We start from the raw sequence: 43,298 nt of genomic DNA, 5'->3' as shown, positions 1-43,298 counted from the left end.
GCCCGGAACGAGCGCTCACCCTGATCAGATAACAGAACGAAAACGAACCGACCGGCCCTGGGAGGGTTGTCCATGCTCGCTCGCAAAGCTCGCGCCCGGTCGGTTCGCGGGGTCGTGATGCTGACGATCACAGCAGTAGCGGTCGCCATGACTGGTTGCACGAGGGCGGCGAACGACCCGCAGCCGTCCCCGACATCGACGGGTGGCGAGGGTGCATCCGTGGTGGATGTCAGCTCCGAGCTGGAGAAGCTGCCCGACGTCGAACGGTTCCTGGAGCAGGCGATTGCTCAGGTTCGGCAGACGTACCCGGATCAGGTTCCCGACGACCTCACGGCTGCCTCGGTCATGGGTGAGCTGGATGCGATTGACGGGCATGTGGACGCCGATGGTGTGCTCGACTATGTCGCCGCGAAAGACGACCCTGCGATCACCGCGGACACCCTGGATCCGTACGCCCGGACCTACCGGACCCTGGGTGGCGAGCTGACCGGCACCGGTGCTGCGGCCGCCGACGAGACGGGTGCGAATGACGCAGGCGCGGCGGTAGACGGTTCACGCTTTGAAGGCACGTCTCCGGCATCGGTCGCCCACGCTTCGGTGGTCCGATTCCAGACCGCCGACGAGGGCCGGAGCGATGCCGATCCCCGAGTCGGTTACCAGGGGCCGCGGCAGTTTGTCTCTGCCAAGCCGGCGGAGGTCGACGACTACCAGCCCATCGGGAACGAGGTCCTCCAAGGCAAAGTTCTCTACTTCGAGTCCGAATACAGTCTGGCGCGCTTGCGCTTCACGTCGGAACTCGATACCTACCTGCGCCAGTACGTAGGCGAGGATCAGACGGTCGTCACGTGGGGCGGGATCATGGACGGTCCGTTCGGCGCGTGCATCGTCAATACTGAGGTCTACCACGAACAGGTATTCGAGCACGACGCCGAGGATTCGGAAGTCTGCCTGACACGGGCGGTCAGCGGATCCACCGTTCCAGAACCGTTGCTCCCGCTCGACTCAAGCACGCCGGAATCTACCGTGGCTGTCGAAGCGGATGTCGAGCAGTTGATCATTCAGGAGCTGTGGCCGATAGTGAAGGACTTCATCGGCCTGACCGATCTCGAGAACTGCTTCACCAAGGCAGACATCCTCGCCTGCGTGATGGTCCTAATCAACGTCCTGCCCGTCGCCAAGGCCATCAAAGCCATCAAGGTGATCCCCGCGGTCGTCAGAGCTGTCGAGAAGATCGTCACGTTCATCGCGACGAAGGGAAAGAAGCTCCCGGTCGCAGCGCCGCGCGGGTGCTTCAGATCCTTCGCCGCGACGACGCCCGTACTGATGGCCGATGGCACGTACAAGCCCATCCAGGACGTCCGACCCGGTGATGAAGTCCATGCGACGGACCCGATCTCCGGCGTGAGCGGCCCGCGTCGCGTGATCGACACCTTCGTCCACCAGGACACGCTCGTGGATCTCCGGCTTGCCGGCGGTGAGACGATCACCACGACCGCCGATCACCCCTTCTGGTCGTCGACCGACCGCACCTTCGAGGACGCGAGGGACCTTGCTCCTGGTGAGAAGGTCCTATTGGCTACCGGGACCGAACTGACTGTCAGAGGGCTCGACACCGGGACGGCACGCGAAGGTGCCGCCTACAACTTCACTGTTCTCGGCCTCCACACCTACCACGTCGGCATCGACGCGATCCTCGTCCATAACGCGTGTGGGCCGGTGGTTGGCGCGTCGATGACATTTGACAACGTGATGACGTCGTTCCGAAAGCTTGATCCGGGTCGGAATCCGAAGAACAAGTACGTGAAGACGGTGTCGTCACACGACGAGCTCAGGGAGGTTTTCGACAGTTGGTCCGCAGGAGCGGAGCGGGTTGAGCCTCGCGGTGATAAGGTTTCCGACGCGTTCGAACTGGCCGACGGCACTCGGATTCAGTGGCGTACCTCGTCGAAATCTGGCGGCGCGACGATAGAAATCTTGCCCATGGCGGGCAGGGAGCGAAAGGTGCACATCAATGGAGGATGATGAGATCATCTCCGAGTTTTTAGAGGATGGCCTCGACGACTGGGTCTCGCTCCATAACGTTGTGTGGTTCACGACTCGCGGCGACGTCAATGAAGACTCCAAGGAACGGGCGATCGAAATTCTTGGCCGACTCTATTCGAGTGGTCTGATGGTTCCCGGGCGTCTCGGCGATGCCGGGTTCGAAGATTGGCCCGGCACGGTAGATGACTGGCTGATCCGGTCGAGGGACGAGTTGGATGAACTCGACTGGAAACCGATGGGTGCGGGATTCCGGTTGCGCCTGACCGAGCACGGGGAAACAATGGCTCGCGAGGCCGAGGCGCGCTGAGCCTCATTTCCGTTTACATTACTGCCCCATCATAGTTAAATGGATTCATGAAAGAGGATGAATTCACTGAGCTATTCAAATACATGCAAGACATGCGCCAGGACATGGACGATCAGTTTGAGGGTGTCAAGCGAGACATCGGCCGTGTCTACGAACTCCTCGATGATGTTACGCGTCGCTACGACGTCGAAGAATCTGAACGAGCCGCCCACGCTGCACAACTTGATCGCCACGAGGAGTCGATCGACCGTCACGACCAGTCCATCGAAAAACTGGACCACCGCGTGTCTGGCCTTGAGGCTCGCGCCGCGTAGCAGAACTTGATCTCGATCGAGCCATACAGGCACGACTCCGCGGGTCTCGCCGGGACTGCCGTCGAGGAGGTTCAGGAGCGCTCGGACTGGATCGGCAATGCACCTGCGAGGTCGTACCAGTGGCGCCACTCCCCATACAGAGCGACGAGTTCGGATACCCCAGTCTCGACATCGCTGAGTGAGATGGTGGCCGGCTCCTGGCCATCGCGGTGGCCGAAGAACGTGCCGCCGGGCTTCGGCTGCCAGAGGTTATGCACCAGGTCGTTCCGCAGTTGGAGGACGTCGCGGAGGCGCATCGTGAACTCGCCGAAGGCTTCCCAGTCATCGCCGAGAGTGCGCGCCCGCTCTTCAGCCATCGTGACGAGGCCGCCAATCGTCGTTCGCGTGTACTTCGTCTGTGGGACGCGTTTCATCGCCTGGACCAGAGCACGGAGTCGGTCCTCGAGCAAGGCAGAGAGGGCAGACATCCGCCCGATGCCCGCGTAGAAGTCGGTCGTGAGGCTCCCAAAGAAGTGGTTGGGGATCCCGCTGGCTGCTGCATCCCGGGGAGGAGCCGTAGTGGCCTGGTCACTTGAGAAGCCAGTCTCGTCGGACATCAGCACAGCGTATCGGCGCGGTCTTGCCGATGCTACGGATTATCTGGCGAGCGGCGTGGTGGCCCCGCGACAGCGGAGGAGACTACTTACTGCCGTCGCTCCCCACTGGCGGACGGAGCCCCGTTATCAACTCGGCTGGGTCGACGCCGAGCGCCTCCGCGATCTTGAGGATGTTGTGCAGCGTCGGGTTGCGCTGGCCTCGCTCGACCTGCCCGAGGAAGGACCAGTGGCCGCCGCCCATCTCGTCGAGCTGTTCCAAACTCTTGCCCAGCGCCTGGCGTCGCTGTCGGACGCGGGCGCCGAACTCCTTCGCGGCTTCGGACTTCGGGGGCTTGGCCATGGTGTTCTAAGCCCATACGCCTCAATCACAAGGATCCAGAGACGTTAAGTTTAAAGCGTATATGTACAGGGCGCCGGAATCCTGGTAACGTCACGTCTCGACCCACCTGACCTGCGGAAACGGCCGGGCCTATAGGGCTGTTCCGTAGCCCAGGGCCCGTCGTTGCCGACCTGTTCTGGCAGGTGGGGAGCAGCACGAGACGACCAGGAGGTGAGACGCATGAACGCACTGCGAGGCGGCGGAGACGGCGACACCTGATCGCTCTCCGTGGCACAGCGAAGCCCCTGGGTGCTCTCATCACCCAGGGGCTTCGCGCATTATTTAACATCAAAGCCGATTTCTTGTATAATCGAGCTTGAAGTATGAAACACCCGCTGGATCAGCTCTACAAGACCAAGTTGCAGCTCCTCGCTGTGATTGCTGTGGTCGGCGGGATCGCCGGACTGGTGCTGGCCCACTGGGGCGCGCAGCCAGGAGCACCAGCCTGGATCGCACCACTTCCCATCGGCGAGATCGGCTCCACGCTCTTCGGTACCGGCCTGCTGGCCGTCTTCTTCGAGTACGTCGACCGCAAACATGGAGACGTACGCACCGAGCAGCGCATCAGCGAGGCGGTACGCCGGGAAGCGCCGGCGATCCGCGACGCTGTCCTTGACAGCTTCGCCTTCAACGCCGAGGCGTTGAAGGGTCTGGCCTCACCCGAAACCCTCGACCGAGTGGCATCCGGCGCACTCGGTCTGCGGCTCGACGACGCCGCACTCGCAGAGGATCTCTACACCGACCTACGCGACCAGATCATCCGAGCACCAGAGCGATGGCACGACGTCGACATCTCCGTGAGCCTGACGCCGTGGGATGCAGGCCCCGAGACGGGCCAGGGCTCGATGTTCGTCGCCACCATGCGCTGGCAGTACCGAGTCGTCCCGGCCGGTCCGACGATGCGGTTCGCCTGCGTCTCCGATCTCGACGAGTACCGCGAGCTCTACCGCGACCCGAATGTCAACTTCGCCTGGCGTACATCCACGAGCGTCGACGCTGCCTCGCTCACCACGTTCGAGCTCGTCGAACTCAGTGTTGACGGCAAGGACCGGCCGATCCGCCGTACCGAGCGCAAGGGGTCGCAGTACTACACAGTCAACCTCGGCAAGAGCGCCGGCGAGGGTCGCGAAGTCACGATCGCCTACACCTACCGCGTGCTCGTCCAGCGCCATGGCCACCTGCTGTACCTCGACCTGCCGCGGCCGACCAAGGGGCTGAGCGTCAAGCTCAGCTACGGCAACGCAGGTATCCGCCGGGTCAACACCCTCGACTTCGTCGCGAGCCCGAAGGCGTCCACCGTCGACGTGACACCGCCATCGGTTCCCGAGCGCGCCGTGTCCGTCAACTTCGACGGCTGGATCTTCCCGCGCTCCGGCGTCGCGTTCGTGTGGGTGCTTGAGGACGAACTGGAGTGACAGCGACGCCTGTCCAGTCCCCAGCTGCTTGCGCCCCAGTTGCACATTGCCGGGGAGTATCCGGCATGTCAGTCAGCGCGTCTACCGTTAGGTCCATCACACTGGAGCACGTCCTGGACAACGCCTGGGAGGCGGCATGGTGACCGTGGAGGATGCGACGATGGGCCCCGAGTCTGTAGCGAAAGGGGTGGACGGGCTCGGGCTGCGCGCGAACGAGGAGCCCGTTGGTGCCCATTGGGTTCGCGCTGCGCTACAGGTCAACCCGTACGGCTACCACGGCCGCAGCGCGCCCTCCACCCGTTTCTCCTCGGAGGCTGACTACAACGACGCGCTACTCGACAAGTGTCAGGCCCTTGGCATCGAGGTCATCGCGATCACCGATCACTGGTGCGTTGACTCGGCCACCGGACTGATCGAGGCTGCGAAGGCCCGCGGCATCGTGGCGCTTCCCGGCTTCGAAGCGAACACGGCCGAAGGCTTCCACATGCTCGTGATCTTCGACGCCGACACGTCGATGGCCGCGATCAACGCTGCGATCGGAGCCTGCGGCGTAACGCCGGGTTGTAGCAATGGAACGGTCGGCGGCTCCTACACAACCATCCTCGACAGGATGACCGACATGGGGGCATTGGTCGTCCCGGCGCACGTCAACGTAGCAAACAGCGGGATGCTGACAGGCCGACAGGGCAACGCCCTTGCGAACATGATTCACGAGCCTCACCTCCACGCTATCGGCATCACACCGAGCGTGGCCCCGGCGCAAGAGCAGCAGGTGATCATCGACAGGCGCAAGCCGTTCGATCGCAAGCACCCGCTGGCCGTCATCCATGCGGACGATGTGTCGCATCCAGACACACTTGCAACTGAAGGTGCGACGACCTGGTTCAAGGTCAGTTCGCCCCGCGTCGAGAGCTTCAAGCTCGCGGTACGAACCCCAGAGACCCGTGTGTCGCTCGCCGATCCCGAGTCTGTGACCCGCCCGCTCCTGAAGCAGATCTCGTGGGTCGGCGGGTTCCTCGACGGAGTGACGATCCCGCTCTCGTCCGACTTGACTGCCCTCATCGGGGGCCGAGGTACAGGCAAGTCAACGGCCATCGAGAGCCTTCGGTATGTACTCGACCTCGTACCCATTGGGGCGGACGCGAAGCGAGACCACGAGGCGATCGTGAGTGGCGTACTGCGATCGGGAACGGTTGTGAAGCTTGAAGTCGAGACCGTGAGTCCATCAGCCCGAACGTTCACCATCGAGCGCTCCGTTCCAAACCCGCCCATCGTCAAGGACTCGAGTGGCACTGTTACGAGTCTCAGGCCGCATGACGTCCTCGAAAATGTCGAGATCTTCGGGCAGCACGAGCTTGCTGAACTGGCCGGCGACAGCGCGAAGGTGGCGAGCATGCTTGAGCGCTTCGAGGGCAACACGGGTCGGACAGTCGAGCACAACAAGACGCTCAGGGACCTACGCGACAACCGTGAGAAGCTGAAGCGCGCCGAGGACGAGAAGGCGAAGCTGGAAGAGGAGCTCACCGACATCCCGCGTCTTGAGGACCGAGTTCAGCACTACGAAGAGACGGAAGTTCCGACCCGCCTCAAGCAGGTGACTAGGTTGGGCCAGGACGAAGCAGTCTTGGAAGAAGGCCGTCAGCGAATCGCCTCAGCGCGCACCTCGGTTACCGGGCTGACCGATGCTCAGCTCACGGCGCAGCTCACAGCGGCCTACGACGGTGTTGAGGAATCGCCAAGAGCTGATGTCTTGCGCAAGGTGCGTGCGGCCACCTCGAGTCTTGCGGACAAGGTGCGCGAACTGGCCTCTGAGCTGCAAACCGCCCTCAGTGCTGCTGAGGCTGAGATTGAGGCTGCTGCCACGGAATGGGATGCGGTCGTTCGAGAGCAACGCACCGAGAACGCGGACGTACTCAGGAAGCTGGTTGAAGACGGCTACGACCCCGACCAGTACCTGACAACGGCAAGGGCACTGGGCGAGCTCAAGGCGAAGAAGTCACGCCAGGCTGGCGTCGACACGAACATCAGTGAGCTCTTGGCAAGCCGCAAGACCCTCATCCAGGAGCTGACCGACCACGAGAACAAGCGGTCCGAAGAGCTGAGTAAGGCCGTACGCGCTGCCAACGACTCGACCGGTGGCGTCGTGATCGTCAAGCCGATCGCGTCGCCCGATCGCGCCCACATCAAGGAGGTCATCACGGCGGCGCTCAGCGGTCAGCGCACGCAGATCATGAACGCGGTTGACAGCGACGGATTCTCGACGCGTCAGTTCGTCGAGGCGGTGCGGAAGGGTGAGTCCGAGCTTGGAACTCGCTACTCGATCCGCGGTGCTCAGGCTCGGAATCTGATTGGGGCTGGCGAACCGCTCCTTCGCGAGCTGGAAGAGCAGAGCGTCGGGCAGGCGGTCGAAGTGCGTCTTGATGTCCAGGCGGGGACCAGCACTCGAGATTTCCGGACGATGGATGAACTCTCCAAGGGGCAGCGTGCCACGGCACTGCTACTTCTTCTCCTGGGTGCCTCTACCGCTCTGCTCGTGATCGACCAGCCCGAAGACGACCTCGACAACCGTTTCGTGTACGACGGAGTCGTTGGCAAGCTCCGGGAGCTGAAGGGCAAGCGCCAGATTATTGCTAGCACTCACAACGCCAACGTTCCGGTCCTGGGCGACGCCGAACTAATCGTCGCGCTGGAGGGCAGCGGTCAGAATGGCAGTCCGATCGAAGGCGGCATCGGATCTCTCGACGATGCGACGATCCGTGGGCTCGCCGAGTCCATCCTCGAAGGAGGCTCCGCAGCGTTCAACGCGCGGCAGCACTTGTACGGCTTCTGAGGGCGATGAGATGCAGCAGACAGCGACAGAGCTGTGGGGCGAGTGGGTTCGTTCGGGCGTGCTGAAGCCTGGGAGCTACGACGCTGACGTCAAACAATGCGTCCAAGGCGCCCTTGAGCACGCAGGAGCACCCGCTGCGGGCACGCTAGAGGCAGCGATGGATGCTGTCGAGTGGACTCCGCGTGACCTGATCCGCGCGTTGGCGCCCGTCGTGGCGTCGTTCACCGGGATGCTTCGCGATCTGCTGCGACTCCTGTCACGGATCGGCGCCAAGTCCGGAACCCGGGAGAACCTTCGTGTCGTCTACGAGTTCGACAAGGGTGACTTGATCGACGACTCACTCGGCAGTTTCCGTGAGACGGTCGAGCGGCTCGAGAGCGTCGTCGTACGCACACGTCCACTGGTGTTCGACCCTGATCGAGTTTGGCAGAGCCCGCTCCGGGGCTTTCGCGCATACGATCTAAATTCGTTTCTCTCGACCCACGGCTGGAGCGTAGGCCGTGAACACTGGCAGTTCGGCGACGGAGTCCCGGTCCCCGAGCTGACTGGCAGTTCGCGAGTTGACGGCTTACTAGAGGAATACGTGCGCCTGTTGCGGTGCGTCGCGGAGCGGCTTGGAGAGATCGGCGACGACACGATCGCAGTTACTGCCTGGCTGGTGCACGCGGAGCGTGATGAAGCATGGGCATCCGGCTCGGAGATTGTGGCAGAAAACACTTCCGACATTGTGATCGCGCGGGAGGCGAGTGACTACTGGCTATTGTCCAATGCTTCCATGGCGTGCGGTTTCGCTGAGGCGGTCGCTCGCGGCGAACCCGTGCGGGATGACTTGCTCGACCGGTTGGAGGCGTGGCTCGCCGAGTTTTGGGGAGTCGAGACGGACTCCATGCGGGAGCGGCTCGTTGAGGAGTTTACTGACGTCCTCTCGCTTCCCACGTGGGGGAGGCGCCACGACCTCTATTCGGCGTGGATCGCGACGCAGATCGATCGTGCTCTCGACTCGCGGCTCGAATTTGTTGTCGAAGATGGCGCCTTAAGATTCCCATTCAGCGAGACGTTGCTTGCACGCCTTGACGCTGCGGCAGGTGACGTCGAGCTTAGGAGCGAACGAAAGTTCCCGGCTTCTGACCTCGTGGGCAAGGGGCGGAAGAATGGTGTCCAGCCCGACTACAGTTTCGTTCGCGCATCGGATCAAACGCCCATCGTCGCTGTCGAGGTCAAGCAGTATCGGCACTCCACGACGAGCAAGCCAGCTGCGGCACTCCGTGACTATGTGGTGGCACTGTCCAGCGAGCAAGTGTTTCTCGTCGCGCACGGTCCGCTCGGGCGCGGGGTTGCTAGAACGATCCCTGCGGAAGCCTCAGAACGCGCTCACGTGCATCGCAACGTGCGTGTCGGGAAGCCCGCTGAGTCGGCGGCCTTCCGCAAGGATTTGGCCAGTCTGTTTCCACCTCCACCGAAGCCGACGCTTCCCGGCGTGGGCGCTCCCCGGTCTCTTCCTGGACCGATCGGCCGACCGGTACGCGTCGAGCTGCGCTGGTTACCCTCGGTGCACGATCTCGATCTCCATATCCTCGGGCGCGCCGGCGAGATGTCCTACCAGAATCCCTTGATGCCTCACGCGGTTCTGAAAGATGACACGTTCAATGGCGGCCCAGAGATCGCGTACCTCAGCGCCGTACCTGTCGGTATCGAGGTGCGAGTCCACGTCTACTCGCAGGGAACGCTGCGTGCTGCGGCTCCCGTCGCTGCGCTCGTGTGGGATGACGGAGCGCGCATGGAACTTGTCCCGACCGACGAGGTGCTTGACGCCGGAAGAAGATGCTGGGTTGTCGGCAGCATCGACGAGGACGGCACCGTTACGCCGTCCGGTGACTCTCGCATAGCAGACCTGTAGCCGTAGCTGCTGAGGAGGATAGAAACTCATGCGACTCTCGCTGGATGGTGAACTCTTTGAGTGGACGCCCGATCTTGTGCGACGAGGCCTTGCCGGCCATGTACCAGAGGACATCCGCCAGTACTGGGTTGAGATCGACGGCGTCCGCTGGCCGGTGAAGCAGGTGGTCGCGGCAGCGACTGGAGCCGAGCGCACAGACTTCCAGTCTCAAGAAGCACGTCGGTGGCTACGCAAGATTGGCTTCGAGATCGGTGGCGGAGCTTCGCCGTCGACTGTGGTCAGCTCGAAGCCCAGAGTGCGAAGTGCCGGATCACGGCGACGGCGATTCGATCCGAGCGTCTGTGAGGGGCGGGAGCTGCTTGAGGTTCAGATCGCGTTCAGATGGTTCAAGGTCGGGGAGGTATCGCTTGACGGCGCTGGGTTTCCCCAGTTCCCAACTCTTCCGAAGGCACCGGGCCTCTACCGCTTCGACTTTGGGACGGACGAGGACGGCGTGCGGATCTACTACATCGGCGAGTCCGACGATCTGGCCCGGCGAGCTGGCGACTATCGCAACGCCAAGACGGACCGCAGCCGTCAGCGGACGAGCCGACGGATCCACAAGGAGATCGTGGAGCACCTGACGGCGGGTGGAACCGTCGAATTCGAGATCGTCACGGCGGTTCGCTTGGGGAACGGTGACAGTGCGAACCTCCGCCTCAAGTCCGCACGGCGCTTGGCTGAGAACGCCGCGGTGCTGTCGGCGCAGACCGCGCCGCATACTCGTGCGCTGAACATCGACACGGACCTCAGCGCAGATGAGCCCGAGAGCTGAAGCCGTTTCGACGGTGCCACAAGGTGTGGATTCGCCGAACTCGCGGCATCTAGACTGGTCACGCGGGGTGGCGGTCGCGGACATGCGGAAGGACAAGGGAATGAGCGCAAGTGGGACGCGTACCTGCTCGTGGTGCGGTGAGCCAGGACATGACAAGCGGTCGTGTGACGTGTCCCTGAACGCTGGGAAGTGCAGCGTGTGCGGCTTCCACGGGCATGACAAGCGCAACTGTCCGGACAAGTAGCCCAAGGCGCTTCTCAAGGCTTCGCCTGCATCTCCGCGCGCATCCCGGATGGCCTGCTACTGCTGGGGTGTCACCCCGTCCCATCGTCCGGGCGGGGGGACGAGGCGTCGCGGTTCCGGTCCCTTGCCGCGCGGGCCAGTGTCGGCCGGCCGCTCGTGGGAACTGCGATACAGGATGCAGACCCCAGGATGGGGCTTGGTCTCGGACAGAAGTCGGTCGAGCCCGGCACGGTCTTGGTGGCGACGCGGGTGGTTGTCCAGGACGCAGGCATATGCGAGCGGTGGTTCTACGCCAGGGTGACCAAGTTCGAACTCGTCCAGCAGCATCGACAGCTTCCAGACGTCGTTTGCCACAGCTCGGTGGTCGAGCCCGTTGGCGACGCTGGATCCGACCTTGAGCTCGGCGATGGCGGCCAGGCCCTTCAAGGTTTCCAGACCGGTGCCGTCCGAGGATCTGGTGAGGCCGGCGTAGTGCGGTAGATGGACGCCGGGCCTCCGGGTGACCACGACGTCGAGCTTGGCCTCTCCGCTGCCGCCCAGTCGTGCCTTCCACGGACTATCCATGAACGTCCCGATGCGCACGATGGGCTCACGCGCCACCCGGTCGATGCCGAACTGGCTGATCAGGTAGTGGGCGAACCACGCCTGGAACGCTGCCTCAGGAGCGACGAACGTCGAGCAGGTCCAGGCAAACGCGTCCCAGGCCGCCTTGAACTTGACCTCGACGCGTTCGCCGTCGTGCGTGTCCTGACCAGTCGGCATGGCCGCATTCTGCCAGTCCCGGCTAGCGGCAATCCGACCATGGCGGCCAGGATGCGTGCCGTAGCAGGCGGGTAGCGGGTGAACCTGACCAGTAGTGGTGGCGCATCTCGGGGCGGGGCCCTTTACTTGACGACAAGTGCGACCCCTCGGACATCTCGCCGCATCGCCACGCCTCCTTGTCCACTGTCACCGCCGACCTCCCAAGGACCTGCCACCTATGCCCGCACCGATCCTCCTTCTCTTGCTGCTCGCCGCGGTCATCGTCGTCCCGGTGGCCACGGAGAGCTTCTGGCTGACAGTGATCGCGCTTGTCGTGATCCTGATCGCCAACCCCATCGTCCGCGTCATCCGCATGAACGCCTACTTCGCGTCCGAGCACTTCCAGACGCTCAAGGCAGAGATCGCCTCCGTGGTTGCCGAGCACAACGACGTCGTCGACTACGTCGAGGAGATCCGTGCTCGGGGCTCGTTTGAGCTCGGATCGTCGTCCACCGGGAAGTATGCGCACCTCGCCTCGTTCGAGAACACCTCGGCCTGGAACAACCGGCGCGATCGCAACGTCGCCGAACATGCCCCGCACGTGCACAACGCCTCGCTGCAAGTCGTGCGTAATGCCAGCACAGACCCGCTCAAGTACGTGATGAAGTACTTCTCCATCAAGGCTGACAAGGACACGCTCGCAGACGTCCAGCGCGTCGCTGACGACATTGCCCGGCTGGAAGAGGCCCGTCGCCAACGTGAAGCAGCGCGAGGCGGACATCACCGCGAAGATCGACCCGCCCGCGTTCATCCTGAAGCACTTCCGCAAGGAGTACTGGGACCAGGTCGGCGTCCACCTGTCCCCGATCGAGGTGCCGTACCCGCAGTACAAGTTCCAGTACACCTCTGCCGGTGGCAACAGCAGTCAGACGACGCGCATCGAACTGAACACTCCGACGCTGGAGGCATTGTCGGCGACGCTGGTCGAGAAGATCCGCTGGGCCAAGTCCGCTGCCGGGCAGCGCGCGCTGATGACCACCAAGCTGCGGAGCCAGATCAAGGAGCGCGACAACCACACCTGCTTGAAGTGCGGGGTCTCGGTGGCTGCTGAGCCGCACCTGCTGCTCGAGGTGGACCACATCATGCCCGTCTCCAAGGGCGGGCTCAGCGTGCCCGAGAACCTTCAAACGCTGTGCTGGAAGTGCAACCGCACCAAGGGCGCCAAGGTGGTCGTGTAGTCATTTGCGCCGGTGCGCATCCCAGGCTGTGACCCCGACGCCGTCCTGTGCGGACGCTCGTCTCAACCTAGTGAGGTGTCGATGGACGACGACGGATACATTGATCCCGAATCCAGAGATGGATACATTGATCCCGAATCTAGACCAGCGGGCGTCACCAATCTTATCGATCTGGCCTACTGCATTGATGGGAGCTACTGCACCCTTCTGGATGATGGCGGGACCGCCACCAACATCGGGATTGCTCTCTTGGTCGCAGTCGCACTCAATATCTGTGGCATCGTGCTGTCTTATAAGAGCCTCGTCGGAATCATTGAATTCTCCATAGGGCGATCAATTCGTGGCAAGTTTGCGCTGGCCTTCTGCGCGGTCGCCGTCGCGCTCTTGTGGTTTCATCTCTGGCTCACCTACGCACTCACCGAGGTTCAGGGTCAGAGCATTTTCGCATGGATGTTTACGGGACCGCTCTTCACACTCGTACTGATGATCGGCGTAGGGCTGTCGATAATCTCGGTCGGTTATGTTGTTAATACAATCATGGCGATGCGCCGGATGCCTGGGAAGCCTGGACCAGAAGAAAACATGGTCCTGGCGTTCTCCGAGGTGCGATGGCAGTGGGGCTTGCTTATCGCTTTTGTTCTTGCGGTGCTGATCGGGTGGCATGTGCTGTATGAGAGCGTGCCCGAGGTTGCAGCTGGGCCCTTCGGTCAAGGCCCGCTCTGGTTGCAGCACGCGCTCGATGTTTGGACCCTCGAAATACCGGTAACGATCCTTTGGGGATTGGCAACGCTTCTTGGGTCCATCCCAGGCATTGTGGGCTTCGGCGTCCTTGGCATCCTATCGCTCATTTTGCCACAGCAAAAAGTCTCACCCGATGGTGAGGCGACGGGAATTGCCTCGGAGATCGCTAAGGCGACTACGGTTCAGCTTATGGGTCTTGTAGTGAGTGTGTGTATCGCGATTATTGTTGGGTTGATCCTAGTCATAATAGTCGTCGGCGTGATTGGCGTAGTTGGTGCCGTCCTAGTGGTATACATGGCGTACCTGATGGCAGCGATTCTTGCAGCAGCAATGGTGAGTGCCTTCACGAAGAAGTAACGACTCGTACCGAGAGTTGCTACCGAGATTCAGTTACGCTGGCTGTGAGCGTCCTGCAATAGAAGTAGCCCGGCGGGGCGGGAGTCCTGATGGACTCACCGCCTCGACCGGGCTTGTGTCACGACTCGTGGCTGGCGTCCAACTCTTCGCTCTTGGCGCGTATGCGCTCGCTGAGTTCGCGTGCCTCTTCCACGATCCAAGGCTCGGCTCCTGCGGCGGCGAGGTCTCGCCGCACCTGTTCGGTCAACTCAACAGGGCTAAGCTCCTCATACGGATTGCGCTGCTCTCGTCCGGACATCGTAGTCTCCTACGAATGTCTCCACGGCCGGTACATCCGGCTCCTGGCCCACGTACGTGGGAGGATGACCTTTTCGTAAAGGGCATCTTTCCACGCGCGTGCACAGTGTCAGCGCTATTATCATATATACACTAAATGCAACCTATTGTCAATAGACAGACTACTGCTCTTCGCGCTCTTCGCGCTCTTGGCGTCTCTCGGTGCGCTGCATTAGGCTCTCGTACCACTCGCGCCCGGCGAGGCCACAGTTATCCCTGATGTGATCACGAATCTGGCCCGTTCGCTGGTTGAAATCATCGAGCATTGTGTAGCCTTGGTCGATTCCTTCGCGCAAGGATTCGACTGTTGTATAGGTGGCATCGATTGTCGTCTGAAGGCTCTCAAGCTCGGTCAGTAGTGGATTGTGCGCTGTCCCCCGCGCGCGATCCCGCTTTCGGGCAAGCCTCTTTCTGTCCTTCTTCAAGTCTTCGATGGTATTCGAGATGCTGTAACGCGCACGCCCGGCTTGCTTCACGTGTCGGTACCATACATCGGCAACCTCGCGGCTCTCTCGATGATCCTGCCTCAGGGTTTCGAAGTTCAGCTTGTGAAGACCTTCGTCGATCTTTTGCTGCAGCGCCGCGCGCTTGCGTTCGAATTCTTGTCGAGCGCGAGCAAGTTCTTCACTGGCGGCGTGTGCCTTGCGGAGAGTTCGAGCGGCGAGTCGATGCGGCGACCGCACACCGAGAAAGTAAATGTTCGTCACGGTAACGATGGCGACTGCGATCGCACCAATGAGGATGTAGTCATCCATCAGAGTTCAATCTGGCGCCACGGAGCGACGATCTCACTGATCGGGGTGAGGTCGAGAGAGTCAACGAGACGTACTAGCTGGTTGCCCCGACTGGTGGTGACGCTGGCGAGGAGCTTCGCATAATCCAGCGCTGTCTCGCGGTAGAGGAGTCGATCTTCGTTGGGAAGCGAACGGTCGGTCTGCATTTTGTGCGCAGTCTCATGCCCGGTGATTAGGACTTGATATGTGACGTGCAGACTCTGGGCATGGGCTATCTGCATATCGAATGCGCGCGTGATCGCCGCTTGCCTGTGGCGAAGTTCGCTGCTGTGGATGTCGTGGAGAGCGCTTAGCTCCATCTCCTTGATGTGGAGCTTGCGAATCTCGATCCTGCACGCGGCGATCGTCGTGATGGTTTTTGCTATGTCGTGCGCCAGCGAGCTGATCGGGTTCAAGGCATCTGCTACGCGAACGACCGCGTCGCTCCATGTGACTCGGTCGCCATCGACGTGTACAAGAGTCTCCACAGCAAGTCCCTCCGGGTCGGCGTAGCTCACGAGCGTACGGGGGCGAGGAGCTGCGTTCCAGGGTGAGCTGTGAAGGTTTGATGCGGTTCAGGGTCGGCGTGCTTAGGCCGCCATCCTTCCCGTCGATGGGATCGGAGAGTGAGTGAATTCCGCGAGGCGGGAGTCGAACACTCGGATCCTGCTCAGGCGTCTGGAGCGAGGAGGTCGAGCGGCATCAGGCTGATTGGATGTGGTTTCTTTTGAGATCTTCTCGCCTGACCCCATCCGGGCGTCCGCCTGGACTTGTACATCACCGAACGGTAGGAGCGGGCGTAGATTCGTCGGCGACGTCTGCCAAGTGACTGCGGGCCGTCGTCATCGAGCGACTTCGGTAGTCGCGGATTCAAATGTGGATACTCTTGTCCCGAACAGTGCGCCGATCACTAGGTCGGCCCGCTGCCGATCTCGACCACGCGAGCACCGTTCGCTCCGACGGATCGAGGGTAGGGTGATCCCGTGGACTATGAGCATGCTTGTGAAGTCGTTTCAGGATATGGGGGCTACTTCAACTTTGAGGCGATCCAGTCGCAGACGGGGGAGGTGCTCGATCGCTACAGCGCCGAGGGCTGGGAGCTTGTCTCAGCCGTAGCCGGTGACAACGCCAACTCGACGAAAGTGATGATGTTCTTCAAACGACCTGCAAGGTAGCGCGGGTGGGCGTCGCCATCCCCCTTCCGTTGCGGTGTGGACCAATGCCGAGGTCCAGAGGTGCGGATGGTGACGGTGCCGCAGGCATGCACGGAGCGCGTTCGAGCTGCGTGGGAGGTAGGTCTCGTGACTCTCTCTCGGTGTTACGGTTGGCGGCACGCGACTACGCCGTCCTCCTTCTTGCTCATGCACGCTCCGTGCCCCCTCGCTCCCGCAGCCGCCGCTGGATCGTTCGCGCATGAGCACCGAACTTCTCGCCGATCTGCGCCGGCGACCACCCGTCCTCGTAGAGCTGTACTGCTTCGTCGATCTGCGCTGGCGTGAGCCCGGCACCTCGCGTCCGCACGCCCGCTACCTTCAGGATCCGGCTCACCCTCTTGCGATCGATCCCGAACTGGTCGCCCAGTTCGTACACGGTCGCACCAGCTTCGTATCCCTCGACGATCTGTCGGATCTGCTCTGGGCTCAGCCGCTTCACGCGCCCCGGCACCGACCGCTCAGGCGATGGGGAAGTAGCACCAGCCAGATCCGGCAGCTTCCGCAGCAGACTCTCAAGCTGCCTGGCCTGCATATTTGTGTTGTAGTGGGGTCCCGGCAGCTCCACTCGGCGAGGGGCGAGCTGTGTCCGCGGAAAGCGCGGACCGGCTCGCCTCGTCGTGTTTCGTGGGGGTGCAACCCCCACACCCCGCCCGGGGGCAAGCCCCCGGACCCCCACGGTGGTCGCGTTGTTCGAGTAGCGTCCCTGGAGGTCCACTCGATCGAGGGCGAGGTGTGTCTGGCAGGGCCAGACCATCTCGCCCTCGTCATGTCTTGTGGGTGCGGAGCCCCCACACCCCGCCCCGGGGGCACGCCCCCAGACCCCCGCCTGGGTACCGTTCGGTTTGAAGGGCTTGGGACCGTGTCGACCACCGTCCGGGCGCCTTCCACGGCTTGCAGCCGTGTGAACGGCCTTGAGCTCGCTCTCGGTGATCTCGTCCTCTTCGATGTCGAGGGCATAGGAGATCGCCTGGGGCGGGGCGGCGGGCCCTGCCGGGGGCAGCACGCCGTGGCGTGTTCAGTCCGTTTCGGGCGGGTGCTCGTACCGGCTGACGGGGACCGCGAGGGGGCCGATCCCCAGGCTGCGGCGCACCGCCTGGTAGAACCGTTTCTGCTGGTTGCGGATCTCCCGGTCGAGCGGTTCCCAGTCGGCCGGGTCGAACGCGTCGAGGTCCCGGATCTTGTACTCCAGATTCGCCGACACGTGCCACATCCGGCCGCCGGTGGCCACCGTGTCGTCGTCGGCGATCAGGCACAGCGACTCCCAGGCCAGCATCCGCCGGTGGTTCGCCGCCTGCAGGCGTGTGTATCCCTCGTCGGCGTCGAGCGGGGGAGACTTGTCACCCTGCCGCAAGTGCACCGTCATGCTGGCCAGTGTCTGGACGATCTCCCGGATCGACGCGACGTACTCGGCGCTCACGTCGAGCACCTGCTTGTCGAATCGAACCCGCTGTTCCCGGCGCCAGCGCGCGGCGTCGGTGACCGCGGTCGTGGCCAGGGTGCCGACGACGCCGATCACCACGCCGACGATGGTTGGCAGCTGCGCGAGGAAGGCGTCCACCCGGCAAAGCTACCATTAGAGACATATGGTGCTAAGTTGTGGGTGTGACGGGCTGGTGGAGCGTCATGCGCTGTGTCCTACTCTCCGATGGGACATACCTGCTTACGTGGCCAGCGCTGGATGACTACACCATGGAAGGCTCCTGTCTCGACTCGCTGGCACAGCCCGATGCAAGCCCGGCCCGAGCCACCAACAAACACGTGGCTCGGGCCGGGGGCGCTGCCCCCACACCCCGCCCGGGGGGACTCAGTCCCCCCGGACCCCTACGCCGGGTGAACTTGCACCACTGCCTGCGACGACACTTCCCTTATGTCGGAATCCAGGTACATTGGCAGCATGGCGGACTCACAGCTGACCCTGCCGGAACGGTCGGCGTTGCTCGCGCTGATGACGCAGATTCGGGAGGTGTCCAACGCCGGGCTCGCCGACGAACTGGGCATCAAGATCGAGAAGAAGGTGCGGGAGCGCCTGGTCGAGCTGGGTTACATCAGAGCCTGGCAGGTCGGCCGGTATCGGGCATGGATGCACGAGCTCACCGACGAGGGCTGGCGGCGTTGTGGTGAGGAACTCGGTAGCCCCACGCCGAAGGGCGCACCGAAGGCAACGCGGCTGCAGTACGCGCTGACTCGCCGGTTCGCGGCGTTCATGGCACGGTCCGATCTGCGGGTCGCGGACATCTTCGTGCCGGATGGCGAGCCGAGCGCGTCGGAAGGCGAGCCGACCCTGGCTGCCGTCGACGTCTCGGATCGAATCCGTGCGGCGTACGCCGAGCTGGCTGCCGAGCCTGGCGCCTGGGTGAGCCTCACACGGCTGCGGCATGCCGTCGCCGATGTACTGCGTGGCGACCTGGACGCCGCACTGCTGCAGATGGTCCTGGAGCCGGAGGTGCGACTCAATCCCGAGTTCAACCAGAAGACGCTGACTGAGGCAGACCGGGCAGCCGCGCTGCGCATGGGCGGCGCGGACATGCACGTGATGTCCATCGGGCGGCCATGAAGGAGATCGAACGCGACGCACTGGCAGAACTGACCAGGACCAACTGGGCGATCAGCAGGGACGGCGTGTGGGAGGAACCGGAGACGCACATTGCCGGCCTCAACGGTCGCGCGGTACGCACGGTCATGGACGGCTTCGACGCCGCCGAGACCAGTGCTGCGGAGAGCCCGATCGGCGTGGTCGTCACCGGACAGGCCGGTTCAGGTAAGACTCATCTTGTCTCGACCGTGCGGTCGCGGGTCACCGCGGCGGGCGGCTACTTCTTTGCCATTGACCTACGCCATGAGCGGTCTTTCTGGCAGAGGGTGGTGCAGGACGTGCTCAATGGTCTGCTCCGACCCGGTAGTGGCGGAGTCGCGCAGGGGGTCACCCTGCGGCTGGTGCTGTCCCGGAGACTCGGCCTGTCCGAACCCTTGCAACGGCAACTCATGGGGGATGACAAGCCGACCCGCTCGGGACTTGACGACATCGTCGAGGCGCTGGGCAATGTTGACCGGCGGCTCGCCTTCGAATGCGGACATACTCTGCGAGCCTTGGCGCTGCTGGCCGCCCGTTCGGTGGCGACCGCGGAGGTCGCCAGAGCCTATCTGTCGTCGGAAGGCGAGTCGGTGGTCGGCGAACGGGCCGAGTTCGGTCTTCGCGTCGCCCCCAGGACGCCGCACGAAACGGTCAGTGAACTCTTCAAGCTGATCGCGCTCACCGGGCCGAGCGTGATCGCCCTGGACCAGATCGACACGCTGATCCAACAATCGGATCGAGCCACCGACAGCGCCGCGTCCGAGGAGCCCGGCGCTGTTTCTGACTCGATGGGACTGCCCAGGAAACAGCTGTTCGAGGACGTCGGCAGCGGGCTCATGGAGTTGCGCGAAGCCACCCGCCGGTCCCTGGTTCTGGTGGCCTGCATGGACTCGGTCTGGCAGGGAATTGCGGATTATGCGCCGAGTTCCGTGGAGCAGCGGTTCCGCCGCGCCGAGCAACTGGACACCATCCCGACGGCGGCGATCGGGCAGGCGCTCATCGAGAGGCGGTTCGCGCTCAAGTTTGGCAAGGTCGGCTTCACCCCGCCCTATCCGACCTGGCCGGTACGGCCCGAAGCGTTCGCCGACGCGGTCCGGTTCACCGCTCGCGGCCTCATCCGCCGGATCGACACCCACGTCCGGGGGCGCCTGGACGCGAACGAGGTCATCGAGCTGACCAGCCTCGCAGAGTCGAGCGGTGCTGACGCGCCGGCGCCGCGACCAGGGCCTGCGCCGCTGCCGGCCGATCACGGTGCGTTCACTGAGATCGACGGGCAGCTGACCGCCTTGGTGAACGATGCCGAGGTGATCGCGGAGGTTACTCAGGCGCTCGACCCGCGTCAGGAGGATCAGGGCATACCGGACCTCATTCGTTCCGCTTTGACGTGCTGGGTCGACGAACAGGGCGAAGAACGCTTCCAGTACGTGCTGCCTCCGGCGACGATGGCCGCCGGCAATCCTGCCCTGCACGCCGAACTGCAACGGACCCTGGACGAGGACACAGAGGACAAGATCTACTGGTCGTTCCGGGCGATCGGGTGGCGGGACGGGAGAGCGGTCATCAACCGCATCGACCGAGTCCTGAATGCCACGGGGCTGGACCCCTCGGCGCTGAAGCGCAAGGTCTACCTGCTGCGCACCGGTGATTGGTCGAACGGCCAAAAAACCCGGAAGAAGGTCCAGGAATTCGAGGCGGCCGGCGGGGTCGTGATCCGGCTTCCGAGGGAGACCTTGGAGACCGACCTCCGCACGTTCACGGCCTTGGAGCGACTCGCCGCTACCCAGCCGCCGGCCCGGTTCAGCGCATGGTTGCTCAGCCGCCGTCCGGCCGGCCGCACCGCGCTCCTGCGGGCGGTGTTCGGTGACCCGCCGGACGACGCGGAACCGCCGCGTCCGGAACCCGGGCCGGCAACCACGCCGCAACTGTCCGATGGGTCCTGGCCGCTCACCGACACCGACCCGGCCGACCCGGTCGCGACTGCCCCGGACCCGGCGACGGCGGATCAGACGCCGGTGACAACGGACTCGGCGACAACGGACCCGTTGACGCTGCACGTAGGCGACCGGACGGACACCGGCGCGCCGGTGACGATCAGCCTGGAGTCGTTGCGGAAGCACACGGCGATCTTCGCCGGGTCAGGATCCGGTAAGACGGTGTTGATCCGCCGGCTGGTCGAGGAGTGCGCGTTGCGTGGAGTGTCCGCGATCGTGCTCGACCCCAACAACGACCTGGCGCGGCTCGGCGATGCGTGGCCGCAGCCGCCGGATGCCTGGGGGCCGCACGACGCGGCTCGCGCCGACGACTACCTGCGCAACACCGACGTCGTCGTCTGGACGCCCCGCCGGGAATCGGGCCGGCCACTGACCTTCCGTCCGTTGCCCGACTTCGCCGCGGTCACTGACGACCCGGATGAGTTCCGCCTGGCCATCGACACGGCCGTCGCCGCGCTCGCACCCCGCGCCCGCGCCGACGGCTCGACCGCGAAGGCCGAACAGTCTCGCGCCGTTCTCAACCAGGCACTGCAGTACTTCGCGCGCAGGACCGGCGGCGGGCTCAAGCAGTTCCTGGATCTGCTCGGTGACCTGCCCGATGGCGTGTCGCGACTGGCCAAGGCGCATGAGATGGCTGCGGACATGGCGCAGACCCTGCACGCGGCCATGATCAACGATCCTCTGTTCGGTGGTGAGGGCGAGCCCCTGGACCCCAGCGTGCTGCTCACCCCGGCGACCGGCAAGCGCGCCCGGATCTCGGTGATCAGCCTGGTCGGCCTGCCAACGGAGGAACAGCGGCAGAGCTTCGTCAACCAGCTCCAGATGGCTTTGTTCGCCTGGATCAAGCGTCACCCCGCCGGCGACCGGCCGCTCGGCGGGCTGCTGGTCATGGACGAGGCGCAGACCATCGCTCCGTCCGGTTCGCTGACCGCGAGCACCTACAGCACCCTTGCGCTGGCCTCGCAGGCTCGCAAGTACGGACTCGGCCTGGTGTTCGCCACGCAGGCGCCCCGTGGTATCCACAACCGGATCTCCGGCAACGCCACCACGCAGTTCTTCGGGTTCCTCAACAGCCCGCCGCAGATCGCCGCGGCCAAGGAGATGGCGGCCGCGAAATCCAGTGCGGTGCCGGACATCTCCCGGCTGGGCGCCGGTCAGTTCTACGCCGTCGCCGAAGGCCTGGCCTTCCAGAAGATTCGCACCCCCATGTGCCTGAGCTACCACCCGCCGAGTCCGCTGACCGTCGAGGACGTCATCGCCCGCGCTCGGCAGGAGTGACGTCCGCGCGCGAAGCGGAGAAGGGAACCCGCCGTGGAGAGAGCGATCCAGAGTCTGCTCGAGGCATTCCAGCAGGAACACGACCTGACCGAGCTGCCGGAACCCGAGGCGTCCGCAGGGAGCTGATCGACAGCACCGGCCGCTGAGGGTCCGACGGCGATCACGTCGGTGGTTGAACCTCTTCGGTCCCAGCCGTCCGGGCACGAGCAAACCGGTACGCTGACCCCGCGGAAGGGTGACCGGCGAGCAAGGGGGAGTCATGGCGACGATCGGTGACGTCGCGCGGGAGGCGGGCGTGGCGCGGAGCACCGTCTCCGCCGTCCTGAACGGCCGCAAGCTCGTGCTGCCCGAGACGCGCAAGCGGGTCGATGACGCGATCGCCAAGCTCAACTACTCCGTCAACGCCGGAGCTCGGGCGCTGGCGACCTCGCGAACCATGACCATCGGCGTGGTCGTCCACTTCCACGAGGCGGAGTTCAGCCCCGCACTGGCAACCTATCTCGTCGCGCTCTCGGACGCCGCGACCGAGAACGGCTATTCCGTCACGCTCCTGACCGAGGCCGACAGCAAGGGCGCGGTCCGGCGGGCCGTGGCCGGCAGGCGAGTCGACGGGCTGGTTCTGCTCAACGTCGTCGAGGGCGATCCTCGCCTCGAGCCGATCGTGGAGGCCGGCTTTCCCGCGGTGATGATCGGCATGCCCCAGGACGCCTCCGGCATCGACGCGGTCGACCTGGACTTCGCCGCCGGGGCGCGCCTGCTCGTGGACCATCTGGCCGATGCCGGGCATCGCCGGGCGATGTTCGTGCGCTGGCCCGACGACCTGTACGCCGCCGGCAGCACCTATGCCATCCGCTTCGCCGAAGCGGCGCGCGAGCGGGCGAGTGAGCGCGAGATGGACCTCGACGAGGTCGCTTGCGCTGTCGGTCCCGAGCAGGTCCGCGCGCTGCTGGGTGAGCGGTTGCGGCACGCCGGGGCTCCCGACGCGCTCCTGCTGCACAACGACGCCGCGGTCGCCATGCTGCCCTTCGCCCTGCACGACGTCGGCCTCCGGGTGCCGCAGGACCGGAGCGTGGTGTCGCTGCACTCAGCGGAGCTCGCCCGGCTGTACGCGCTGCCCTACACCTCCGTCGAGTCCGAGCCGGACTCCGTCGTCCACGAAGCCGTCGAGCTGCTCCTGCGCCGGATCGAAGCGCCGGACGAACCGCCGGTCGCGCGGCTGGTGGCGCCCCACCTCGTGCGCCGCGAAAGCGTCACCACACGCGGCTGACACGCCTCGCCGACGCCGGCCCGCCCCGGCCGAACACGTCACGGATCTGCATCAGCGAACCGGTTCGCTTGACGGTCGCCGATCCTGCGGGTCAAGATTGTCAGCGAACCGGTTCGCTGACTCGGTGACCGGGGTCCAACTCAATGGAGAGGCAGTGCGATGACAACGAGAACGCGCCAATACGTGGCGGTCGGGACCACGTTCCTGGTGAGCGCCGGCCTGGCGGCCTGTTCGGGCGGGACGACTCCCGCACCCGGATCCTCCGGTGCCGCGGCGGAGGGCACGACGACCGCCGAGATCGCCTTCTGGGACCCGTACCCGCAGCACACCGACGGCTCCGAATGGGACGAGCACGTCAAGGCCTGCGCCCCCGACGGGGCGACGATCGTGCGCACCAGCGCACCCCAGACCGACCTGTTCAACCAGCTGACTACCGCCGTCAAGGGGGGCACCGCACCCGACGTCGTCCTGCTGGACAACCCGATGGTGCCCGCGGCGGTCGAGGCCCAGCTGCTCGCCACGGCCGAGCAGTCCGGGATCGACACCGCAGGCGTCGATGAGAACCTGCTCGGCCCCGGCATCGTCGACGACGTCGCCTACGGGGTGCCGTTCGGCTCCAACGCCCTGGGCCTCTACTACAACGCCGACATCCTCGGCGAGGCCGGCGTCGACCCGGACTCCATCACCGACTGGGAGTCGCTGAACGCCGCGATCGAGAAGGTGACCGCCGCGGGATCGAAGGGCATCACGTTCTCGGGCGTGCCCGGCGAGGAAGGCGTCTTCCAGTTCGAGCCGTGGTTCTGGGGCTCCGGCGCGAACCTCGACGACATCACCTCGGCGGAAGCCGTCTCGGCAGGACAGCTCGTGTCCGACTGGATCGGCAGCGGAGCGGCCCCCAAGTCGGCCGCGACGGACAACCAGTCCGCGGCCTGGGACCTGTTCCTGACCGGTGAGTACGGCTTCGCCGAGAACGGGTCGTGGTTCGCCCAGGCTGCCGCCGACGCCGACTTCGCCACCGGTGTCATCCCGATCCCGGCGGCCGGCGGCGGGGTGGCTCCGGTGCCCACGGGCGGGGAGTTCGCCGTCGCGCCGCTCCAGCAGGAGGACGCGTCCGACCACTACGCGAACGCCGCGGCGGTCATCGCGTGCCTGACCGACGGCGACAACGCGCTGGTGACGAACGAGACCCTCGGGTACCTGTCGGCCAAGGCGGACATCCGCGCGAAGCAGGTCGAGCAGAACCCGGTGTGGGAGCCGTGGGTCGCGTCCGTGGAGGGCGCACAGGGTCGCACCACCGAGCTGGGCGCACAGTACCCGGACGTCTCGGCGTCGCTGTCGGAGGCGATCCAGGGCGCACTGAACGCGGCCGGTGACGCCGACGGCGTGACGACGGCGTTCGAGAACGCCGGCGGCTTCTGACCGACCAGGGGCGCGTCCGCACCCACGCGGACGCGCCCCGGAGCATCGACGACGATCAGGTGATCCACCCATGACCACGTTGGCCAGTACGCAGGCCCCACCCGGTGCCGTGCCCGCCCAGGACCGGGCTCCCCGGCCTCGCCGCCGCACCACGATGTGGGCCGGGATCGGGTTCGCCGCACCCCTGGTGACCTATCTCCTCCTGTTCTACGCCTACCCGCTGGCGCAGAACCTGTGGATGAGCCTCCACCAGTTCGACCGCAACACCTTCGTCAACGGCGGAGCGCCCTGGGTCGGCCTCGCCGTCTATCAGGAGGTGTTCGCCCAGCCGCGGTTCTGGCCGGTGGTAGGGCAGACCGCGACCTTCACGATCGTCTCGATCGTGTTCCAGTACGGGCTGGGCCTCGCGCTGGCGACCTTCTTCCACCGCGGCGGCTTCCGCCTGTCCGCCACGCTCCGGGCGCTGTTCCTGGTGCCGTGGCTGCTCCCGATGATCGTGTCCGGCACCGTCTGGCAGTGGATGATGAACCCGGACAACGGCGTGCTCAACGCCCTGATCGGTGTCTTCGGCCTCGACCCCGTCTGGTGGCTCAGTGCCGACAACTCGCTGACGGCCGTCGTCATCGCCAACATCTGGCTCGGGATCCCGTTCAACCTGGTGATCCTCTACTCGGGCCTGCAGAACATCCCCGGAGAGCTGTACGAGGCGGCGTCCCTGGACGGCGCGAGCGCGTGGCAGCAGTTCTGGCGCATCACGTTCCCGCTGCTGCGGCCGGTGTCGACCGTCACGGTGCTGCTCGGCCTGATCTACACCCTCAAGGTCGTGGACATCATCTGGATCATGACGTCGGGGACCGGAACGTCCCAGACGCTGGCCACCTGGGCCTACGGCATGGCCGTCGGCCAGGGCAGCTCCTCGGTCATCCGGTACTCCGAGGCCTCGGCCGTCGGGACGATCCTGCTGATCGTCGCGCTCCTCTTCGGCCTGATCTACATCGCCGTCCAGCGCCGGCAGGAGGAAGACTGACCATGCCGTCCCGTTCCTTGTGGAAGTCCCCGCTCGCGGTCGCGCTGACCGCCCTCATGCTCTTCCCGGTCTACTGGATGGTGAACGTCTCGCTCACCCGCCGCGACAGCATCCGTCGTGGCGACCTCGTGCCGCTGGACTTCACGACCGACCACTACGCCGTCGTCCTGCGCGACCAGTTGCCCTACCTGGCGACGAGCGTCGTCGTCGGCCTGGGTACGGTCGTGCTGACCCTCGCCGTCGCCGCGCCGGGCGCGTACGCCCTGGCCCGGCTGGCGGTGCCGGGACGCCGGGTGCTCCACTTCGTCCTCATCGTGGCGCAGATGGTGCCGGCGGTGGTGATGTCCCTGGGCTTCTACTCGATCTACAACCAGCTCGGCCTGCTCAACACCATCCCGGGGCTGGTCCTGGCCGACTCGACCATCGCGGTCCCGTTCGCGGTCATGCTGCTGTCGGCGTTCATGTCCGGGATACCGCGCGAGCTGCTGCAGGCGGCTCAGCTCGACGGTGCCTCCACCTGGCGAACCTTCCGTTCGGTCGTGCTGCCGATCTCGCACAACTCCCTGATCACCGCGGCCCTGTTCGCCTTCCTGTGGTCCTGGTCGGACTTCCTGTTCGCCTCGACCCTCAACCGGGAGGGCGGCGACCTTCGCCCGATCACCATGGGCATCTACCACTACATCGGCGCCCAGAACCAGGAGTGGGGACCGATGATGGCGACCGCCGTCGTCGCCTCCGTGCCCGCCGCCGTCCTCCTCGTGGTGGCGCAGCGGTACGTCGCCGCGGGCGTCACCGCCGGCGCGGTCAAGGACTGATCCCGGACCCGTCCGGTCCACCAACTCCCCGGCCGCCGCCGACCGGCGCGCGGTACCTCACAGAGAGCGACACCTACCCGATGCAGATCTTCGAGACCGGCCCGGACAGCATCACCTGGCGTGGCGGTGGTCAGACCCTGGTCGTCCAGGCCTGGGGGGCGAGCGCGGTACGCGTCCGGTGCGCGCCCGGGGACGTCGTCGTCGACACCGACTTCGCCCTGCTGCCGCTGGCACCCGCGGAGGCGGCGATCACCACCGACGGCAGTGAGGCCCGGCTGGCAGTCGGCAGGCTCACCGTCGTCCTGCGCGCGTGGGACTACTACGACGAGCAGGTCGGCTACCAGGTCTACCGCTGCGCGGTGGAGTTCCGCGACGCCGCGGGCAAGGTCCTGCTGCGCGAGCTGGACGCCGGCGGGTCGCTCAAGCTCGATGCGCGCGCCTTCCGCCCGATCACCGGCGGCGACCACCAGCTCACCGCCGCGTTCGAGCCCGTCCCCGGCGAGAAGCTCTACGGGATGGGGCAATACCAGCAGCAGATCCTGGACATCAAGGGGTCCACCTTCGAGCTCGCCCACCGCAACTCCCAGGCCAGCGTGCCGTTCGTGGTCTCCAGCGCCGGCTACGGGTTCCTGTGGCACAACCCCGCGATCGGGCGCGCCACGTTCGCGGCCAACCGCACCGAGTGGGTCGCCGAGTCCACGAAGCAACTCGACTACTGGATCACGGCCGGTGACACCCCCGCCGCGATCGCCTCGGCCTACGCGGACGCGACCGGCCATGCCCCGATGATGCCCGAGTACGGCCTGGGCTACTGGCAGTGCAAGCTGCGCTACTGGAACCAGGAACAACTGCTGGAGGTCGCCCGGGAGCACAAGCGCCGGGGGTTGCCGATGGACGTCATCGTCGCCGACTTCTTCCACTGGCCGAAGATGGGCGACTTCCGCTTCGACGAGGAGTTCTGGCCGGACCCGCAGGCCATGGTCGACGAGCTGGCCGAACTGGGGATCGAGCTCATGGTCTCGGTCTGGCCGCAGGTCTCGACCGAGTCGGAGAACTTCCCGCTCCTGAAGAAGGAGAACCTGCTGGTCCGCACCGACCGTGGCATCGACCTGCAGATGGGGTTCCAGGGCCCGAGCGTCTTCCTGGACGCCACGAACCCGCGCACGCGCGAGGTCGTCTGGGACATCTGCCGGCGCAACTACCACGACCTGGGCATCAAGCTCTTCTGGCTCGACGAGGCCGAGCCCGAGTACGGCGTCTACGACTTCGACAACTACCGCTACCACCAGGGTTCGAACCTGCAGGTCGGGAACATCTACCCGCAGGCCTTCGCCCGCACCTTCTACGAGGGCCAGCGGGCCGCCGGGCAGGATCAGGTCGTCAACCTGCTGCGCTGCGCCTGGGCCGGCAGCCAGCGCTACGGGGCTCTGGTCTGGTCAGGAGACATCCACTCCACGTACGAGGACCTGCGCCGCCAGATCACGGCCGGCATCCACATGGGCGTCGCCGGCATCCCCTGGTTCACCACGGACATCGGCGGCTTCCACGACGGTGACATCACCGACCCGGACTTCCACGACCTGCTGATCCGCTGGTTCCAGTTCGGCACCTTCTGCCCCGTGATGCGCATGCACGGCGACCGGAAACCCTATGAGGACGTCGTGGCCGCCGACGGGACGCCGCGGCTGCGCAGCGGCGCGTCGAACGAGCTGTGGAGCTTCGGGGAGGACGCGTACCAGATCCTCGCCAGGTACGTCCGCCTGCGCGAGGCGCTCCGGCCGTACACGCGGCGCCTCATGGAAGAGGCGCACCTCGACGGCCAGCCCGTCATGCGCGGCATGTTCCACGAGTTCCCCGCCGACCCGACGTGCTGGGACCTGTCCGACCAGTACATGTACGGCCCCGACCTGCTCGTCGCCCCCGTGGTCCAGCCGCACGCCACCAGCCGCACGGTGTACCTCCCGGCCGGCGCCTGGTGGACCGACCTCCACACCGGCGAGAAGACCGAAGGCGGCCAGTGGGTGGAGGTGGCGGCAGACATCGCCGTGATCCCCGTCTTCGCCAGGGACGAAGCCCTGCCCGAACTGGTCGGAGCGGTCTAGATCCCCAGCTCGATCCTCCCCACCTCTGACGTCGACCCCACCCATAGCAGCAGGCCCGCCCCCGATGGAGGCGGGCCTGCTGCTACAGGTGGGATGTCGGCTCACGTCTTCGACAGGTCGACCAGTGGAACGGTGAACACACGTGGCCGGACCGGGCCCGGGGCCTCCACGACGGCTTCCTTCCCTGTCCATCCTGGTCGGATCGTCTTCACGACACCCTCGGCACCGCGCTCGGTGCTCGACGCTCCGGTGACCGTCACCTTGGCACCCTCGGCGATCGCGCCGCCCATGATCTTCTTCTCTCTGTTGTCACTCCTGGCCGGGGCCGATCCGCACCACGTTCATCTCGTGATCATGGGGCGCCGACTCGACGGGTGAACGAGAGCTTGCCAGCGAACAAAGAACGTCGTCAAGATAAATGGTGATGTAAATATTGGACGACCGTCCAGCCTTTGCGTCCATGCGTTTCTTTACCTCGGAACCAGTTTTCTGTAGATTTGCGACATCCGTTTGGTGATGCGCGAATGAATGTCGGGCATGCTGCTCGGGAAGCCGCGTCCCGCGAGTCGACGACGACGCCGACGCCCAGGCATTCCGCGGTGGATCCGCTGGGCAGGTGCGTCGGACCGTCGTGGAGCAGTGCCTGCGTCAAAGGCTGTGCGAGGGATCTTCCTGGCGTCGGAGGAAGCTCCGGACGATCTTGTTGAACGGCTGCGGTGCCTGGAGGTTGCTGACGTGTCCGCAGGCGGGGATCAGGTCCAGGGTCGCAGCGGGGATCTGCCGCTCGAACTCGCGTGCCACCGCGAGGGGTGAGCGGGCGTCGAGCTCCCCCCAGATCAGCTGCGTCGGTACTGCGATCGTGGGCAGGACCTCCCTGAGGTCGGCCTTCGCCATCGCGGTGAGAGCGGTCAGCACGCTGCGGCGTCGTACATCGGCCGTCATCGCGGTCAGCAACGGCACGAACCGTGCAGGCGGGTCGCCCGCGAAAAGGTTAGGCAGGGTCGGGTCGAACTGATCGTCGGGCGCAGCGAGCGCTACCTGGACGCCGGCCAGACGCGCTTCGGCCTCCTGGGCGCCGAGCGAGCCGCGCCAGCCCGCGTACCCGTCCGCCAGCACCATGGCGCGGACCACATCGGGGTGGCGCCGATACAGCTCGAGGATCACGGTGGTGCCCCACGACAGCCCGACCACCGGCGCCGGCGAGATGCCGAGTGCCCGGATCATCTCGGCGAGGCAGTCGGCGTAGTCGGCCAGGTCGTACCCGTCCGGAACGTCGTCGGATCCACCGGCGCCCGGCTCGTCCCAGGCGATCGTCGTGAACTCGTCGGAGAGATCCTCGAACTGCGGGGTCCAGGTCCGGCCGTCCTGCTCACCGCCGTGCACGAACATCACCGCAGGTCCGTCGCCGACGCGGCGGTAGGCGAGTCGGAGGCTGTTCGCCTCGACGGTGTCCATGCTTCGACTGTAGGTGACCATGCGCCGTCCGGGTGCCCAGATGTGCGGTCGCGGGGCCGGCTGTCCCGGTGGTCTGCGGAGACGGCCGATGGACCGCGTGGGCGTGGGCGTCGCGCGGTCGAGGTGATGTCGCCCGCCGGTCCACCGGGCCTTGCCAGGGCGGCTCAGGACAAGTACGTTGGCCAGCGAACCGGTTCGCTGAGCCGCGTCGCGAGATCGAGCGCTTCCCCGCGCTGCGCTCGTCGGCCTCTGAGCGAACCTCTCAACGATGAGAGAGAGACGAGATGAAGCAACGGTCGTTCGCGAGAATCTGTGGCGCGGTCGCCGCAGCCGCGATCATCCCTCTGACCGCGGTGCCCGCTGCCGCCGAGGAGGCAGGGGTCATCAGGGTCGACCTCGGGCAGAGTACGGGTGACTTCCTCGGAGGTGCCTCGGGCACCCTCTACGGCCTCTACGACGAAGGCCTGCCGTCGGAGAACCTGGTCGACGGCATCGACCTCACCACGGTCGCCACCAAGGCGCAGGACGGTCCGCAGCACCCCGGGGCCGACGCGCTCGAGGTTCTGCCGTCGATCGCGGACAACGCGGACGGCGACGTCTACATCTACATGACGGACATCCACCGCGGCTTCCCCTACCAGTGGCCCGGTGACACGCCCGAGGAGAAGCTCGACACCTATCTCGGGAAGATCCGGCTCCAGGCGGAGCAGGTCGCCTCAATGCCGGCCGAGTACCAGGACAACGTCGTGTTCCTGCCCTTCAACGAGCCTGCCGGCAACATGTTCGGCACCGGTAGCTGGAGCTACAACGGCATCAGCTGGCTGAACGACCCGCAGTACTTCTTCGCCGCCTGGGACCGGGCCTACGCCGAGATCCACGCGGTGCTGCCCGGCGCGCGCATCGGCGGACCGAACAGCATTCACCTCTACGACCAGATCTACGGCTTCATGGAGCACACTCTCGAGGCCGACACGGTTCCCGATGTGATGATCTGGCACGAGCTCTCCAATCCCGCCACCATCCGTACGAACGTGAACAAGTACCGTGGCTGGGAGGACCAGTTCTTCGCGGGTACGGCCTACGAGGGCACGCACCTGCCGATCAACATCACCGAGTACGCGTACAACTACCACACGTCGGTGCCCGGTCAGATGATCCAGTGGGTCTCGGCGCTCGAGGATTCCAAGGTCTACGGCGACATCGCGTACTGGAACATCGACGGCAACCTCTCCGACTCCGCCGTGCAGGCCAACCGGGCCAACGGCCAGTGGTGGCTGCTGCACGCGTACAGCCAGATGAGCGGTCAGACCGTCGCGGTCACCCCGCCCCAGCCCAACGTCAGCTACACCCTCCAAGGGGTCGCGACGCTCGACGCCGGAAAGAAGCAGGCCCGCGTCCTCATGGGCGGTGCGAGCGGCGCGTACACGCTCGAACTCGACAACGTTCCCTCCGGCACCTTCGGGCAGGACGTCCACGTGGCGGTGCGCGAGATCGGGTGGAGCGGCCAGATCGGCGACTCCGCCGCGCCCGACCCCGTCGCGGAACTGGACGTGGCCGTGAGCGGCGGCACCGCGGCGGTCGAGTTCGGTGCCGGCGCGCTGCCGGAGCTCGACGCCGAATCGGCCTACGAGATCATCGTGACCCCGAGCGTCTCGCCCGGGCAGGAGGCCGTGTCGCGGACCGCGTGGGAGGCGACGTACGAGGCCGAGGACGCCACCGTCACCGGTGAGGGGCTGCACATCAACGGCCCCGAGGGCTCCCCGTCGAATGTCTCGAAGTTCTACACCTCCGGTGGCTACAACGTCGGCGGGATGCGAACGGGGGCTGACAACTCGCTCGAGTTCAGCGTGAACGTGCCGCAGGACGGCACCTACGACCTCAGTGTGTTCGCCAGCTCGCACAACCTCGACGCCCAGGTGGAGGACCAGGGGCCGACGAACGTCTTCCTCAGCGTCGACGGCGAGGCTGCCGGCGAGCAGGAACTCTTCCTGTCGCCCGGGTACAAGTGGGTCGTGTGGGACCACACCGACACCACCGTTGACCTCACGGCGGGCGAGCACACCATCACTCTGTCGACCGACAGCCTTCAGGGATCCGGTGAGATCACCGGTGACGTCATCCTCGACAAGATCGACCTGTCGCTGGCCAACCCCGACTACGGGAACGATGTGTACGAGGCCGAGTTCGCGGAGCTCTCGGGTGGGGCCACGCCCGTCTACGAGCAGGGCCACCAGGGTTCCGGCCCGGGTGCGGCGACGGTCCCGGCCGGCGGGAGCGCGACGTTCTGGGTCTACTCGCCGGCTGACGCGGGTGCCCGGCTCGACATCGACAGCCGCGGTGACCGCCCGGTGGAGATCGAGGTCAACGGGGAATCGGTGACGACCGGTCACGGCGGCATCGTCGATGCCTTCCTGCTCGGCGGCCTCAACAAGATCGTCGTGCCGGGCGCCGCGAACCTGGCTCTGGACCGACTGGTCGTGGCCACCGACGACACGCTTGAGTCCGACGTGTACGAGGCCGAGAGCGCCACGCTCGCCGGGACCGCCGAGGCCACCAACCTGTCCCTCGCCTCGGGCGGGGCGGCTGTGACCGGCATCGGCGGCGACCCGGGGAACGGCAACACCCTGACGTTCAGCGGCGTCCAGGCGGCCGAGGCCGGGCAGTACGCACTGACCTTCCGGTACTCCAACGAGGAGCAGTCACCCGCCACGCATTACAACCCGGACCCGGTGGCCCGCTACGCCTACGTGTCGGTCAACGGCGCCGAGCCGATCCGCGCGATCTTCCCGCACTCGTTCCACGAGAACAACTTCTGGGAGCACACCGTCGTGGTCGACCTCCAGGCGGGAGCGAATACGATCGTGATCCGCGGCGAGGAGAAGCCGCAGTTCGACGGCACCAGCTACGCCTCCGACGACTGGCCCGACGTGCTGTTGCGGTCGAAGTTCGCGCCGAACCTCGACCGGATCGAGGTCGCCCCGCTGTTCGGCGACACAAGCTGGAGGCGTCTCGCGTCGCACAACTATCCCGACCGGTACGTGCGGCACGTCGGTTCCAACGTCCGCCTGGAAGGGAACGTGGATCCGGCTGAGGACGCACAGTTCCGGATCGTTCCCGGCCTGGCCGACAGCTCCTCCGGCTCCGTGTCGCTCGAATCGGTGAGCAACCCGGGTCAGTACCTGCGCCACTCGAACTTCGAGATGGTGCTGGCGACGGACGACGGCACCGCGTTGTTCGACAGGGACGCGACGTTCAGCCTGGTCGACGGTCTCGCTGACCCGTGGTGTGCCTCGCTGCGATCCTTCAACTACCCCGACCAGCATGTGCGGCACTCGGGATTCGAGTTGCAGCTCGACCCGATCACCGACGCGCTCGGCCGAGCGGACGCCACCTTCTGCGTCACCAGCTGATCCGTCCCTCGGGGACGTCGTCGGAACCACCGGCACCGGGCTGCGTCACCTGGTTCCACGGCAGGGCCGTCACCACGGGTAGTGGTGACGGCCCTGTTGCCGTTCCGGCGGTCAGCTGCTGCACCGAGCCCGTGTCTTGGTCAGCCCGCACGTCGCGGGCCGCCGAAGGGCGGTACCCAGAAGAAGCTGCTCGCGGTCTCCGGGTTGCCGCGCACGTACCGTGCGACCGACGGATACGGGCACAGCGGCCGGGTGCGGTCAGGAGCCCAGTCGGCAGGGACCTCCGGGTTCACGCCGCCCGCCCAGCCCCAGGGCACATCGGAGCCGGGAACGGCGAGCGGTGCGTCCGGCCGCCGTCACGCCATGGTGCAGGGCGTGCCGTTGAGCAGGATGGCGCTCGGCGCCACCGGGGAGCCCGAGGCGAGGAAGCCGAACGTCCACGTCGCGCCCGGCGCGAGGTCGGGGGCCCACCCCGGCGCGTCGACGGTCACGGTCGACCCGGACTGCGTGGCAGTCCCGTTCCACGACTGCGAAATGACCTCGCCGTTCGTGAATTCCCAGGTGACGACGACATTCTCGACCGTCTCGGTCCCGGTGTTCGTCACCGATATCTCACCCTGGAACCCGCTGTTCCACTGGTTGACGAGGTTGTACGACGCCGCACAGGAGATGGCGCCCGGGTCCGACTCCTCGTCGGTGGTGAACGTCGCCGCACCGCCGGCCTGTGAGGTGTTACCGGCGTTGTCGGTGGCGGTGACGCTGACCTCGTAGGTGGTCTCCGCGTCCAGCCCCGTCAGCTCGTGCGTCGTGTCCTCCGTCGTGGCCACGACCGCTCCGTCGAGCCGCACGTCGTACGAGGCGACGCCGGACTCGTCGTCGGTCGAGGCGGCCCACGTGAGGGTCGCGCCGTACGCGGTGACGTCGTCGGCCACGGGAGTGCCCGGCACCGTGGGCGGCGTCGTGTCGGGCTCGACCGTACCGGGCTCGGAGCCCCACAGCAGCTCGGAGCCCTCGTACAGGGTGATCCGGTCGTTCTTGGCCGGGTCGTCGCCGACCCCGGCGTACGACCAGTCGTTGCTCGGGTGCCACACGTCGGCGGTCACGCGGAACTGGATCTCGCGGCGATGCTGCGACTGCCCGCCCGGGTACACGGGTGAACCCGAGCAGTCGATCTCCACGTAGTACTGGTCCCCGCCGGCGTGTCCGACGGTCGCCGCGCCGTCCGGGCACTCGCTGTAGTTCGTCGAGGCCTGGATCGTGGACGGGTCCGCACCCGCGTCCAGGGTGAACCAGTAGCGCACCCGCACGTCGTCGAGCACCCGCGCGGGGAACGCGGACCGGTTTCGCACCATGGCCTTGATCTCGGTGAACTGGGTACCCGGCTGGTTGAGGCTGGACTCGACGAAGAACTCGTCCTGGTCGGGCGCCTCCGGCTGCGGGAAGTTCGCGAGCGGCGTGCCGCCGTACTCGTCGACCAGGTAGGCAACGGCCGAGGTGAAGCCCGCGTTGTAGTCGGTGGCGACCTCGTTCGCCACGTAGTCCGAACGGTCGTCGGTGTACGAGTCGTCGGGGGAACCGGGGCCGCCGACGAGGGCGCCGTAGAGGGTGTGCCGCGTCTCGGCCGGGTCGTTCAGGGAGTCGAGCCACGACCCGTGGGCGGTGCGATGGTGCGGATTCTGGGGCGGGTTCTCGCCGAACCCGACGACGTACGACGAGCCCCGCGGATTGTCGCCGAGCGCGTAGTCGATCTGGCCCACGCCGAAGTCGTGGTAGGCCTGCGCGCGCGGCGTGTCACCCTGCTGCGCGAGCCAGTCGCCGTAGGTCAGGGCGACGAACGCCGTGTTCGCGGCGTAGCGCAGCGACCCCCACGTGTCGAGGTGTGCCTGCCCGCCGGGGGAGTAGGTCACCCGCTCGCCGTTGTACCCGGTGGTCCAGTAGTCGAGCCACCGGTTCGCGTCGTCGACGTACCGCCGGTCGCCGGTCGCCCGCGCCAGCAGCGCGTAGGAGCCGTAGGACTTGTCGTCCCACGCGACCGTCCAGCGGTAGGCGCGCGTGTTGCTCTGCGGCTCGGTCCCCAGGTGGTCGTACTCCGCCTCCGCCTTGGCGAGGTAGGAGGCGTCACCCGTGGCCTCGTAGAGCCAGTACGCGCCCCAGACGAGCTCGTCCTGGTACCCCGACCACGAGTTGTAGAAGTTCCCGGCGGGGACGCAGTCCGAGTACTCGCCCCGGTAGGTGTCCGCGAAGTCGTAGAGCTGCTCGGCGTGGGTGACCAGCTCGGCCGCGTAGGCGGGGTCGGAGTCCGAGAACACGATGGACGACGCCGCCATCGCGGCCGCCGTCTCGCCCGCGACGTCGCTACCAGGACAGGACGCGTCGACCTTGAACGCCGGGCGCTCCATCTGCATGGCCTCGGCCGGACCCCACCACTTGTGGTCGTCGTCGCCGTCGCCCACCTGGGCGTAGAGCACGTTCGGTTCGGGGTGCGCCTTGATGAAGTAGTCGTTCACCCAGCGCAGCGAGTCCAGGAGCTCGTCCTCCTGGCCCGACGCCGCGTAACCGCCGGGGCTCTCGATGGCGCCCCACGCGAGCATCGTCGTCGAGAAGGCCATCGGCAGGCCGAACTTCACGTGGTCGCCCGCGTCGTACCAGCCGCCCGTCAGGTCGAGCCCGACGTCGGCGCCGTCGTCCATGCCCGAGTCCCCGCGCCAGTTGACGCGGAAGTCGTCGGGGAGGTCGCCGGAACGCTGGGCGTCGTAGAAGAACAGAGACTTCTGCAGGACCTCGGCGTAGTTGTGGTCGCCGGCGGCGGACGCCGCGGGGGCGACACCCGCGGCGCCTGCCGCGAGCAGTGCGCAGGTCGCCGTGAGCGCGGTGGCCCTGGCCGCCGCGCGTCGTCGTGCGCTGGGTCGTGAATGCATGGCTACCTCTCGGATCCGCCCGCGTCCACGTCGACGCAGGTCCGTCCGATACTTTCGTGAGCCGTCCGGCGGGCGGCAAGGAACGGCCGGGGGCCGAAACGTTTAGCGGGGCGCCGGCACTGCCGGCGCCCCGTTCACAGCCCCCGGGCGAACTCGCTGATCAGCGACGGCACCGCGGCGTCGAACCCCGCGACGTCGAGCATCCCCGGGTCGGCCGGGTCGGCGATCGAGAACTCGGTCGCCGTCATGCCGACGACGACGAGCCGTGCCGCGATCCCCGAACGCTCCCGGTACTCGCGCAGTGCCTGGTACGGGTGCACCTCGCCGTGCCACGTCTCGTTGTCCGTGTAGACGACGAACGTGTCGACCTCCAGGCGCTCGCGGGTCGCGTGCAGCATCGGCTGCGCGCAGTCCGTCGCCCCCATCGGCAGCGAGTCGACCACGCGCAGGGCGTCGTCGAGCCGCTGACGCGGCGAGATGCGCAGCGGCGTCAGGGCGGGCGGACGGCCCCACCCGTTCGCGCCGCCACCGGTGTCCGCGGTGAAGCCGACGGCGGTCGCCGTCGGTTCCGTGGCGAGCTGGACCAGCGCGAGCGCCGCCGCGGCCTCCCGGGGCGTGATCGGCAGGCCCGAGATCGTCGTGAAGCCCATCGACCCCGACACGTCCACGGCGAGCATCGTCCGCGTGCCGGACGGCTCGACGGCACCGAAGGCCGCGTAGAACGCGGCATCCAGCGCGTCGGCGACCGCCGGCGTCGGCTCCCACGTGCCGGCACCGCGTGCGGACCGCCCCGAGGCGTACGTCCGCTGCGCCACCAGCGCGTTCACCGGGTGCACGCGGGCGCGGCGCAGCCGCTCCGGGTCGGCCAGCAGCGCGGCCACCTGGGCGGTCCGCCCGCCCGCGGCGGGCAGCATGCCGAGACGCGTCAGCCGCGGGAGCTGGCGCATCAGCGCCGTGGCGGGTACGCCGACGTCGAGCAGGGCGTCCCAGACCGCGGTCTCACCGAGCGCGGCATCGGGCAGCATCTCCCAGGTCAGGCCCGCGTCGCGCACCAGCGCGGCCCAGGTCGCGACGTCGGAGGTCTCCTGCGCGCGCACGAACGACTCGATCAGGCGCGGGGTCGCGTCACCGGTCGCGCCGTGGGCGATCCAGTCGAACGTGGCCCGCAGGGCCGGGTCTGCGGTGACCGGGTGCGCCAGCCGCAGCAGGTCGCGGTGCGACCACCCGTCGCGCTGCCGGTACTTGACCGCCTGGTAGGCGACGGCGGCCACGTCCTTGTCCGTGTACCACCGGCCGACGGCGCGGCGCAGCCCGCGACCCCAGCCGCGGAACTGCTCGACGTAGCCCGCGAACTGGAACAGGTGGGTACCGGTGCGCGCCACGCGCGGCAGCGCCGCGAGAGCCGCCGGGGCACTGCTCGGCACCGACGTCGCCGCGGCCAGCGCGAACAGCGCCGGCTGCTGCCGGGGCGCGGCACCGCGCGTCGAGACGTCCACGATGGTGCGGACCAGCGTCTCCGGGTCCTGCTCCGCCATGCGGAGCACGAGCGCGGCGTTGTCCCGGGCGAGGTCACGAGGCGCGGCGTAGTAGGTGCCGCCCTCGACGCCGAGCGTGAGGAAGCGGCGCAGCCGCGCGGCGTCGTCGAGCACGAAGGTGTACCCGCCGGCCACGTTCCGCTCCTGGCGGGCGTAGGCCTGCTCGTGCTGCGGGGTCCGGCGGCGGCTGATGGCGCGCAGGATGTCCATGGGTACTTCCCTCCTCGTACGTGGGGACGACGACGGCGGTGGCCGGGTCGGTCTGTTCGGTGCGGACATGCCGAGGCGGTGGCGGGGTGTCCCGTGATGGACACCCGCCACCGCCCCGGTGGTGAGCGGGCGTGTGACGCCACCGGTGGTAGAACACCCGGCGAACCGGGCGGTGGCAGAACACCCGGTGAACCGGGCGCGGGGCTCGAACCCGCACTGCCATGGCCAGGTAACCGATCGGCTCCGGCCCGCTCCGACGAGGTCCGGGCGGGCGTGTGATCGACCGCCGGGACGACTCATGCTCTGCCAGTTGAGCTACGCCACCCGAAGTGACGGCGGGACTCGAACCCGCAACCCTGAGTACCAAGGAGTTAACCGACCGTCTCCGGCCCGCCCGGTACCTCGTCCGTTGTTCAGTTGTCCGGGCGTGAGCCTAGAACGGGGCCGACGACGTCCGCGACGTTATTTCCGGTCCGGTGGTCGTTGTCCGCGACTCGCCGTGCCGGGGTGCGGGTGGGCGAGATCTTCGATGCAGCAAGTTGTCCACAGATTATCTGGAACCTCAAATGTGCGGATGCGTGTGCGAGTTCATGATGCGAGAATAGGCACCATGATGCTTCGTCGGGTAAGTCTGCTGTGGAGCGGCGTGGACGCCGCTGCCGGTGGTGCTGCGCCCGTAGCGACCGTGTCCGACGGCGGTCGTGGGGCACGCAACACGACCCTGCGGACTGCTGCCGGCGAGGCCGGGCCGGTGGCGCTGGCTGCGATGAGCAGTCGCCCGGTCGAGCCCGCGAAGCGTGTCGCGGCCATGGTCGCCACGCCGGAGGTTCCGACGCTGGAGGATCTGGCTCGCGCGGTGGACGACGTGGCGGAAGCAGAGGCGCGGGTGGCCGCGATGTCAGGTCGCATGATGGCCGCCGTCGAGCGCGCACGCCGTATCGCCGAGCAGGTCTCCCGTGACGCGCTGGTCGACACCGAGGCGGCGGCCAAAGCGACCCGTGCGCAGGGCCGGCGTGGCACGCTGGCCGAGTGGGTGGAGAACCTGGCCCGGCGCGGCCTGGCGGCGGAGCTGGGTGCGGTGATGCAGGTGGCCGGTCAATCCGCGGCAGGGCTGCTGACCGACGCCGAGATCCTCGCCTCGACAGGGGTGAGGGTCCTCGACGAGTTGTTGGACGGACGCATCTCCCTGGCCCACGCCCGGGCGATGGCGTCCCAGCTTGCGGGCTTGGATCCCGAGGTCGCGGACAAGGTGACCGACGAGATGATGAACCCTCCCGTGGTCGAGGATCCTGAGCAGGCGGACGGTCCGCCGCCCCCGCCCGCGCAGGTGTTCACCGGCGGCGTGCTCTCCCCTGGCCAGGTGCGTCGTCGTGCCCGCAACGCCAGGGAGAAGCACCATCGCGAACCGCTGGACGTGCGGTGCCAGAAGGCGGCCGACCACAGGTTCGTGCGCCTGGAGGAGGTCGGCGACGGCATGGCGCACCTCGAAGCGTTCCTGCCGAGCGTGACCGCTCACGCGATCGACGACCGGCTGCGGACCACCGCGAACCAGGCACGCAAGCACGGCGACCCGCGCACGCGCGCTCAGCTCCGGGCAGACGCACTGACCGAGCTGCTCCTCGCCGCGACGCCCGGTTCCGCGACGGCCGGCCCCGAGACGGGCGACGTGCCCGTCCGGGTGACCGGCGACGGCGTGCCCGCAGGAACGCCTTGGACCGACGAAGCGCTGACCTGTCGCGTTCATGACCACGGCGGCGGGGCCGGCGACGGCGGCGAGGGCTGGGACGGCAGCGTCGACGGGAAGGAGGACCGTGAGCGGAGCGCACCCGGTCACGCCCTCCACGCCGACGAGCGCGACGGCTGGATGTGGTTGGCGCCGCTGGCGCGGTCGATCCGCCCCGTGGTGCACGTGACCGTGCCACTGCTGCGCGTTGCCGGTCTCCTGCACCACGAGGAACTCGACCCGGGTGCCGGACCGGCGATGCTGGACGGGCAGGTCCCTGTCGACGACGAGACCGCTGCCCGGCTGATCGCGCAGGCACCCAGCCTGCGGCGCCTGCTGACGCATCCCGAGACCGGCGCGGTGGTGTCGGTCGGCAGGGACTCCTACGCCGTGCCCGCGGATCTGCGCGAATACCTCAAGCTCCGGGATGTGACCTGTCGCTGGCCCGGATGCAGCGCTCGTGCCGAACGCTGCGACATCGACCATGCCACCGACTGGGCCCACGGGGGCCGTACCGACCACGACAACCTGGTGCACCTGTGCAGGGCGCACCACATCACCAAGCACCAGACCCGCTGGACCTCGGATCTGGCGCCCGACGGCACCATCACCTGGACCAGTCCCACCGGCCGCCGATACACGACCCACCCGCAAGGACACCTCACCCGCGACACCCCGAGGGAGGGCGTCACCCGCGAGATCCCGAAGCAAGGCGTCCCCGGCAACAGGACCGACAACGGAAGCACAGGCTCTCTCCGACCGGACGACGCCGTGCCCTTCTGATCCGTTCCTGGTCGCCCTGACCCGTTCCTGGTCGCCGTATGAGGCTGACCTCGGTCACGGTCCGGTGACGATGTGTCGTTTCCGCGCAACGAACCGGGCATCCCACCCGTCTCCTCTCATGGAGAACGGCACGCGCCGACCCTGAGCAGGGGAGACACGCGCCGACGGCGGGCGACGACGGCCTGGCGGGCCGCGGGCCGGATGGCGTGCCCGCCACACGAGAGAACGGAAAGCCATGGACGACGGCGCGACACGCAAGATGACGATCGGCACCCTGGGTGTGGTGGCACTGGCGGCCGCGCTCGTCACGGCCAGCAGCAGCGAGGCCCGGGAGAGCAGGGCAGACGCACCCGCCACGCCGTCGGCCACCAGCACCGATCCGACGGGGGGCACCATGTCGGCCGCCTCCCTGGAGTCGGCGCTGGACGCGCGGCGCGCCGCCGAGCAGGAGAAGGCCGCCGAGCGCCGCGCCGACGCCGAGGCTCGGGTTGCCGCCGCGAAGGCCGCCGAGGAGGCCAAGGCAGAGGCGAAGGCCAAGGCCGAGGCAAAAGCCAAGGCCAAGGCGAAGGCCGAGGCAAAAGCCAAGGCTGAAGCGGAGGCCAAGGCCGAGGCGGAGCGGGAGGCCCGCCTGGCCGAGATCTCGTCCGGCGAGCAGGGCGAGCACGTGGCGCGGATGCAGGAGCGCCTGCGGGAGCTCGGCTATCAGGTCACGTCCGCGGACGGCGTGTACGGCGGCGAGACCTGGCAGGCGGTGGTCGCCTTCCAGAAGGTCGCCGGTCTGGGCCGGGACGCGGTGGCCGGACCGGCCACCAAGAAGGCTCTGGACAACGGCGTGGTCCCGGTCTCGCGTTTCGGCGGCACCGGCATCGAGGTCGACCTCGCCCGGCAGGTGCTGCTCGTCGTCGAGAACGGCAAGGTGATCCGGACGTTCAACGCGTCGTCGGGCAACGGCGAGAGCTACGAGGCCCTGGGCGCCCGGTACGTGGCGCACACCCCCACGGGCAGCTACGCCATGTACCGGCAGGTGGACGGTGTCCGGGAGTCGTCCCTCGACCTGGGGAACATGTACCGGCCCAAGTACTTCAACGGCGGCATCGCCGTGCACGGCTCGCCGTCGATCCCCGCCTACCCGGCCTCGCACGGCTGCATCCGCGTGTCCAACGCCGCAATGGACTGGATCTGGTCCTGGGGCGCTCCCATCGGCACCCCGGTCCACGTGTACTGACGCGGCACGGTTCAGTCGATCGGCAGGGCCAGGAGACCCTGGACCGTCTCGACGAGGTCGCGGCCGACGACGTCCGGGGCCGCGAAGATGTCCGGGAACTGGTCGTCGAGGCGGGCCACCCAGCCCGTGGTGAGGCCGGCGCGATGAGCGCCATGGGTGTCCCAGGCGTGCGCGGCCACCAGGGCGACCTGCCCCGGCTCGACCCCCGTGCTGTGTACCGCGTGGCGGTAGATCTCCGGTGCGGGCTTCCACCGCCGTACGTCGTCGACCGAGAGGACCTGCTCGATGTCGTCGTCGAGGCCGGCACGCCGCAGCAGCCGGGCGGTGTTCCGCGCCGAACCGTTGGTCAGCGTCACCAGCCGGAGGCCGGCGTCCCGGGCGAGGCGGACCGCGGGCAGGACGTCGGGGTGGGGGTCGAGCTCGGCGAATCCCGCGAGGACGACGCCGGCCGCCTCGTCGTCCAGCGCGGGCGACGTGGCCGATCGCAGGGCGTCGGCGGCGACGTCGCCGAACGGGCGGTAGCTGCCACAGGCCGCGAGGGCGAAGCCGTCCCGCAGGAGGCGCGAGAAGAACAGCTCCAGCACGTGACCCGGCTGCCCGGCGTCGATCAGCCGCCGGCGGACCGGCTCGAGCGGGAACAGCGTCTCGATGACGTCGAACGCGATGACCTGAGGACGTTTCGCCATGTCACGATCCTTCCGCCGCGCGACGGGCCGGGCAAGCCCACGACTCGATCACCACGTTCGCTGCGATGCGAGTGCGCGGGGGGACGGCGCTAGGGTTGCACTCCGTGATCGACGATCGTCTCGGGCTCGTGCCCGCACCCGTGTCGCTGGAGACCGGGAGCGGCACGGTCACGCTCGGTGACGGGGCGCGGGTCGCCGCGGACGCGGCCCTCAGGCCCGCCGCGCGGTGGTGGCGCGGGGTCACGGAGGCGGCGTTCGGCGTCGAGTTCATGCCCGACGACGGCGGTGCGGGCGACGCAGACGTGGTTTTCGTCCAGGTGGGCGACGTGCCCCCGGGCGGCTACCGCCTGAGGATCGCCGCCGTCCCGGACGCGGTCGGCGGGCGCGGCACACCCGCGGAGATCTCCGAGACCGCCGGGAGCCCCGCGGTCCACCGCCGGAGCCCTGCCGCTCACCAGCCCCCGCCGCGCCGACCGGGCCGCGTGCACGTGGAGGCCGCCGATCCCGACGGCGCGCACGCCGCCGCCCAGACGTTGCGGCAGCTGGCCGGGCCGGGCGCGTTCCGCCGTGCGCCCCGGCGCCACGCCACCGCGGGGCCCGGCCACGAGGCGCCGTCGGACACAGTGGAACTCCCGGCCGTCACC

General features: G+C 67.0%; 36 protein-coding genes (1 of these 36 only partly in view). 21 read left to right on the top strand and 15 right to left on the bottom strand.

Features of this window, described 5'->3' with window-relative positions:
* Positions 1-219 precede the first annotated feature (219 nt).
* Genes ACYVK5_RS15340 through ACYVK5_RS15330 form a run of 3 tightly spaced genes read left to right on the top strand, consistent with a single transcriptional unit; the run spans position 220 to position 2,664 of the window.
* On the top strand, positions 220-2,022 hold the full coding sequence (locus tag ACYVK5_RS15340) for a polymorphic toxin-type HINT domain-containing protein (RefSeq protein WP_460706483.1): 1,803 nt from the start codon (positions 220-222) through the stop codon (positions 2,020-2,022).
* The gene (locus tag ACYVK5_RS15335; protein WP_460706481.1) at positions 2,012-2,350 is read left to right on the top strand and encodes a hypothetical protein; all 339 of its coding nucleotides are present in this window, start codon (positions 2,012-2,014) and stop codon (positions 2,348-2,350) included. The genes ACYVK5_RS15340 and ACYVK5_RS15335 overlap by 11 nt, the downstream gene beginning before the upstream one ends.
* A 47-nt stretch (positions 2,351-2,397) precedes the next feature.
* On the top strand, positions 2,398-2,664 hold the full coding sequence (locus tag ACYVK5_RS15330; protein ID WP_460706479.1) for a hypothetical protein: 267 nt from the start codon (positions 2,398-2,400) through the stop codon (positions 2,662-2,664).
* 71 nt (positions 2,665-2,735) lie between these two features.
* On the opposite strand, the gene ACYVK5_RS15325 is transcribed toward ACYVK5_RS15330, so the two are convergent.
* Together ACYVK5_RS15325 and ACYVK5_RS15320 are read right to left on the bottom strand one after the other, a co-directional pair.
* The gene (locus ACYVK5_RS15325; protein WP_460706477.1) at positions 2,736-3,260 is read right to left on the bottom strand and encodes a hypothetical protein; all 525 of its coding nucleotides are present in this window, start codon (positions 3,258-3,260) and stop codon (positions 2,736-2,738) included.
* Positions 3,261-3,342: 82 nt separating this feature from the next.
* A complete protein-coding gene (locus tag ACYVK5_RS15320; protein ID WP_460706475.1) occupies positions 3,343-3,600 on the bottom strand; it encodes a helix-turn-helix domain-containing protein in 258 nt (85 codons plus the stop codon).
* A gap of 362 nt (positions 3,601-3,962) precedes the next feature.
* On the opposite strand from ACYVK5_RS15320, the gene ACYVK5_RS15315 reads away from it, so the two are divergent.
* The 4 genes from ACYVK5_RS15315 to ACYVK5_RS15300 all read left to right on the top strand — a co-directional run bounded on the left by ACYVK5_RS15315 (position 3,963) and on the right by ACYVK5_RS15300 (position 10,595).
* Positions 3,963-5,054 (top strand): hypothetical protein, encoded by a 1,092-nt coding sequence (locus ACYVK5_RS15315; protein WP_460706473.1) that lies wholly within the window; start codon positions 3,963-3,965, stop codon positions 5,052-5,054.
* 136 nt (positions 5,055-5,190) lie between these two features.
* Positions 5,191-7,884, top strand: coding sequence for a TrlF family AAA-like ATPase (locus tag ACYVK5_RS15310; RefSeq protein WP_460706471.1), 2,694 nt, complete (start codon positions 5,191-5,193; stop codon positions 7,882-7,884).
* Between the two features lie 10 nt (positions 7,885-7,894).
* Positions 7,895-9,781: a hypothetical protein gene (locus tag ACYVK5_RS15305; RefSeq protein ID WP_460706469.1), complete on the top strand. Its 1,887-nt coding sequence runs from the start codon at positions 7,895-7,897 to the stop codon at positions 9,779-9,781.
* A 28-nt stretch (positions 9,782-9,809) separates the two neighbouring features.
* On the top strand, positions 9,810-10,595 hold the full coding sequence (locus tag ACYVK5_RS15300) for a GIY-YIG nuclease family protein (RefSeq protein WP_460706467.1): 786 nt from the start codon (positions 9,810-9,812) through the stop codon (positions 10,593-10,595).
* Positions 10,596-10,895: 300 nt separating this feature from the next.
* On the opposite strand, the gene ACYVK5_RS15295 is transcribed toward ACYVK5_RS15300, so the two are convergent.
* Entirely contained in the window at positions 10,896-11,600 is a 705-nt protein-coding gene (locus ACYVK5_RS15295; protein WP_460706465.1) for a hypothetical protein, read from the bottom strand.
* A gap of 737 nt (positions 11,601-12,337) precedes the next feature.
* On the opposite strand from ACYVK5_RS15295, the gene ACYVK5_RS15290 reads away from it, so the two are divergent.
* Together ACYVK5_RS15290 and ACYVK5_RS15285 are read left to right on the top strand one after the other, a co-directional pair.
* The gene (locus ACYVK5_RS15290) at positions 12,338-12,817 is read left to right on the top strand and encodes an HNH endonuclease (RefSeq protein ID WP_460706463.1); all 480 of its coding nucleotides are present in this window, start codon (positions 12,338-12,340) and stop codon (positions 12,815-12,817) included.
* Positions 12,818-12,898: 81 nt separating this feature from the next.
* A complete protein-coding gene (locus ACYVK5_RS15285; RefSeq protein ID WP_460706461.1) occupies positions 12,899-13,915 on the top strand; it encodes a hypothetical protein in 1,017 nt (338 codons plus the stop codon).
* 118 nt (positions 13,916-14,033) lie between these two features.
* Here the strand turns inward: ACYVK5_RS15285 and ACYVK5_RS15280 are convergent, their stop codons facing one another.
* The 3 genes from ACYVK5_RS15280 to ACYVK5_RS15270 form a co-directional block, all read right to left on the bottom strand.
* A complete protein-coding gene (locus ACYVK5_RS15280; RefSeq protein ID WP_460706459.1) occupies positions 14,034-14,213 on the bottom strand; it encodes a hypothetical protein in 180 nt (59 codons plus the stop codon).
* Positions 14,214-14,373: 160 nt separating this feature from the next.
* Entirely contained in the window at positions 14,374-15,006 is a 633-nt protein-coding gene (locus ACYVK5_RS15275; RefSeq protein WP_460706457.1) for a nucleotide exchange factor GrpE, read from the bottom strand.
* On the bottom strand, positions 15,006-15,542 hold the full coding sequence (locus ACYVK5_RS15270; RefSeq protein ID WP_460706455.1) for a hypothetical protein: 537 nt from the start codon (positions 15,540-15,542) through the stop codon (positions 15,006-15,008). The genes ACYVK5_RS15275 and ACYVK5_RS15270 overlap by 1 nt, the downstream gene beginning before the upstream one ends.
* Positions 15,543-16,007: 465 nt before the next feature.
* On the opposite strand from ACYVK5_RS15270, the gene ACYVK5_RS15265 reads away from it, so the two are divergent.
* Positions 16,008-16,199, top strand: coding sequence for a DUF4177 domain-containing protein (locus ACYVK5_RS15265; RefSeq protein ID WP_460706453.1), 192 nt, complete (start codon positions 16,008-16,010; stop codon positions 16,197-16,199).
* A gap of 184 nt (positions 16,200-16,383) precedes the next feature.
* Here the strand turns inward: ACYVK5_RS15265 and ACYVK5_RS15260 are convergent, their stop codons facing one another.
* On the bottom strand, positions 16,384-16,770 hold the full coding sequence (locus ACYVK5_RS15260; protein WP_460706451.1) for a helix-turn-helix domain-containing protein: 387 nt from the start codon (positions 16,768-16,770) through the stop codon (positions 16,384-16,386).
* Between the two features lie 483 nt (positions 16,771-17,253).
* The gene (locus tag ACYVK5_RS15255; protein WP_460706450.1) at positions 17,254-17,796 is read right to left on the bottom strand and encodes a hypothetical protein; all 543 of its coding nucleotides are present in this window, start codon (positions 17,794-17,796) and stop codon (positions 17,254-17,256) included.
* A 336-nt stretch (positions 17,797-18,132) separates the two neighbouring features.
* On the opposite strand from ACYVK5_RS15255, the gene ACYVK5_RS15250 reads away from it, so the two are divergent.
* The 7 genes from ACYVK5_RS15250 to ACYVK5_RS15220 all read left to right on the top strand — a co-directional run bounded on the left by ACYVK5_RS15250 (position 18,133) and on the right by ACYVK5_RS15220 (position 28,709).
* Positions 18,133-18,792 carry a hypothetical protein gene (locus tag ACYVK5_RS15250; protein ID WP_460706448.1) on the top strand — a complete coding sequence of 220 codons (660 nt, stop codon included), beginning with the start codon at positions 18,133-18,135 and terminating at the stop codon, positions 18,790-18,792.
* On the top strand, positions 18,789-22,079 hold the full coding sequence (locus ACYVK5_RS15245) for a helicase HerA domain-containing protein (protein ID WP_460706446.1): 3,291 nt from the start codon (positions 18,789-18,791) through the stop codon (positions 22,077-22,079). Before ACYVK5_RS15250 ends, ACYVK5_RS15245 begins: the two co-directional genes overlap by 4 nt.
* A gap of 259 nt (positions 22,080-22,338) precedes the next feature.
* Positions 22,339-23,346: a LacI family DNA-binding transcriptional regulator gene (locus ACYVK5_RS15240; protein WP_460706444.1), complete on the top strand. Its 1,008-nt coding sequence runs from the start codon at positions 22,339-22,341 to the stop codon at positions 23,344-23,346.
* Between the two features lie 159 nt (positions 23,347-23,505).
* A complete protein-coding gene (locus tag ACYVK5_RS15235) occupies positions 23,506-24,765 on the top strand; it encodes a sugar ABC transporter substrate-binding protein (RefSeq protein WP_460706442.1) in 1,260 nt (419 codons plus the stop codon).
* Positions 24,766-24,835: 70 nt separating this feature from the next.
* On the top strand, positions 24,836-25,792 hold the full coding sequence (locus ACYVK5_RS15230; RefSeq protein WP_460706440.1) for a carbohydrate ABC transporter permease: 957 nt from the start codon (positions 24,836-24,838) through the stop codon (positions 25,790-25,792).
* 2 nt (positions 25,793-25,794) lie between these two features.
* Positions 25,795-26,607, top strand: coding sequence for a carbohydrate ABC transporter permease (locus tag ACYVK5_RS15225; RefSeq protein ID WP_460706438.1), 813 nt, complete (start codon positions 25,795-25,797; stop codon positions 26,605-26,607).
* Positions 26,608-26,687: 80 nt separating this feature from the next.
* A complete protein-coding gene (locus tag ACYVK5_RS15220; protein WP_460706436.1) occupies positions 26,688-28,709 on the top strand; it encodes a glycoside hydrolase family 31 protein in 2,022 nt (673 codons plus the stop codon).
* 101 nt (positions 28,710-28,810) lie between these two features.
* Here the strand turns inward: ACYVK5_RS15220 and ACYVK5_RS15215 are convergent, their stop codons facing one another.
* Together ACYVK5_RS15215 and ACYVK5_RS15210 are read right to left on the bottom strand one after the other, a co-directional pair.
* Positions 28,811-28,999, bottom strand: a complete 189-nt coding sequence (locus ACYVK5_RS15215) for a hypothetical protein (protein ID WP_460706434.1) — start codon at positions 28,997-28,999, stop codon at positions 28,811-28,813.
* Between the two features lie 358 nt (positions 29,000-29,357).
* A complete protein-coding gene (locus ACYVK5_RS15210; protein WP_460706432.1) occupies positions 29,358-30,164 on the bottom strand; it encodes an alpha/beta fold hydrolase in 807 nt (268 codons plus the stop codon).
* A 284-nt stretch (positions 30,165-30,448) separates the two neighbouring features.
* Between ACYVK5_RS15210 and ACYVK5_RS15205 the strand changes: the two genes are divergently transcribed.
* Positions 30,449-33,574, top strand: a complete 3,126-nt coding sequence (locus ACYVK5_RS15205) for an AbfB domain-containing protein (protein ID WP_460706430.1) — start codon at positions 30,449-30,451, stop codon at positions 33,572-33,574.
* Here ACYVK5_RS15205 and ACYVK5_RS15200 read toward each other — a convergent pair.
* The 4 genes from ACYVK5_RS15200 to ACYVK5_RS15185 form a co-directional block, all read right to left on the bottom strand.
* A complete protein-coding gene (locus ACYVK5_RS15200) occupies positions 33,564-33,698 on the bottom strand; it encodes a hypothetical protein (protein WP_460706428.1) in 135 nt (44 codons plus the stop codon). The genes ACYVK5_RS15205 and ACYVK5_RS15200 overlap by 11 nt on opposite strands.
* A gap of 16 nt (positions 33,699-33,714) precedes the next feature.
* Entirely contained in the window at positions 33,715-33,867 is a 153-nt protein-coding gene (locus ACYVK5_RS15195; RefSeq protein WP_460706426.1) for a hypothetical protein, read from the bottom strand.
* Between the two features lie 63 nt (positions 33,868-33,930).
* Positions 33,931-36,492, bottom strand: coding sequence for a glycoside hydrolase family 9 protein (locus ACYVK5_RS15190; RefSeq protein ID WP_460706424.1), 2,562 nt, complete (start codon positions 36,490-36,492; stop codon positions 33,931-33,933).
* 134 nt (positions 36,493-36,626) lie between these two features.
* Complete coding sequence (locus ACYVK5_RS15185; protein WP_460706423.1) at positions 36,627-38,237, bottom strand: TROVE domain-containing protein; 1,611 nt, start codon at positions 38,235-38,237, stop codon at positions 36,627-36,629.
* 610 nt (positions 38,238-38,847) lie between these two features.
* Between ACYVK5_RS15185 and ACYVK5_RS15180 the strand changes: the two genes are divergently transcribed.
* Both ACYVK5_RS15180 and ACYVK5_RS15175 read left to right on the top strand, forming a co-directional pair.
* The gene (locus ACYVK5_RS15180) at positions 38,848-40,743 is read left to right on the top strand and encodes an HNH endonuclease signature motif containing protein (RefSeq protein ID WP_460706421.1); all 1,896 of its coding nucleotides are present in this window, start codon (positions 38,848-38,850) and stop codon (positions 40,741-40,743) included.
* A gap of 235 nt (positions 40,744-40,978) precedes the next feature.
* The gene (locus tag ACYVK5_RS15175) at positions 40,979-41,968 is read left to right on the top strand and encodes a L,D-transpeptidase family protein (RefSeq protein WP_460706419.1); all 990 of its coding nucleotides are present in this window, start codon (positions 40,979-40,981) and stop codon (positions 41,966-41,968) included.
* Between the two features lie 11 nt (positions 41,969-41,979).
* On the opposite strand, the gene ACYVK5_RS15170 is transcribed toward ACYVK5_RS15175, so the two are convergent.
* Positions 41,980-42,654, bottom strand: coding sequence for a haloacid dehalogenase type II (locus ACYVK5_RS15170; RefSeq protein ID WP_460706417.1), 675 nt, complete (start codon positions 42,652-42,654; stop codon positions 41,980-41,982).
* A gap of 104 nt (positions 42,655-42,758) precedes the next feature.
* On the opposite strand from ACYVK5_RS15170, the gene ACYVK5_RS15165 reads away from it, so the two are divergent.
* Positions 42,759-43,298: the 5' portion of a family 20 glycosylhydrolase gene (locus ACYVK5_RS15165; RefSeq protein WP_460706415.1), read on the top strand. The gene runs 3,135 nt beyond the window's last position; 540 of the gene's 3,675 nt are visible here — the first part of the coding sequence; the start codon lies at positions 42,759-42,761; its stop codon lies beyond the right edge, outside the window.

The organism is Myceligenerans halotolerans (genome assembly GCF_054782975.1).
Note: the sequence above shows the minus strand (reverse complement) of the source record. Positions and strands in the feature narration are given on the sequence as shown.

Excerpts from the sequence above, each read along its gene's own strand:
- ACYVK5_RS15335 (WP_460706481.1), top strand. The coding sequence starts at position 2,012 with ATGGAGGATGATGAGATCATCTCCGAGTTTTTAGAGGATGGCCTCGAC.
- ACYVK5_RS15330 (WP_460706479.1), top strand. The coding sequence starts at position 2,398 with ATGAAAGAGGATGAATTCACTGAGCTATTCAAATACATGCAAGACATG.
- ACYVK5_RS15325 (WP_460706477.1), bottom strand. The coding sequence starts at position 3,260 with ATGTCCGACGAGACTGGCTTCTCAAGTGACCAGGCCACTACGGCTCCT.
- ACYVK5_RS15320 (WP_460706475.1), bottom strand. The coding sequence starts at position 3,600 with ATGGCCAAGCCCCCGAAGTCCGAAGCCGCGAAGGAGTTCGGCGCCCGC.
- ACYVK5_RS15315 (WP_460706473.1), top strand. The coding sequence starts at position 3,963 with ATGAAACACCCGCTGGATCAGCTCTACAAGACCAAGTTGCAGCTCCTC.
- ACYVK5_RS15310 (WP_460706471.1), top strand. The coding sequence starts at position 5,191 with ATGGTGACCGTGGAGGATGCGACGATGGGCCCCGAGTCTGTAGCGAAA.
- ACYVK5_RS15305 (WP_460706469.1), top strand. The coding sequence starts at position 7,895 with ATGCAGCAGACAGCGACAGAGCTGTGGGGCGAGTGGGTTCGTTCGGGC.
- ACYVK5_RS15300 (WP_460706467.1), top strand. The coding sequence starts at position 9,810 with ATGCGACTCTCGCTGGATGGTGAACTCTTTGAGTGGACGCCCGATCTT.
- ACYVK5_RS15295 (WP_460706465.1), bottom strand. The coding sequence starts at position 11,600 with ATGCCGACTGGTCAGGACACGCACGACGGCGAACGCGTCGAGGTCAAG.
- ACYVK5_RS15285 (WP_460706461.1), top strand. The coding sequence starts at position 12,899 with ATGGACGACGACGGATACATTGATCCCGAATCCAGAGATGGATACATT.
- ACYVK5_RS15280 (WP_460706459.1), bottom strand. The coding sequence starts at position 14,213 with ATGTCCGGACGAGAGCAGCGCAATCCGTATGAGGAGCTTAGCCCTGTT.
- ACYVK5_RS15275 (WP_460706457.1), bottom strand. The coding sequence starts at position 15,006 with ATGGATGACTACATCCTCATTGGTGCGATCGCAGTCGCCATCGTTACC.
- ACYVK5_RS15260 (WP_460706451.1), bottom strand. The coding sequence starts at position 16,770 with ATGCAGGCCAGGCAGCTTGAGAGTCTGCTGCGGAAGCTGCCGGATCTG.
- ACYVK5_RS15250 (WP_460706448.1), top strand. The coding sequence starts at position 18,133 with ATGGCGGACTCACAGCTGACCCTGCCGGAACGGTCGGCGTTGCTCGCG.
- ACYVK5_RS15245 (WP_460706446.1), top strand. The coding sequence starts at position 18,789 with ATGAAGGAGATCGAACGCGACGCACTGGCAGAACTGACCAGGACCAAC.
- ACYVK5_RS15240 (WP_460706444.1), top strand. The coding sequence starts at position 22,339 with ATGGCGACGATCGGTGACGTCGCGCGGGAGGCGGGCGTGGCGCGGAGC.
- ACYVK5_RS15235 (WP_460706442.1), top strand. The coding sequence starts at position 23,506 with ATGACAACGAGAACGCGCCAATACGTGGCGGTCGGGACCACGTTCCTG.
- ACYVK5_RS15230 (WP_460706440.1), top strand. The coding sequence starts at position 24,836 with ATGACCACGTTGGCCAGTACGCAGGCCCCACCCGGTGCCGTGCCCGCC.
- ACYVK5_RS15225 (WP_460706438.1), top strand. The coding sequence starts at position 25,795 with ATGCCGTCCCGTTCCTTGTGGAAGTCCCCGCTCGCGGTCGCGCTGACC.
- ACYVK5_RS15220 (WP_460706436.1), top strand. The coding sequence starts at position 26,688 with ATGCAGATCTTCGAGACCGGCCCGGACAGCATCACCTGGCGTGGCGGT.
- ACYVK5_RS15215 (WP_460706434.1), bottom strand. The coding sequence starts at position 28,999 with ATGGGCGGCGCGATCGCCGAGGGTGCCAAGGTGACGGTCACCGGAGCG.
- ACYVK5_RS15210 (WP_460706432.1), bottom strand. The coding sequence starts at position 30,164 with ATGGACACCGTCGAGGCGAACAGCCTCCGACTCGCCTACCGCCGCGTC.
- ACYVK5_RS15205 (WP_460706430.1), top strand. The coding sequence starts at position 30,449 with ATGAAGCAACGGTCGTTCGCGAGAATCTGTGGCGCGGTCGCCGCAGCC.
- ACYVK5_RS15190 (WP_460706424.1), bottom strand. The coding sequence starts at position 36,492 with ATGCATTCACGACCCAGCGCACGACGACGCGCGGCGGCCAGGGCCACC.
- ACYVK5_RS15185 (WP_460706423.1), bottom strand. The coding sequence starts at position 38,237 with ATGGACATCCTGCGCGCCATCAGCCGCCGCCGGACCCCGCAGCACGAG.
- ACYVK5_RS15180 (WP_460706421.1), top strand. The coding sequence starts at position 38,848 with ATGATGCTTCGTCGGGTAAGTCTGCTGTGGAGCGGCGTGGACGCCGCT.
- ACYVK5_RS15175 (WP_460706419.1), top strand. The coding sequence starts at position 40,979 with ATGGACGACGGCGCGACACGCAAGATGACGATCGGCACCCTGGGTGTG.
- ACYVK5_RS15170 (WP_460706417.1), bottom strand. The coding sequence starts at position 42,654 with ATGGCGAAACGTCCTCAGGTCATCGCGTTCGACGTCATCGAGACGCTG.